The organism is Flavobacterium aquicola, assembly GCF_003385115.1.
GTDB lineage: Bacteria > Bacteroidota > Bacteroidia > Flavobacteriales > Flavobacteriaceae > Flavobacterium > Flavobacterium aquicola.
Map to the genome: position 1 here is coordinate 230,687 of NZ_QUNI01000007.1, position 40,430 is coordinate 271,116.

42 protein-coding genes and 2 tRNA genes (1 of these 44 cut by a window edge) are annotated in these 40,430 nt (G+C 33.2%); 23 read left to right on the forward strand and 21 right to left on the reverse strand.

From position 1 onward, the window contains the following. The 8 genes from C8P67_RS13795 to C8P67_RS13830 all read left to right on the forward strand — a co-directional run. On the forward strand, positions 1 to 735 hold the final stretch of the coding sequence (locus C8P67_RS13795; protein ID WP_115813743.1) for a glycosyltransferase family 2 protein. 828 nt of this gene lie to the left of the window's left edge; only the last 735 of its 1,563 coding nucleotides appear in the window; its start codon lies beyond the left edge, outside the window; its stop codon occupies positions 733 to 735. After that, positions 725 to 1,726, forward strand: coding sequence for a glycosyltransferase family 2 protein (locus tag C8P67_RS13800; protein ID WP_115813744.1), 1,002 nt, complete (start codon positions 725 to 727; stop codon positions 1,724 to 1,726). Before C8P67_RS13795 ends, C8P67_RS13800 begins: the two co-directional genes overlap by 11 nt. After that, positions 1,723 to 2,826, forward strand: a complete 1,104-nt coding sequence (locus C8P67_RS13805; protein ID WP_115813745.1) for a glycosyltransferase family 4 protein — start codon at positions 1,723 to 1,725, stop codon at positions 2,824 to 2,826. Before C8P67_RS13800 ends, C8P67_RS13805 begins: the two co-directional genes overlap by 4 nt. A gap of 115 nt (positions 2,827 to 2,941) precedes the next feature. Further along, positions 2,942 to 4,060, forward strand: a complete 1,119-nt coding sequence (locus C8P67_RS13810; RefSeq protein ID WP_115813746.1) for a glycosyltransferase — start codon at positions 2,942 to 2,944, stop codon at positions 4,058 to 4,060. Beyond that, positions 4,057 to 5,130 carry a glycosyltransferase gene (locus tag C8P67_RS13815; protein WP_115813747.1) on the forward strand — a complete coding sequence of 358 codons (1,074 nt, stop codon included), beginning with the start codon at positions 4,057 to 4,059 and terminating at the stop codon, positions 5,128 to 5,130. Before C8P67_RS13810 ends, C8P67_RS13815 begins: the two co-directional genes overlap by 4 nt. Position 5,131: 1 nt before the next feature. Continuing rightward, complete coding sequence (locus C8P67_RS13820) at positions 5,132 to 6,481, forward strand: O-antigen ligase family protein (RefSeq protein ID WP_115813748.1); 1,350 nt, start codon at positions 5,132 to 5,134, stop codon at positions 6,479 to 6,481. A gap of 71 nt (positions 6,482 to 6,552) precedes the next feature. Further along, complete coding sequence (locus tag C8P67_RS13825) at positions 6,553 to 7,560, forward strand: glycosyltransferase family 4 protein (protein WP_115813749.1); 1,008 nt, start codon at positions 6,553 to 6,555, stop codon at positions 7,558 to 7,560. 57 nt (positions 7,561 to 7,617) lie between these two features. Then, positions 7,618 to 9,012 (forward strand): exopolysaccharide biosynthesis polyprenyl glycosylphosphotransferase, encoded by a 1,395-nt coding sequence (locus C8P67_RS13830; RefSeq protein ID WP_115813750.1) that lies wholly within the window; start codon positions 7,618 to 7,620, stop codon positions 9,010 to 9,012. Here C8P67_RS13830 and C8P67_RS13835 read toward each other — a convergent pair whose 3' ends face one another. Both C8P67_RS13835 and C8P67_RS13840 read right to left on the reverse strand, forming a co-directional pair. Beyond that, positions 9,013 to 10,152 carry a lipoprotein N-acyltransferase Lnb domain-containing protein gene (locus C8P67_RS13835; RefSeq protein WP_115813751.1) on the reverse strand — a complete coding sequence of 380 codons (1,140 nt, stop codon included), beginning with the start codon at positions 10,150 to 10,152 and terminating at the stop codon, positions 9,013 to 9,015. It abuts the gene before it with no gap. A gap of 51 nt (positions 10,153 to 10,203) precedes the next feature. Next, positions 10,204 to 11,274: a putative type IX sorting system protein PorV2 gene (locus tag C8P67_RS13840; protein ID WP_449403986.1), complete on the reverse strand. Its 1,071-nt coding sequence runs from the start codon at positions 11,272 to 11,274 to the stop codon at positions 10,204 to 10,206. Between the two features lie 188 nt (positions 11,275 to 11,462). Here C8P67_RS13840 and C8P67_RS13845 point away from each other — a divergent pair, with 188 nt between their 5' ends. Continuing rightward, positions 11,463 to 12,185, forward strand: a complete 723-nt coding sequence (locus tag C8P67_RS13845) for a CDP-alcohol phosphatidyltransferase family protein (protein ID WP_115813753.1) — start codon at positions 11,463 to 11,465, stop codon at positions 12,183 to 12,185. Between the two features lie 12 nt (positions 12,186 to 12,197). Next, complete coding sequence (locus C8P67_RS13850; protein WP_115813754.1) at positions 12,198 to 13,046, forward strand: glycoside hydrolase family 25 protein; 849 nt, start codon at positions 12,198 to 12,200, stop codon at positions 13,044 to 13,046. 10 nt (positions 13,047 to 13,056) lie between these two features. On the opposite strand, the gene C8P67_RS13855 is transcribed toward C8P67_RS13850, so the two are convergent. The 5 genes from C8P67_RS13855 to C8P67_RS13875 form a co-directional block, all read right to left on the reverse strand. Next, positions 13,057 to 13,290, reverse strand: coding sequence for a DUF5808 domain-containing protein (locus C8P67_RS13855; RefSeq protein ID WP_115813755.1), 234 nt, complete (start codon positions 13,288 to 13,290; stop codon positions 13,057 to 13,059). A gap of 30 nt (positions 13,291 to 13,320) precedes the next feature. Then, positions 13,321 to 14,061 carry an LPS export ABC transporter ATP-binding protein gene (lptB, locus tag C8P67_RS13860; RefSeq protein WP_115813756.1) on the reverse strand — a complete coding sequence of 247 codons (741 nt, stop codon included), beginning with the start codon at positions 14,059 to 14,061 and terminating at the stop codon, positions 13,321 to 13,323. A gap of 86 nt (positions 14,062 to 14,147) precedes the next feature. Then, positions 14,148 to 14,495, reverse strand: a complete 348-nt coding sequence (locus C8P67_RS13865; RefSeq protein WP_115813757.1) for a carboxymuconolactone decarboxylase family protein — start codon at positions 14,493 to 14,495, stop codon at positions 14,148 to 14,150. Continuing rightward, positions 14,488 to 15,303 carry a twin-arginine translocase subunit TatC gene (gene tatC / locus C8P67_RS13870; RefSeq protein ID WP_115813758.1) on the reverse strand — a complete coding sequence of 272 codons (816 nt, stop codon included), beginning with the start codon at positions 15,301 to 15,303 and terminating at the stop codon, positions 14,488 to 14,490. Before tatC ends, C8P67_RS13865 begins: the two co-directional genes overlap by 8 nt. After that, positions 15,303 to 16,268, reverse strand: a complete 966-nt coding sequence (locus C8P67_RS13875; RefSeq protein ID WP_170141469.1) for a KpsF/GutQ family sugar-phosphate isomerase — start codon at positions 16,266 to 16,268, stop codon at positions 15,303 to 15,305. Before C8P67_RS13875 ends, tatC begins: the two co-directional genes overlap by 1 nt. A gap of 85 nt (positions 16,269 to 16,353) precedes the next feature. Here C8P67_RS13875 and recQ point away from each other — a divergent pair, with 85 nt between their 5' ends. Genes recQ through C8P67_RS13890 form a run of 3 tightly spaced genes read left to right on the forward strand, consistent with a single transcriptional unit; the run spans position 16,354 to position 19,740 of the window. After that, positions 16,354 to 18,549 (forward strand): DNA helicase RecQ, encoded by a 2,196-nt coding sequence (gene recQ, locus C8P67_RS13880; RefSeq protein ID WP_115813759.1) that lies wholly within the window; start codon positions 16,354 to 16,356, stop codon positions 18,547 to 18,549. A 7-nt stretch (positions 18,550 to 18,556) separates the two neighbouring features. Then, positions 18,557 to 19,312, forward strand: coding sequence for a hypothetical protein (locus tag C8P67_RS13885; protein WP_115813760.1), 756 nt, complete (start codon positions 18,557 to 18,559; stop codon positions 19,310 to 19,312). Positions 19,313 to 19,317: 5 nt separating this feature from the next. Further along, positions 19,318 to 19,740: a hypothetical protein gene (locus C8P67_RS13890; protein WP_115813761.1), complete on the forward strand. Its 423-nt coding sequence runs from the start codon at positions 19,318 to 19,320 to the stop codon at positions 19,738 to 19,740. Positions 19,741 to 19,816: 76 nt separating this feature from the next. On the opposite strand, the gene C8P67_RS13895 is transcribed toward C8P67_RS13890, so the two are convergent. Continuing rightward, complete coding sequence (locus C8P67_RS13895; RefSeq protein WP_115813762.1) at positions 19,817 to 20,056, reverse strand: hypothetical protein; 240 nt, start codon at positions 20,054 to 20,056, stop codon at positions 19,817 to 19,819. 312 nt (positions 20,057 to 20,368) lie between these two features. Between C8P67_RS13895 and C8P67_RS13900 the strand changes: the two genes are divergently transcribed. Beyond that, the gene (locus C8P67_RS13900) at positions 20,369 to 21,958 is read left to right on the forward strand and encodes an NAD(P)/FAD-dependent oxidoreductase (protein WP_115813763.1); all 1,590 of its coding nucleotides are present in this window, start codon (positions 20,369 to 20,371) and stop codon (positions 21,956 to 21,958) included. 74 nt (positions 21,959 to 22,032) lie between these two features. Here the strand turns inward: C8P67_RS13900 and C8P67_RS13905 are convergent, their stop codons facing one another. From C8P67_RS13905 to msrB, 6 genes are all read right to left on the reverse strand, one after another. Continuing rightward, on the reverse strand, positions 22,033 to 24,156 hold the full coding sequence (locus tag C8P67_RS13905) for a S9 family peptidase (protein ID WP_115813764.1): 2,124 nt from the start codon (positions 24,154 to 24,156) through the stop codon (positions 22,033 to 22,035). Between the two features lie 306 nt (positions 24,157 to 24,462). Next, positions 24,463 to 24,948 (reverse strand): nuclear transport factor 2 family protein, encoded by a 486-nt coding sequence (locus C8P67_RS13910; protein ID WP_115813765.1) that lies wholly within the window; start codon positions 24,946 to 24,948, stop codon positions 24,463 to 24,465. Positions 24,949 to 25,018: 70 nt separating this feature from the next. After that, positions 25,019 to 25,540: a MepB family protein gene (locus tag C8P67_RS13915; protein ID WP_115813803.1), complete on the reverse strand. Its 522-nt coding sequence runs from the start codon at positions 25,538 to 25,540 to the stop codon at positions 25,019 to 25,021. Between the two features lie 101 nt (positions 25,541 to 25,641). After that, a complete protein-coding gene (locus tag C8P67_RS13920; protein ID WP_115813766.1) occupies positions 25,642 to 27,057 on the reverse strand; it encodes an aminopeptidase P N-terminal domain-containing protein in 1,416 nt (471 codons plus the stop codon). Positions 27,058 to 27,180: 123 nt separating this feature from the next. Next, positions 27,181 to 27,726, reverse strand: coding sequence for a peptide-methionine (S)-S-oxide reductase MsrA (gene msrA / locus C8P67_RS13925; protein ID WP_245980457.1), 546 nt, complete (start codon positions 27,724 to 27,726; stop codon positions 27,181 to 27,183). Positions 27,727 to 27,825: 99 nt separating this feature from the next. Beyond that, complete coding sequence (gene msrB / locus C8P67_RS13930; protein WP_115813768.1) at positions 27,826 to 28,377, reverse strand: peptide-methionine (R)-S-oxide reductase MsrB; 552 nt, start codon at positions 28,375 to 28,377, stop codon at positions 27,826 to 27,828. Between the two features lie 315 nt (positions 28,378 to 28,692). On the opposite strand from msrB, the gene idi reads away from it, so the two are divergent. From idi to C8P67_RS13975, 9 genes are all read left to right on the forward strand, one after another. Further along, the gene (gene idi / locus C8P67_RS13935) at positions 28,693 to 29,232 is read left to right on the forward strand and encodes an isopentenyl-diphosphate Delta-isomerase (protein ID WP_115813769.1); all 540 of its coding nucleotides are present in this window, start codon (positions 28,693 to 28,695) and stop codon (positions 29,230 to 29,232) included. Positions 29,233 to 29,265: 33 nt separating this feature from the next. Next, the gene (locus C8P67_RS13940; RefSeq protein ID WP_115813770.1) at positions 29,266 to 29,676 is read left to right on the forward strand and encodes a 6-pyruvoyl trahydropterin synthase family protein; all 411 of its coding nucleotides are present in this window, start codon (positions 29,266 to 29,268) and stop codon (positions 29,674 to 29,676) included. Continuing rightward, positions 29,676 to 30,134: a peroxiredoxin gene (locus tag C8P67_RS13945; RefSeq protein WP_115813771.1), complete on the forward strand. Its 459-nt coding sequence runs from the start codon at positions 29,676 to 29,678 to the stop codon at positions 30,132 to 30,134. Before C8P67_RS13940 ends, C8P67_RS13945 begins: the two co-directional genes overlap by 1 nt. A gap of 59 nt (positions 30,135 to 30,193) precedes the next feature. After that, complete coding sequence (locus C8P67_RS13950) at positions 30,194 to 31,162, forward strand: type I phosphomannose isomerase catalytic subunit (RefSeq protein ID WP_115813772.1); 969 nt, start codon at positions 30,194 to 30,196, stop codon at positions 31,160 to 31,162. A 150-nt stretch (positions 31,163 to 31,312) separates the two neighbouring features. Continuing rightward, positions 31,313 to 31,579, forward strand: coding sequence for a hypothetical protein (locus tag C8P67_RS13955; RefSeq protein ID WP_115813773.1), 267 nt, complete (start codon positions 31,313 to 31,315; stop codon positions 31,577 to 31,579). 77 nt (positions 31,580 to 31,656) lie between these two features. After that, a tRNA-Thr gene (locus C8P67_RS13960) sits at positions 31,657 to 31,730 on the forward strand. 72 nt (positions 31,731 to 31,802) lie between these two features. After that, positions 31,803 to 31,876: transfer RNA gene (locus C8P67_RS13965), tRNA-Thr, on the forward strand. A gap of 107 nt (positions 31,877 to 31,983) precedes the next feature. Continuing rightward, positions 31,984 to 32,853, forward strand: coding sequence for a chromate resistance protein ChrB domain-containing protein (locus C8P67_RS13970; protein WP_115813774.1), 870 nt, complete (start codon positions 31,984 to 31,986; stop codon positions 32,851 to 32,853). Positions 32,854 to 32,910: 57 nt separating this feature from the next. Beyond that, positions 32,911 to 33,411: a hypothetical protein gene (locus C8P67_RS13975; protein WP_115813775.1), complete on the forward strand. Its 501-nt coding sequence runs from the start codon at positions 32,911 to 32,913 to the stop codon at positions 33,409 to 33,411. Positions 33,412 to 33,674: 263 nt separating this feature from the next. Here C8P67_RS13975 and C8P67_RS13985 read toward each other — a convergent pair whose 3' ends face one another. From C8P67_RS13985 to C8P67_RS14015, 7 genes are all read right to left on the reverse strand, one after another. Beyond that, on the reverse strand, positions 33,675 to 34,391 hold the full coding sequence (locus C8P67_RS13985) for a DUF4369 domain-containing protein (protein WP_115813777.1): 717 nt from the start codon (positions 34,389 to 34,391) through the stop codon (positions 33,675 to 33,677). Between the two features lie 191 nt (positions 34,392 to 34,582). Then, entirely contained in the window at positions 34,583 to 36,448 is a 1,866-nt protein-coding gene (locus C8P67_RS13990) for a M61 family metallopeptidase (RefSeq protein ID WP_115813778.1), read from the reverse strand. Between the two features lie 122 nt (positions 36,449 to 36,570). Beyond that, positions 36,571 to 36,849, reverse strand: a complete 279-nt coding sequence (locus tag C8P67_RS13995) for a DUF2805 domain-containing protein (RefSeq protein ID WP_115813779.1) — start codon at positions 36,847 to 36,849, stop codon at positions 36,571 to 36,573. Positions 36,850 to 37,017: 168 nt separating this feature from the next. Beyond that, on the reverse strand, positions 37,018 to 37,620 hold the full coding sequence (locus C8P67_RS14000) for an alpha-ketoglutarate-dependent dioxygenase AlkB family protein (RefSeq protein ID WP_115813780.1): 603 nt from the start codon (positions 37,618 to 37,620) through the stop codon (positions 37,018 to 37,020). A gap of 85 nt (positions 37,621 to 37,705) precedes the next feature. Further along, positions 37,706 to 38,413 (reverse strand): aquaporin Z, encoded by a 708-nt coding sequence (aqpZ, locus tag C8P67_RS14005; RefSeq protein ID WP_115813781.1) that lies wholly within the window; start codon positions 38,411 to 38,413, stop codon positions 37,706 to 37,708. Positions 38,414 to 38,574: 161 nt separating this feature from the next. Continuing rightward, a complete protein-coding gene (locus C8P67_RS14010; RefSeq protein WP_115813782.1) occupies positions 38,575 to 39,468 on the reverse strand; it encodes a DMT family transporter in 894 nt (297 codons plus the stop codon). A gap of 35 nt (positions 39,469 to 39,503) precedes the next feature. Then, positions 39,504 to 39,935, reverse strand: a complete 432-nt coding sequence (locus C8P67_RS14015) for a DUF2721 domain-containing protein (RefSeq protein ID WP_115813783.1) — start codon at positions 39,933 to 39,935, stop codon at positions 39,504 to 39,506. Positions 39,936 to 40,430 lie beyond the last annotated feature (495 nt).

A 40,430-nucleotide genomic window follows, 5' to 3' on the forward strand; every position in this document is an offset into this window, starting at 1 on the left:
ATTGTAGAGCAGAATCCGCAAGAGGATAGTATAAGTGAATTGGATTATTTGAAAAGTGAAAATTGGCCTTTTGAGATTCAGCATATTTTTACTCATCAGGCAGGTGCTTGCAATGCTCGTAATTTAGCTTTAAGTCAAACTCATAGTGAATGGGTTTTTTTAGCAGATGATGATAATCGTTTTGAACCGACATTATTGTCAGATGTTTTTGATAAAATTAAGCAGTTTGGAGCTTTAGTGGTAACTACATCGTATCCTCAAAAAAATGAAATTAAGAAACGCTCGAAAGTGATTCAATGGCCTACTTTTGGAGCTGGCAATAGTTTTGTTAGAAGGGATGTTCTAGATAAAGTAAGATTTAATATGTCTTTGGAATTTGGGTATGGAGAAGATGGAGATTTTGGAATGCAATTACGTAATCAGGGTTATGACATTTTGTATTTACCAGAACCGGAAATTTTACATTTAAAAGCACCCATTGGTGGATTTAGAACCAAACCTGTTTTAAAATGGCAAAACGATAGTATTCAGCCAAAACCTTCACCAACAGTAATGTTATATCAAATTAGTCATAATACAAAAGAACAAATTTTAGGTTACAAAACCATTTTGTTTTTTAAATACTATAAACATCAAAAAATTAAAAATCCAATAAAATATTATTTTAATTTTCAAAAACAATGGGAAAGAAGTGTATTTTGGGCTAACGAATTAAAAAGACAAAATGAAGTATAGCTTAATTATTTGCACCTATATGCGTCCCAAACCTTTGCTTCAATTGTTGCAATCAGTTAAGAAACAGACTGTATATCCTGACGAAATTTTGATTATTGATGGATCAACTAATCAGGAAACGGAAATAATTCTGAAGGAAAATCAATTCGATAATTTAAATTATTTTTTGGTAACGGATAATGACAGGGGATTAACCAAACAAAGAAATTTTGGTATTTCCAAGGTCAATTCCAGTTCAGAAATTGTTTGTTTTTTGGATGATGATACCGTTTTAGAGCCTAACTATTTTGAACAATTGCTTCAAACATATAAAGTTTATCCAGAAGCATTGGGAGTAGGCGGTTATATTAACAATGAAACCCAATGGGATTTTGTTGGAGATAATTATACTGCTCCAATTAATGAATTTTGTTTTGATGGCTGGAAAAGAAAAGACGGTTCCCGTTTTATTCTCCGAAAAAAATTAAACTTAGATAGTGATTGTCCTCCGGGTTATTCATCATTATATTCACATGGAAGAAGTGTTGGTTTTTTACCTCCAAGCGGGAAAATATATCCAGTAGAACAATTGATGGGAGGAGTTTCTTCTTTTAGAAAAAATGTGTTCGATACGATACAGTTTTCAACTTATTTTGAAGGTTATGGGTTGTATGAAGATGCCGATTTTACCTTGCGTTTAGCTAAAAAAGGAAAGTTATATCTAAATTCAGCTGCAAAATTGAATCACTATCATAACGATTCAGGAAGACCTAATCAATATCAATACGGTAGAATGGTGGTAAGAAATGGTTGGTATGTTTGGAGGGTTAAGAATCCAAAACCAATGACAATTGATTTTTTGAAATGGCATATGATTACTATACTTTTGACATTGATTCGTTATACTAATATAATTACGGCAGTTAAAAGAAAAGAAGCTTTTACCGAAGCAATAGGGAGAACTGTGGGTTGGTGGAGCTTAATTTTTAGTAAACCAAAATTAAGTAAATGAAAACAATCTTAATTGCTCATAATTACACGGAAGATTCTTTTGCGTATATGAGTTACAATTTGGCACATCATTTAGCTGAAAGAGGGAATAGAGTTGTTTTTATTTCCCATAAGCCATTTTTCAAGGAGATTGAAATTGTTAAGAATGAAATAGGAGAGATTGTTATAATCTCTTGGCCTTCAGATAAAAGACCCACTTCTTTTAAGGATGTTTTATGGTTCTCCAAAATTTATTCAAAATATAAGCCAGAATTTGTTATTGGACATTTTGTAGGTAGCAATATCACGATTTCAATTTCAAAATTAATGTCTTCTGGTAAAGTAAAAACTTTAGCCTATTATCATACTCTATCAAAGCAGATATTAGCAGACAGTAAAACAAGTTTTATTAAGCGAAAAATTCTATTTTTCAGAAAAAAAATATTTTATAAATTATTTTGTGACATAGTAGTATGCCCGTCTGAGTTAGCAAAAAAAGATTTAGAGTCTTTTTATGGTGTTGATAAAGGCGTAGTTGTTTTGAATCCCATGGCTGATAGATTTACGGCTGAAAATGATAAATCTAAGGAGAATATTATCATTTCTTATTTGGGCAGATTAGATGATTCCAAGGGGGTTATAGAGATGGTTAAAGCATTTATATTTTACAAACAGAAAAATGTAAATTCAAAAATTATTGTAAAGATAGCAGGAGGAGGATCCAAACAAAAGGAGATTACTGCATTAATTGATAATGAACCGGCAATGGAATTCATAGGTGGTTTAAAATATAATGAAATAGATAAATTTTTAAGAGATAGTTATTTTGCAATAATTCCTTCAAAATCTGATAATTTACCTACTGTTGGTTTAGAATCCTTGATGAATGGAACACCACTTTTAATATCAAAAGCAACAGGTTTATCGGATTATCTAGTTGATTCGAGAGAATGTTTTAAATTTGAACCTAATGTTAATTCAATAATGGCTTTATTTGAAAAAATCGAAAGTGAAAAATTTAATTATAAAGAAATGAGTATGAATGCTCGGTCTACTTATTTGAATTTATTCAGTTTTGAGAATTATTTCCTGTCGATTTCAAAATTGCTTTCAAAAAAATGAATTATAATGTCATTTTCAGTTTTAAAATAATGATTAATAAATCACGAGGTATATTGTAATAAATAATGTATTGAAAATAAAGGTTATCAAGAAAAGAAATTTAGTATAAGAATCAATGAAATTTGCAATTATCACTCATGTCAACCATACCAAAAAGGAAAACCAGTATTTTGGTTATGCCCCATATGTTCTGGAAATGAATATTTGGTCTAAATATGTTGATGAGTTAATCATCGTTGCACCAATTATTCAAGCTACAAATACGGCAATTGATACTTCATATAATCAAGGAAATATTAAGTTTTTCAAGATTGATAATATTAATTTATTGGATTTTAAATCCATTTTTAATGCGATTTTAAGAATACCAAAAATATGCTGGCAAATTTTCCAAGCTATGAAAGAAGCAGATCATATTCATCTACGTTGTCCTGGGAATATTGGACTTTTGGGTTGTTTTGTTCAAATTTTGTTTCCTAACAAAAAGAAAACTGCAAAATACGCTGGGAATTGGGATCCAAAATCAAAGCAACCTTGGAGTTATAAATTGCAGAAATGGATTTTATCAAATACATTTCTAACCAAAAACATGCAGGTTTTAGTTTATGGTGAATGGGGAAAAAGCACTAAAAATATTAAACCCTTTTTTACGGCAACTTATCCAGAATTAGATAAAAAACCAATAAAATCATTGGATTTAAAAGGGAAAATAAATTTTGTTTTCGTAGGCACATTGGTATCTGGAAAGAATCCTTTGTATGCAATACAATTAATTGAAGCATTGTATAAAAAAGAGTATGATGTATTTTTGGATTTGTATGGAGAAGGAATAGAACGTATTCTTTTAGAAAATTATATTGTAACTAATGGTTTAAAAAATATCATCCAATTGAAAGGAAATCAAAATCAGGAAATTATAAAAACTGCCTATCAAAATAGCCATTTTGTTATTTTGCCATCCAAAAGTGAAGGCTGGCCGAAAGCAATTGCCGAAGGAATGTTTTGGGGTTGTGTTCCTGTTGCAACTCCTGTTTCTTGTGTGCCATTTATGCTGGATTTTGGAAATAGAGGACTATTATTAAAAATGGATCTAGAAAAAGATATTCGAGAATTAGAATGTCTTTTGAATAATGAATCAGACTTTGTGGCAAAAAGGCAAAAGGCTACGGATTGGTCAACAAAATATACTCTTGATGTTTTTGAATCGGAAATAAAAAAAATGCTTACTCGATGAGAATTGTGCAACTAATAGATTCTTTAGAAGCCGGAGGTGCAGAACGTATGGCAGTCAATTATGCTAATGTTTTGGCTGATGAAATTGAATTTTCAGGATTGGTAGCTACCAGAAAAGAAGGAGCATTATTATCTCAAATCAATCCGAATGTTTCGTATTTGTTTTTGAATAAAAAAAAACAGCTTGATTTGATTGCAGTTTTTAGATTACGATCATTTGTTTTAAAAAACAGAGTGACACATATTCATGCACATAGTACCTCTTTTTTTCTGGCTTTTTTGTTAAAATTATTATGTCCCACACTACTGCTAATCAGGCATGACCATTATGGAAATAATGTGTTTTTAGAAAACAGACCTCATTTTGTATTGAAACTTACAAAATCTTTTTTTAAAGGAGTTATTGCTGTAAACCAGAAACTTAAAAATTGGTCTGAAGTGAAGCTGAAATCCAGAAATGTTATTTATCTTCCTAATTTTTCTGTGAAAGCAGCTCAGGAAAAAAGTCACACTTTTCTAAAAGGAACAGAAGGAAAACGGATAGTATCTTTGGCTAATTTAAGAGAACAAAAAAATCATTTTTTTCTATTGAAAGTGGCTCAAAAGCTAAAAGAATCTAATCCAGACTGGACTTTTCATTTGGTTGGAAAAGATTTTGACGATGAATATGCCGTTCAGATAAAACAATTAATCAAAGAATATGCTTTAGAAAATAATGTTTTTATGTATGGTTCCAAACAAGATATAGGAAACATACTTAATCAGGCATCAATTGCAATTTTAACCTCAAAATCAGAAGGATTACCAGTATCCCTTTTGGAATATGGTTTGTATAAAAAAGCAGTTGTTGTTACTCGTGTTGGTGAAATTTCAGCAATCGTTCAGAATGGTAAGAATGGATTTATTGTTGATGCAGACAGAGAAGATTTATTTTATCAATCTTTGGTTAATTTGATTGAAAATGAAATATTACGAACTGATTTTGGTACCGCACTTTATAATACCATCCAAACTGATTATACAGCTGAAAGTATTATTAAAAAATATTTAAATTGGATACAAACAAGTTAAAATGAAGAAAGAAGAATTGTCATATATTTATTTGATATTGTTTCATGCTTCTCTAGGAGTACTGGTATTTGCACTGCCTTTTGTTTCAAAAATATTTACCATTTCAATACTCGCTTTTGGTATTTATTATATTATTAAAAGTAAAAACAGAAACAATGAAGTTCTGGTAATGTCTGCCTATGTTGTTAGTGTTGAGGTTCTTCTAAGGATGACCGATGGGATGCTTTTAAATGAATTTGGTAAATACACAATCCTTATTTTTATTTTTTTGGGGATGATTTACTCTGGATTTACTAAAGCATTTTTGTATTGGTTGTTTTTGCTGTTATTGATTCCTGGAATTGTCTTGGCTACTCTTACATTGGATTTAAATACTGATGTAAGGAAAGCAATCGCATTTAATTTATCTGGACCGGTTTGTTTAGGTATCTGTGCCATATACTGTTATCAAAGAAAAATATCTTTTGATCGATTGCTGGGGGTGATTACAGCCTTTTCTCTACCTTTAATTGCGGTAGCTGTCTATTTGTTTTTATATACACCAAGCGTAAAAGCAGTTGTGACCGGAACACAGTCGAATTTTGAAACTTCTGGAGGTTTTGGTCCCAATCAAGTGTCAACTATACTTGGACTTGGAGTTTTTATATTTTTTGTTCAGCTGGTGCTAAATTCCAAAAGTAAGTTATTACAAATTCTTAATGCAGGATTTGTGATCGTTTTTGCTTTTAGAGGAATTGTAACATTTTCCAGAGGAGGAATATTTACAGCAATAGCTATGGTTTTTATTTTTCTGGGTGTAATGTATTATCAAGCAAATTATAAAACAAAATTTAAAATAGGAATGATTATTATGTTATCGTTTGTTGCAGGAATAGGAGTGTGGGGGTACAGTTCTCTACAGACCAATGGTTTAATTAATAAACGGTATGCCAATCAGGATGCAAGAGGACGTGAAAAGAAAAGTCAGTTATCAGGAAGGGAGGCACTTATGGATTCTGAAATGCAGATGTTTTGGGATAATCCTATTTTAGGCGTAGGCGTAGGCAGGAATAAAGAACTTCGGGAAAAAGAAACAGGGATTGTATCTGCTTCTCATAATGAATTTACCAGAATGCTTGCTGAACATGGTTCTCTTGGTCTTATTGATTTAATTATTTTATTATTTACTCCTGTGGTGTTATTTTTGATTAATAGACAAAATATTTTAGCTCTCTCCTTTTTAGTTTTTTGGCTGCTGACTATCAATCATGCTGCCATGAGATTAGCAGCTCCAGCTTTTGTTTATGCACTTTCATTGCTAAAAGTTTATACTGTTAATACCAGCATGATCCCAAAACAAAAAAATGAATGAACAAAGACGATACCTTTCTTCGCCAATTCTCAATTGCTAGAGTCCGCTAAAAAAGCAAATATTATCTTCGTATGAAAAACCTGCTGTACATAGGAAATAAATTATCTAAACATGGAGCAACTCCTACTACTATTGAAACTCTTGGTCCACTGCTGGAGCATGACGGTTTTAATATTCGGTACAGTTCTTCTCAAAAAAATCAGTTCCTAAGATTACTACACATGTTATGGAGCGTATTTAAATATAGAAAAGCTGATTTTGTCCTTATTGATACATACAGCACAGCCAATTTCTGGTATGCATTCGCAGCTTCTCAGTTATGCCGTTTTTTAAAAATAAAATATATACCTATTTTACACGGCGGTAATTTATCTTTAAGATTGAAGAGGAATCCGAAAATTAGTGAAAAGATTTTCAGATATTCTTTTCAAAATGTTTCTCCCTCACTTTTTTTAATTAATGAATTCAAAGCTGAAGGATATCACAATATAATCCATATTCCCAATACAATTGAATTGGAAAAGTACCCTTTTTTAGAACGGAAAAAAGCTGCTCCCAATTTACTGTGGGTCCGTTCTTTTGCAAAAATATACAATCCTGTAATGGCGGTTGAAGTTTTTGCCCGCTTAAAAAAGAAATACCCTGAAGCTGTACTCTGCATGATTGGACCCGAAAAGGACGGAAGCTTAGCAGAGTCTAAGCAAAAAGCTAAAGACTTGAACGTTAAGGTGTTTTTTTCAGGCAAATTACCTAAGGAGGATTGGATTGATCTATCAAAAAATTATTCTGTTTTTATAAATACAACCCATTTTGACAACATGCCAGTAAGTGTGATTGAAGCTATGTCATTAGGCCTGGCTGTTGTTTCTACTAATGTCGGCGGTATTGCATATTTATTAGAAAACGAAAAAGAGGCCTTACTGGTTCCTGATAATGATATTAACAAAATGGCTGAGGCAATAGTTAGATTGATAGAAGAGCCTAAACTTTTTAGTGAAATTACCACTAATTCAAGAAAAAAAGCAAAACAGTTTGAATGGCAGGATGTTAAGTTAAAATGGCTGACTATTTTAAAATAAAGAAGGTTTGTTTTTTATATAATAACTAACTTGCAACGAAAAATAACTCTGGAGACAATGAGTAATTCAAAAAAAATGCATTTCGAAATATCTGAGCGTAAATTGCTTTTACGAATTTTTGATGTAGTTTTTGTATTACTGGGAATGTATTGTTTAAGTTTTATTTTTAATTTCAATTATTTTCAATTTTCATTAACTAATTATTATTGGATTATTGTTTTAGCCATTTATATTAATGTATTTGGGGCTATTTTTGAAATGTACAATCTTCAAGTCGCAAGCAATAATCTTCAAGTACTGCGAAGCGTAATTTTGACAACTACTTCTACAGTATTAGCTTATTTGCTAACGCCTATTTTTTCGCCTGAATTGCCCAAAAACCGTTTGCAGTTATTATTGTTTTATGTTACTTTTTTTATCATCTTATATGCCTGGAGGATGATTTATCTTCATTTTTTAGCATCTCACAGGTTTGTTCAAAATGCAGTATTAGTTTGTGACAGAGATCAGGTAGAAGAACTTGTTTTAGGGCTGGAAAGTGTTGATCCTCATTATAAAATAATTGGATATATAAATGCAGATAGTGATTCAGCTTCCGACTTGGAATTTCAGCATGTAAAACATATTGAAATAAAAGAATTAACCTCATTTGTTGCTAAAAACAGTATTTCTGAAATAGTGGTTGCCTCACAAAAAACGGATGGAATTACGACAGACTTATATCACCAATTACTTAATTTGTTAGAATCGGGGAAGAGTATTAGAGAATATACCCATATATATGAAAGTAAAGCACAGCGTATTCCAGTTCAGTATATATCAAGAGATTTTTACCGTTTTTTTCCGTTCAGCCGCAGTAACCAGAACAAATTATATCTGCTGTCCATTCGATTGTGTGAAATTGTATTATCGTTAATTGGGTTAAGTATTGGTATCGTTTTAATTCCAATAATTCTAGTAGGAAATGCCTTTTGGAACAAAGGAAAATTGTTTTATACTCAAAAAAGAGTTGGCAAAGACGGAGTCATTTTTAGGATCATTAAATTTAGGACAATGATCAAAAACGCCGAAAAATCGGGAGCAGTGTTTGCCAAAATCAATGATTCTCGAGTAACTAAGTTTGGAAAGTTTTTAAGAAAAACGAGAATAGATGAATTTCCGCAGTTTATTAATATTCTAAAGGGTGAAATGGCCGTGATCGGACCTAGACCAGAGCGACCAGTATTTGTTAATGAAATTGCAAAAATAATGCCTTTTTACGAAACAAGGCATATCATAAAACCTGGGCTTACAGGCTGGGCACAAGTTAACTATTCTTACGGAGAAAAACTGGAAGACAGTTTGATAAAACTTCAATATGATTTGTATTATATCAAACACCGAAGCATTTATTTGGATTTAAGTATTGCTTTTAAAACAGTTTCCACAATGCTGTTTTATAGAGGACAGTAATTAAATAATTATTGGAATACGCTTTTTATTTTTAATAGCTATTCGGAATAGAACAAACAAATTGGTTATAATTATCGGTAAAACGATGATTAAATGAATTTTTGTAATAATGAAACAGAAATACATAATAATCATGACAATGTTTAATGATGCCAATTTGTATATCCATTTTGAATTTTTTGTTATCACAAAATATAGTAAAAGTAAGAGTGTCGGGTTAAACAAAAATATGTTATAATTATATCCCAATTCTTGATGGAATGAATAAAATCCTAAAAAAACAAACAGCAATCCCAATAAAGTTATTATAGATAAATATATATAATCAATACTTTTCTTGTTTATCAGAGTTACAAATGCTAAAATAAAGAGAAAAGTATAACTGTTATTCCACCATGAAACGGGTGCTTCTTCTTCAAAATTTAATATTGTTTTGTTTCCTTTAGATAAAGGCTGATTTTGATAACGAATGAGTTCCAGGCTTTTTTGAAGTTCAGCGGGTAGAAATATTTTTGTCCCCATTTGATCCACTTTTGTTCCAAATACAATACTGGTTCCTAATTTCTCATAAAAGTGATTGTTAAAATAAGGAAACAAAATAGATCTGTAAGTTTGATCAGTATCTGCTTTTTTGATGATTAATTTTGCTTTTAGTGTTTTATTAATCACATCAACCACTTTCGAAGTACAATTATTATCAATGAATTTGTATTGATATAAACGTTCATCAGATAACATGGATTGAGCTAGATTTTTAAATAATTCCTGTTTTAGCTCTAACGGAATGTTTAATTCCTGCTCGTAAACATCTCTTTTCTCATAATTGTACTGATTAATAAAATCGATGTAACGATTGTTAGTTATAAAATAATCCAAATCTCCTTTAGTAAATTTCATTGCAAAATTAGGCGTGCCAAAATCAAATGCACCATAATTGTAGACCACATCAAGATTATTTTCATCATCACGAACTCTTATGGCAGTGTGGCCAAATAAGGAATAAAGTTCGTTCCCAGTACCGCAGGTCATTACACTTACCGATGCGTTTTTTGATAATATTACGTCTTGACAAAATGAATTGTAAATTGAACTCAATAAAAGAAGGCTGACAAATATTTTTTTAAGAGATCTGGTTTTCATTTTGCTGATTTTTTTGATATAAATAAAATTGTATTTTTTAAAGAATTAAAGTTAGTTTCTAAAAAGTGATAAATCAATTTTTAATGAAAATACATTTGAATACAATGCAGTGCTTTGATTTCCTAATGCTGTTAAAGCATAATCAATAGCTATTCCTTTGTATTTGAACCCTAAACCAATGTTGGGCTGAAATCCAATTTTTTCTCCATTGTCTAATTGGGTTACGTGCTGAAAATTGCCAACACCTGCTCTTAGGAAAGCTAAATTGGTATACCCAAATTCTAAACCTATAGCTGGATCGATACTGATAAATTTACTGGAAATTAAGTCATTAGTTTGTGTAAACTGCATATTCATATTTGCGGTAGTCAAAAGACTGTAATCATCGTGAAAAATAAATTTCTTGCCCACTCCCAATTGTGCTTTGGGAAGAGTAATCTCAGAACTCTCGGGTACTTCTTGATTTTCCCCCGGAATTGCATCGGCTATTTTCTGATAAGCTTCTTCGTTGATGTTCCAAATATTGTAAGTAGTAGTAATGTCCCGAAGCATTAATCCAAACTGCCAGTCATTTTTTTCGAATTGTATGCCTAAGTCAAATCCAAATCCCCAAGATGTGGCAAAATCTCCAATTATTCGCCGGATGATTTTAGCATTTACTCCATATTGAAAGCCTGGTACTGGTAGTTTTACTGCATATGAAAAAGTAAATCCGTAGTCTGCAGTTGAGAAAAGCTTGATTCTATTGTAGTCAATATTACCTTCATTATCAATTAATTCAGTGGTGTTCATGATGTCGTCAACGCCAAAACGGATTAACGAAATTCCCCAGGCACTTCGGTCATCAATAGGACTGGCATAAGCGATAAAATCGTATTTAGCAATATTGGCAAAGTAATTAGAATGCATTAAGGAAATTTGATCGTCCTCTAAGTGAATTAGCCCCGCGGGATTCCAATATGAAGAATTAACATCAGAAGTTGTGGCAGTAACTGCATTTGACATTCCCAAAGCTGCAGCATCTACACCAATATTCATAAACTCATTTGAGTATTTTCGAACCGTTTGGCAATAGATACTATTTACTATTAAAAAGAATAAAAAAAGCTGTGTTTTTTTCAAGGGATGTTGTTTGTAAGCTAAAAGCGTTTTAATTATTTCCCAAAAATAAAGTTTTTTGATGATGTAACTGCTTCAATTCAATTAAATACTAATTTTTGTTGCTAAGAATTTAAAATCTCTAAGCAAAACGGGTAACACTTTCGCTTAATGTATTAAATTTGCCAAGCTTATAATTCAATTTAAACACTATGAACATCAAAAAACATATTCCAAATACAATTACGTTATTAAACCTTTTTTGTGGCTGTATCGCTGTCATATTTGTAAGTAAAGACCAATTTGAAATGGCTTTCTACTTTGTTGGTCTCGGAATATTTTTGGATTTTTTTGATGGTTTTTTTGCTCGTCTGTTCAAAGTTTCAGGACCTTTGGGACTACAGCTGGACTCACTTGCCGATATGGTAACAAGCGGCGTTGTTCCAGGATTTGTAATGTTCAAAATGATGCTTTCGAGTAATGTTAACATGAGTGAAGGATATCTTCAGTGTTTTCCGTATTTAGGATTTATCATAACTTTAGGATCTTGTATGCGTTTAGCGAAATTCAACATTGATACTCGCCAAACGGATTCGTTTATAGGATTGCCAACGCCTGCAAACGCTCTTTTTATATTAAGCCTTCCGCTAGTGCTGGAATATTATTCGGCAGGATCATTATTAGTGATTGAAGTCCTGACTGAAAAATGGGTTTTGCTAACAATAACTTTGTTTAGCGCTTACATCTTAAATGCTGAAATTCCTTTGTTTTCTTTAAAAATAAAAAAGTTTAATTTTAAGGATAATGCACTGCAGATTGTGTTTTTAGCCATAGCAGTTTTATTATTGGTTTCTTTGAATTATTTAGCAATTCCATTAATAATTATCTTCTATGTTTTACTTTCAGTAATTAATAATAAGTTTCTAAAAAAGTAGTTTCTGTTTTGGATGAAAAGTAAGAATACAAGAACTTCCTATACTCGTAAACCTAAAAAGAAAGGCACTGTTTTTACCGCTAAATTTTTTGGCAATCTGATACTTGTTTTTTTATTTTTTGTAACAGTATCAGTAATTTACCATTACCGTTCCAGTTTTGCTCATTATTTGGGGTTTAGAACGCATGATACCACCCGAGAGACCGATGTTTTTTCGGAAGCCCGGAATCTAAAGGTTTTAGAAAAAAACGATGGTAAAGTCGTTGGAATTGATGTTTCCGAATATCAGGGAAAAATCCGATGGTCTTATGTAGATACGATCGAAGAAAAATATCCTTTGCAATATGTTTTTGTTAGGGCAACCGTTGGAAAGGATAGACCTGATAGACAGTTTAAAAGAAATTGGCTTGGTGCCAAAGAAAATAAAATGATTCGCGGTGCCTATCATTATTATCGCCCGAACGAAAATTCACTGGAGCAGGCCGAACTTTTTATAAAAACAGTAAAATTAAAAAAAGGTGATCTTCCACCTGTTTTGGATATCGAAAAACTTCCTAAAGAACAGTCAATTGAACGCTTAAAAATAGGCTTGAAACGCTGGCTGAAAGCCGTAGAATTACATTATGGCGTGAGGCCGATAATTTACACCGGCGAAAAATACTATGATGATTTTCTGAAAGAAGAATTCAGTGATTATCTTTTTTGGATAGCCAATTACAATTTTTATCGAGAGGAAATTCAGGACGATTGGCTTTTTTGGCAATTTACAGAGAAAGCCACTGTGCCGGGAATCGATACTAAAGTTGATGTTAATATCTATAATGGAGACTTACAGCAGCTGCAGTATATTGCGGTAGAATAATTTTTTTTGCTTATTTATTTTTGAGAATGACAAATGTTACAATTGCAAAGAAAGCCAAAGCAATAACAGCAGTCAATACCGAATTTGGATTAGCAAAATTGATTGTAAATCCCATTTCTTCGATTTTCTTAGGAGGAAAAATACGCGGATCTTCTTTGTTATAATAGAAAATTCCCCAAATCCAATTGTTGGGGTCATTTTTCCATTTGTCTGAGGTCTCTTTAGAAGGTTCTTTTGATGACATTGTTTTTTTCTTTTTAACAGAAATAAAAACTTAAAACTCCAATTTTTTCTTTCTTAATTCGAAATTTTGTCCAAGATATACACGTCGTACCATTTCGTCTTCAACCAATTCTTCAGGAATACCAGCTTTTAGAATTCCGCCTTCAAACATAAGATAGGTTTTGTCTGTGATAGCAAGGGTTTCCTGCACGTTGTGGTCGGTGATTAGGATTCCAATGTTCTTGTTTTTTAATTGCGCTACGATTCTCTGAATATCTTCTACAGCAACTGGATCAACTCCAGCAAAAGGTTCATCTAGTAAAATAAATTTAGGATCTGTAGCAAGACAGCGGGCAATTTCGGTACGACGGCGCTCGCCACCCGAAAGTAAATCTCCGCGGTTGGTGCGAATGTGTTCCAAACTAAATTCAGCAATCAGACTTTCCATTTTAGCAATTTGTGCTTCTTTAGAAAGTTTGGTTAATTGCAATACACTCAAAATATTATCTTCAATACTTAATTTTCTAAAAACTGAAGCTTCCTGAGCTAAATATCCAATTCCCTGCTGTGCTCTTTTGTACATCGGATAATCGGTAATATTCAAATCGTCAAGATAAATATTTCCTGAATTTGGTTTTACCAATCCTACAATCATATAAAAAGAAGTCGTTTTTCCGGCACCATTTGGTCCCAAAAGACCAACGATTTCACCTTGATTTACTTCTACCGAAATACCTTTTACAACACTTCGGCCTTTGTAGGTTTTTATTAAATTTTCTGCTCTTAGCTTCATTTTTTTAGTTTGATCGTTTTAAATGTTTAATTGTTTAACCGTTTAATCGTTACAATTAACGATTGAACAAATCAACGAATTAACAATTATTTGGTTTCTTCCAAAGCTTCCCAGAATTCATAAGCTCTGCGAAGATGAGGAACTACAATTGTGCCGCCCACTAAGGTTGCTATTCCCATAGCTTCCATCATTTCTTCTTTGGTAACTCCTTCTTTATAACTGGTTTCTAAGTGGTATTTTACGCAGTCGTCACAACGCAGAACAGCCGAAGCTACAAGTCCCAAAAGTTCTTTGGTTTTAACATCCAAAGCTCCTGCTGCATACGCATTGGTATCCAGATTAAAAATACGTTTTACTATTTTATTATTGTCGGCCAATAATTTTTCGTTCATTTTGGAACGGTAATCATTGAATTCTTGTACGATATCAGACATTTGTTTTCTTTTTATTTAATACTACAATTTTTGAAATCAATATACTTACTTCATAAATAAGCAGCATTGGAATAGCAACAATAGTCTGGCTCACAACATCTGGAGGCGTAACAATTGCCGCGACAATCAAGATTATGACAACAGCATATTTCCAATATTTTCGTAAAAATTCTGGAGTTACTAAATCTAATTTTGTTAAGAAATAAATAATTATAGGGAGTTCAAAGAATAATCCGCTGGCCAAAATACTGGTTTTTACCATACCAATATAGGAGTCCAGAGTAAATTGATTTTTGACAACATCACTTATTGTGAACGTAGCTACAAAGTTTACGGACATTGGAATTACAACATAATAGCCAAATATAACACCTAAGAAGAAAAGTAATGAAGAACTAAATATAAATACTTTAGCTCCTTTCTTTTCTTTTTCATAAAGAGCTGGGCCGATGAATTTCCAAACTTCCCATAAAATATAGGGAAAACTTAAAATGAAACCTGCCAAAATACACATCCATACAAAAATATTAACCTGCCCTTCCATCTCAGTATTCTGAATAATAAAAGGCATTTCGGTTATGCAGATGCTTTCGGCGAATCCCAATTGATGTGATAATTCACAGAAATAGCGATAGGTAAAAAAAGTTGGTCTTGTTGGGCCAAATATAATTGTATCAAACAAATAATCACTTACAAAATAAGTTACACAAGCCATGATGACTACAGCTGTTGTGCTTCTAACTAATAGCCATCTTAATTCTTCCAGATGGTCTAAAAAGGACATTTCGCCTAAATTTTTCTTTGCCATTATACAATCCCCTCTTTTAAAATGTCATGTAAATGCAATACGCCTTTATATTCTCCATTGTCTACAACTATTAATTGCGTGATGGAAAAATCTTCCATAATATTGAAAGCATCTACCACCATAGCAGCAGATTGTATTGTTTTTGGACTTTTTGTCATAATATCTTTAGCAGTTAATTCGGCAAAAGTATCTCTGTCGTTGAGCATTCTTCGAATATCACCGTCAGTAATTATTCCGATTACTTTGTTGTTTTCTACAACTGCAGTTACACCTAAACGTTTCTCTGAAATTTCGAAAATTGCTTTTTTGACAGGAGTATCTGGGCCTACTTCGGGTTTTAAAGTATGTTCCAGCATGTCTTTCACGCGAAGCAGTAATTTTTTTCCTAAAGCACCGCCAGGATGATAAACTGCAAAATCTTCAGCTTTGAAATCTCTCATTTCCATAAGACAAACAACTATGGCATCTCCCATAACTAATTGCGCCGTTGTACTATTAGTGGGAGCTAAGTTTAATGGACAGGCTTCTGCATCAACGGTTGTGTTTAAAACGTAATGTGAGCCTTTTGCCAAAAAGGAAGTCATATTCCCCGTCATTCCAATTAATTTATTTCCAAAACGAGTCAGAAGCGGTACTAATGCTTTGATTTCTGGACTATTGCCACTTTTGGATATGCAGATAACAACATCGTCTTTTTGCAGCATTCCTAAATCTCCGTGTATCGCTTCAGAAGCGTGTAAAAATAAGGAAGGTGTGCCCGTGGAGTTAAAAGAAGCTACCATTTTTTGAGCAATAATTGCACTTTTGCCAATTCCGGTTACGATTAATCGGCCTTTAGAATTGAAAATACATTGTACGGCTTCAGCAAAAGTATCGTCAATGAAATCAATTAATTTAGCAATAGATTGGCTTTCTGATTCAATTGTTTTTTTAGCATTGGCCAATATGTTTTCTTTTGTAATCAAAACAGATAGTTTAAAATTTGTAAGTGTAAAAGAAAGTTGTATCTTTATGTGCCGCAAATTTAAATAAAATACCACATATTAAAGAATGAATTCAAACGAAATTGACATAGACAAAGAATTAAAGAAGTATTTTGGATTCAGTAAGTTCAAAGGTCTGCAGGAAAATGTTATTAAAACTTTGCTTAACAAGCAAAATACATTTGTGATTATGCCTACAGGTGGAGGGAAATCGCTCTGTTACCAATTACCAGCTTTAGTTCAGGAAGGAACTGCAATTGTTGTATCTCCTTTAATAGCATTAATGAAGAATCAGGTAGATGCTATTCGAAGCCTTTCTTCCGAGAATGGGATTGCTCATGTTCTAAATTCCTCACTTACCAAAACGGAAATTGCACAGGTTAAATCCGATATTTCAGCGGGGATAACCAAGCTTTTGTATGTAGCGCCTGAGTCCTTGACTAAAGAGGAATATGTTGCTTTTCTGCAGACAGTGCCAATTTCATTTGTTGCAATTGATGAAGCACACTGCATTTCAGAATGGGGACATGATTTTAGACCAGAATACCGAAATCTAAAAAATATTATTAAGCAATTAGGAGAAGTTCCTATAATTGGCCTTACGGCTACTGCAACTCCAAAAGTGCAGGAAGATATCCTGAAAAATTTGGAGATGTCGAATGCTACTACTTTTAAAGCTTCATTTAACAGAGCCAATTTGTTTTATGAAGTTCGTACCAAAACAAAAAATGTTGAATCAGATATCATTCGGTTTATAAAACAGCATAAAGGAAAATCTGGTATTATTTACTGTTTGAGCCGTAAAAAAGTAGAATCCATCGCCGAAGTATTACAAGTGAATGGAATTAGTGCCGTTCCATATCATGCAGGTCTGGATGCTAAAACACGGGCAAAACATCAGGACATGTTTTTGATGGAAGATGTAGAAGTTGTTGTTGCTACAATTGCTTTTGGTATGGGAATCGATAAGCCCGATGTTCGTTTTGTGATTCATCATGATATTCCAAAATCATTAGAAAGTTATTATCAGGAAACAGGACGCGCTGGAAGGGATGGAGGAGAAGGACACTGTCTTGCTTATTACTCCTATAAAGATGTAGAGAAATTAGAAAAATTTCTTTCAGGAAAACCAGTTGCTGAGCAGGAAATAGGTTTTGCTTTATTGCAGGAAGTGGTGGCTTATGCTGAAACTTCAATGTCGAGAAGAAAATTTTTGCTTCATTATTTTGGTGAAGAATTTGACAGCGAAACAGGCGAGGGTGCCGATATGGATGATAACGTGCGTAACCCGAAAACAAAAGTGGAAGCCAAAGATGAAGTGCTGAAGCTGTTGGAAGTTGTCAAAAAAACCAAGCATATTTATAAATCCAAAGAGATTGTTTTTACATTAATTGGCCGTGTAAATGCGGTTATCAATGCTCATAAAACAGATTCGCAGTCATTTTTTGGCTCAGGTTCAAATCATGACGAAAAATATTGGATGGCTTTATTACGTCAGGTTCTTGTCGCAGGATTGCTGACTAAGGATATTGAAACCTATGGTATTATAGAAATTACAAAAGAAGGATTGGCGTTTATGAAAAACCCAGAATCCTTTTTAATGTCTGAGGACCATGAATATAGTGAGTCCGAAGATGACGCCATAATAACTGCTTCAAAATCATCTGGGACAGCCGATGAATTGTTAATGTCAATGCTTCGCGAATTGAGGAAAAAAGTTGCTAAAAAACTAGGTGTTCCTCCATTTGTGGTTTTTCAAGATCCTTCTCTTGAAGATATGGCATTGAAATATCCAATTTCGCAGTCAGAATTAATTAATATTCATGGAGTTGGTGAAGGGAAAGCTAAGAAATATGGTAAAGAATTCATTGAATTAATAAATCGTTATGTCGAAGAGAATGACATTATACGTCCTGATGATTTGGTTGTGAAATCAACCGGAGTGAACTCTGTCAATAAACTGTATATCATTCAAAATATAGACAGAAAATTAGCTCTGACAGATATCGCTTCCGCAAAAGGGTTGAAGATGGACGATTTGATAAAAGAAATGGAACAAATTGTATATTCAGGAACCAAATTGAATATCAAATATTGGATTGATGAAATGCTGGACGACGATCAGCAGGAGGAAATCCATGAATATTTTATGGAATCAGAATCAGATAATATTGAAAAAGCTCTCAAAGAATTTGATGGCGATTATGATTTGGACGAATTACGCCTGATGCGAATAAAATTTATTAGCGAAGTGGCAAATTAAATTTTTTATGAGATTTTTTAAATTATTATTAGTTATCATTTTTTTAGGATCCACCAAGTTATTTGCGACCGGCCAGGTTCCTGATTATTTAATAATAGAAAAAGACACGCTCTTCATACAATCAAATCCGTTAGAAGAATATTTTAAGAATCATCCCATTCCAGACAATTTAATAACTAGCCTTTCCAGTGCAAATTGGAGAGGTTATGTTGCTTATTTTAAGTTTGTAGCTGGGAAATTGGTTGTCGAGAATATTTATAAAGAAGATTTTAAGGAGGATAGTAATGGTAAAACCCAATTTATCAAAACATCTATTTATAAAGATATTTTTGGAGCAAAGCTTAATTTTCCATGTGATTTTTATTCAGGTTTGCTAATATGTCCTTCAGGAGATGTAGTTAAATATGTACATATGGGATATAGTTCTCTTTACCAAAATTATAATCTAATAGAAATAAAGAACGGTAGTACTATCAAATCAAAGAAGTTTACAACTGAAGAGTTTCAGAAGTTTAAAATGGACTATTTTAATTATTATAAAAAGACAGAAGAATATAAAGCTAAAGTTAAGGAGTTTAAGGAAATGGAGCAAGAGACCGACTATCCGGGCAGTTCTTTAAGAGTAGTGCATCCTGGTATTGGGAAAGAGAATAAATCTTTAACGAAAAAAGAAACTGAATTTAAAGCTGACAAATTTATAGAATCGTTTATGTTTGTTTATTTAAGTGATTACATGAAAACAATAGAAGTCCCAAATAATTAAGTATTATGAAAAAAATATCCCCTTTGTTTAAAATAGCTGTTTTGGCAGTATTTTCCATTTTGATTTTTAGTTTTTCAATTGATAAAAAAGAGCAAGATAATAAGTTGGTCGGTATTTGGAAGGGATTTGAAAAAGACAAACAAATAGATGGAATTGAAAAACATTGGATACAGCAAAGATTTGCAGATGGTAATTATGTCATCATGTTTACTGCAAAAGAAAACTGCCAAATAGAGACTTTTACTGAAAAAGGAAAATGGTGGACCAAAGATGGTAAGTTTTACGAATCAGCGGAAGGTACTAAAGATATTGATGTTTATGAATATGAAGTCAAAAATGATGAAGTTGTAGATTTTAAAAGTATTAAGCTGCTTGGAAAAGATGATAATACTTATATATTTAGTGATTATAAGCTTGACTTAAAGTAAAACGATTTTAAAATTCAAAAAAATCCAAATTCAAACAGCTAGAAGTAGTTTTGAATTTGGATTTTTCATTAGAGTTTTACTCTTCATAAACTTCCCCACGATGCGGTTTCAAGGCATCTCTTACCTGAATCATATTTTCCTCAACAACGACCATGTAAGCGGTTGCATACATTTCATTAAAGATTTCAAATCCTGTTATGTTAATCGGCAATTTTTCAATCACAATGTATTCTTTCAAATGTATTTCGTGATGTTCGGCCGTTTTTGCCGAAGCAGGACCACGAAAATCCCATATTAGTTTTATTTTTCTAGACATTATTTTTTTAGTGCAAAGTTTGAAAGAAACAAAGGTACAAAGTCTATTTCTGAAAATGGGTCTTTAAAAAAAGTTAGCCACGAATTCACTAATTAATTTTTTATCAAAATTAAAATTGCACAAATTATGACTTTAAGGATAATTCGTGTCATTAAGACGTAATAATTTACTTCGTCAGTTTGCTTCTTTCGTGTGTAATAATTTGTGAATTCGTGGCTTAAATATTAAAAGTGTATGAGGAAGAACTAATTTCAGTTCAAAATAGTATTTTTGCATCTTCTTTTCATAGAAAGAAAAGCTAATAAATAAGATATGCCACAAGAACTCCTATTACAAGTTTCTCCGGAAATTGCTTCCAACGAATCGTTGCTGAAAGATTATTTGTCCAAACAAATTAAAGTCTCAGTCAAGGAGATACAACACGTGGTTATCTTGAAGCGGTCAATTGATGCACGCCAGAAAGCAATAAAAATCAATTTGAAAGTTTCTATTTATTTGAAAGGCGAACCTTTTCAGGAGTATCAAATAGAACTGCCAGATTATAAAAATGTTGCCAATGCGCAGGAAGTTATTGTAGTAGGAGCTGGTCCTGCAGGACTTTTTGCTGCTTTGCAATTAATAGAATTGGGTTTAAAACCTATCGTAATTGAAAGAGGAAAAGATGTTCGTGGACGCCGCCGTGATTTGAAAGCAATCAATAGAGATCATATTGTTGATGAGGATTCTAATTATTGTTTTGGCGAAGGAGGAGCAGGAACCTATTCGGATGGGAAATTATATACCCGTTCCAAAAAACGTGGTGATGTTACCCGAATATTAGAATTGCTTGTTGCTTTTGGTGCTACCGGAGATATATTGGTAGACGCGCATCCCCATATTGGTACAAACAAATTGCCTCAAATTATACAGGATATTCGGGAGAAAATCATCGAGTATGGTGGACAGGTTTTGTTCGAAACCCGTTTGACCGATATTTTGATTAAAAATAATGAAGTGCAGGGAATCGTAACTCAAAATGGGGATACGATTTTAGCAAATAAATTAATATTGGCTACAGGACATTCGGCGAGAGATATTTTTGAACTGCTGGATAAAAAGAAAGTACTTATTGAAGCGAAGCCTTTTGCCTTGGGCGTAAGAGCCGAACATCCGCAGTCATTGATTGACAGCATTCAATACAGTTGTGATTATCGCGGGGAGCATTTGCCACCAGCGCCTTATTCAATTGTAAAACAGGTCAATGGACGCGGAATGTATTCATTTTGTATGTGTCCAGGAGGTGTTATTGCACCTTGTGCAACAAGTCCGGGAGAAGTGGTAACCAATGGCTGGTCGCCGTCCAAACGAGATCAGGCAACAGCCAATTCTGGAATTGTAATCGAATTGAAATTGGAAGATTTCAAGCCTTTTGCGAAATTTGGAGCCTTGGCCGGAATGGAATTTCAAAAAAGCATTGAACAAAAAGCTTGGCATTTGGCAGGGCACTCGAGCGTAAGCGAACAGGCGAAGCACACTCAAAAAGTTCCTGCGCAGCGAATGGTCGATTTTACACAAAATAAAGTTTCTTCGAATATTCCTAAAACGTCTTATGTTCCAGGAACCACTTCGGTGGAAATGGGACAGGTTTTTCCAGGATTTTTATCGCAGATTCTGCGCGAAGGTTTCACTGAATTCGGAAAATCAATGAAAGGTTATTTGACCAATGAAGCAATATTGCATGCTCCCGAATCAAGAACTTCGTCACCAGTTCGTATTCCTAGAGATTCAATTTCATACGAGCACCTGCAAATAAAGGGATTGTATCCTTGCGGAGAAGGAGCTGGTTATGCAGGCGGAATTATTTCTGCCGCGATTGACGGAGAAAAATGTGCTTTGAAAATTGCTGAGGCTTTGAAAAGTTAGTTAGCTTTCTGAATATTTGAATAATAGAAAAGGCTGTTTCTAATTTTGGAACAGCCTTTTCTATTAAGTGTTTTCTATTTGGTAATTCCTTCGAGATTTAGCATAAAGGCATAATTTAACGCAATGTCTTTTAAAAAATCAAAGCGTCCGCTAGCTCCGCCATGACCAAAATCCATATTAGTATGAAGAAGCAACAAATTATTGTCGGTTTTCAGATCTCTTAATTTGGCTACCCATTTCGAAGGCTCAAAGTACTGTACTTGACTGTCATGCAGTCCAGTGGATACAAGAATGTTGGGATAGTTTTTCTTTTCTATATTTTCATAAGGACTATAACTTTTCATGTATAAATAGGCATCTTTATTTTTTGGATTCCCCCATTCATCAAATTCATTAGTCGTAAGCGGAATACTTTCGTCAAGCATCGTGTTAATTACGTCAACAAAAGGGACCTCGGCGATGATGCCGTGAAATAGATCAGGAGCCAAATTGGCCACCACTCCCATCAAAAGGCCACCCGCACTTCCTCCATGAGCGTACAAATGTTCTTTGCTGGTAAATTTTTCCTGAATTAGAAATTGCGCACAATCTACAAAATCTGCGAAAGTGTTTTTCTTTTTCATAAGTTTACCATCTTCATACCATTGACGGCCCATTTCCTGTCCGCCTCTTATGTGTGCAATGGCAAATGTAAAGCCTCTATTTAATAAACTCAGGCGGGAACTCGAAAATCTGGCATCCATGCTTACGCCATAACTTCCATAACCATAAAGCAGTAAAGGAGCTTTACCGTTTTTTTGAAATCCTTTTTTGTAAACTATTGAAATTGGTATTTTTGTGCCGTCTTTTGCGGTTGCAAATAAACGTTCGGTTATGTAGTCCGCTGAAGAATATCCTCCTATAATAGTTTGCTGTTTCATTAATTTTTTGTCTTTTGAATTCATATTGTAATCAAAAGTCGAATTGGGTGTAGTTAATGAAGTATATTCGTATCGGAAGGAATTACTGTTGTATTCAGGATTGGAGCCAAAATCAGCCCTGTATGCCGGTTCTTCAAAATTGATATAATGCTCAGAATTGTCTTTTGTGTTTCTTACCCGCATGACTGTTAAGCCATTTTTACGTTCATTAATGACAATAAAATCTTTAAATTCTTCCACTCCCTGCAATAAAACATCAGAGCGGTTAGGTATAATTTCTTTCCAATTTTCAGCTGCAGTTTTGTCTAAGGGGCATTCCATCAGTTTGAAATTTTTTGCACCGTCTTTATTGGTACGTATTAAAAATTTGTTGTCTAAAATGGATAAATCATAAATAACATTTTTTATGCGAGGCTGAAAAACAGTGAATGTATCGGTTGGATTCGCTGCTTTTATCAATCGAATTTCAGAAGATAAGGTAGCCATCGAATAGATTATAATGTATTTGCTATTCTTGCTTTTGGTAACAAATATGTAATTGCTAGGATCTTTTTCTTTATAAACGTCTACATCATTTTTACTTTCGGCGCCAAGAGTATGGCGAAAAATTTTCTCGGACAAAAGAGTTACTGGATTGTTTGAAGTATAAAAAAAAGTTTTATTATCGCTTGCCCATGCTGCATCACCATTTGTATTTGTAACGGAATCTTTGAGTATTTCGCCTGTTTCTAAATTTTTTATATGAATAGTGTATTGTCTTCGGCTTAATTGGTCAACTCCAAAAGCTAATAATTTATTGTCTTCACTTATTTCGAAACCTGCTGCATCATAGTAGGAATGACCTTTTGCCATTTCATCAACATCCAACAGGACTTCTTCGGCCGCATCAAGGTTTCCTTTTTTTCTGCAGTACTTGTAATATTCTTTTCCATTTTCTGTTCGGGTATAATAAAAATAGCCGTTTTTGAACGTAGGAACAGTCTCATCTTTTTCTTTTATTCGAAGTTTCATTTCTGTAAATAAATCAGCCTGCAGTTTTTCAGTGCTGCTCATCACCGTTTTCAGATAATTATTTTCTGCTTTTAGATAATCAACAGCTTTTGTGCTGTCTGGGCCTTTTCCAAAATAATCATACATCCAATAATAGGGGTCGTTAACGCTCTCTCCATGTATTGTCCGAATGTGTTCTTTCTTGTCAGCTATTGGAGCTGATGCCTTTTGAAATTGTGCAATGACCGGATATGAAAATAAAAACAAAATAAGAAATGACTTTTTCATTTTATGGATTTTGATTAATGTAATTTGTAAGAAATAAATTTAATTATAATTTCTTTTTGATTGATTATTTTTCGATAAAGTAATCAGTTAATCTGATAAAATACTGTATGATGAATTCTGAAAATAAGTAATCTCAAGTTAATATATGTTTAAAAGTATTTTAGAGATTCATATTAGAGAATGATTTTATAGCCGAAGTTGCATGAACAGCCCTTCAGGAAGCAGAAAGGAGTCTACTCATTATTGAAATGAATTAACTCCTTTTTTATTTGATTGTATCTCCAAAAGGGAATTATATTTTATAAATCAATGATCATAACTTACCATTCTTGAAATTTTCCATTGGATACCCACTTTTTTCCAAATGGCAAGAAATTTAAAAGTTCCTATTTCTTCTTTTCCGTTTTCCATGTGGCGAAATTGGTGCGTAGCAGTTTCAATAGCTCCAAAATCTTTTATGGGATGAACTTCGAGACTGCCTTTAACCAAATTACGGGTGAGTTTGTTTTCGTTTTTAAACATTTTTTCAAAATTTGTAAAAACAGTTTCATAGGAAATCAAGCCTCCATTGTCTTGGTACCATTCTAAATCTTCGGTAAACAAAGGTTTGAATTTTGCCATGTCTTTGGCGTTGAATGCATCAAAAAGCTGTGTGTCCATCGAAGCAATTTCGTTGTACAGTTCCTGTGAAGTAGGTGCTACTTTTTTTTCTTGAGCCAAAGCTAGATTTAGGCTTGAAATTAACAGAAAAGACGAGAAAAAGATTTGGTATTTGTGTTTGCTTTTGTCCATGTTTTTTTCGTTAGATTAATATGACTCATAAAGATAGGAAAAGATTTTTTGTTTTATGAAAAGCTGTTTTTCAGTCTTTTGTAAAGAATAATGATTTTACGCGGTTAACATCAATCTTTTGGGAGTCTTGAAATTCTAAGAAATAATCCAATTGCCATTTTTGTGTTTTTTGTGCCTGTTTACTGGTTGTGATATCCCAAGGCGGATAAACACGGATAGCGCGTTTTCCTTCTTTTTTATCTGAAACAATTTCCTTGGTTACAAGAATTTGTTTTGGAAAAATAAAAAGCCCGAAATCATTGTCTTTACGAACGCTGATAACGAACAGATCAATAGGATCAACACTGTCAAAAGGCCGAATTGGACCTTGATTTATTCTTTTCCAGAGCGTAACAAATTGCCCAGTTTTAGTAGGTGTGATTTTAGCAGTTCGGAATAGAATATTTAAATTATTTAGAACAAAACGGCAGGCTCCATATTCAGTGCTTTCTGATTCAACAGTAACTTCTCTGATTTCAAAATTATCAATTTCAGAAAATAGTTTTTTGCAGTGCAGGAACTCTTTTGGTAATTCTTCAATTTGAATGCTCATTTGATTGTAGTTTAGAAAAATTAGTTTTTTGATTTTTTTTATCAGCCACAAAAAATCCTCCAAATAGCTTTGAAGGATTCTATTTCATGTTTGTTGTAAAATTATAATTTTGGAAATTTCATGTCGTTGAAACTGCTTTTTTGTTCTGCTAATTTTTCGATTTCCTGCCATTTTCTTGGTGAGTCAATGGAAAGGTTTTCAAAAGAATCTTTTTTAATCAGAATATCATCTTCGATACGGACACCAATATTCCACCATTTTTTATCACATTTACTGTTTGCGGGGATATAAATTCCAGGTTCAACAGTAATAATCATATTCTCCTTTAAACCACTTTGCGGTCCTCTGTAATTACCTTTGTCATGAACATCTAGCCCAAGAAAATGAGAACATCCGTGCGGATAATATAGATTTACATCTTTTAAATCTTGAATAATTCCCAGTTTTAATAAACCATTTGCCAGAACTTCTTTTGCCTTGTTATTCAAATCCACAAGCGGTGTTCCCTCTTTACAAATTGTAAAAACAGCTTCCTGAGCATCATAAACCAATTGATAAATGGCTTTTTGTTCCTCAGTAAATTTTCCGTTTGCCGGAATTGTTCTAGTTACATCGGCTGAGTAACCGTGATATTCTGATCCCACATCCATTAATAGCAATTGATTCTCCATTTTGGTACTGTTATTTTCTCCGTAATGCAAAATACAGCTATTTGCACCAGCTCCCACAATTGGCGGATAGCCTTCATCTTCTGCGCCATAACTTCTGTGAATATAGGCATGAATTCCGTCAGCTTCATTCTCGCTCATGTCTGGCCCGACAGCTTTCATTACTTCGTTGTGGGCAATACAGGAAAGTTTAACAGTTTTGCGCATTAAAACCAATTCTTCAGGCGTTTTGATTTCTCTAAGTGAATTGGTAATGTTTCTAAAATTTTCTAAAGATTCTTCGCTGTTAGAAGTAATACCAGCTTTGTTTTTAAAAGTCTGGAGTAGTCCAAAAAGATCAAATCCGCTGTTGTTATTTCCAATATCCGTTGGGATTTTGTCATAAATTATTTTGCTGAATTTTTTAAAATCAATGGTAAAATCTTTAAAATCATTTCCGTTAAAAACGGTCGAAATTCCCAACTGAGTTTTAGCTCCATCAATTCCTAAACGTCTTCCTGTCCACATTTCTCGGGAAGCATTTTTTTCTCTGACAAAAAAGATTTCATTATAAGTTTCGCCTGTACCTTGTGTTTCTTTAAAAATTAATAAAACTGCATCTGGTTCTTTATACCCTGTTAGATAATACAAATCAGGATTTTGATGAAAATTGTAATTGACGTCTTTGGAAAAAACTCTTTCAGGATAGGAGAATATCACGGCTACAGAATTCGCAGGCATTAATGCTCTAAACGCTTCACGTCTTCCTTTGTGAAACTCTTTTGAAAGATAATCGGTTGGCAGATTTTGCTGCGAATGACTTTGAAAAACAGTGATTAAGAATAAAAAAAACGGCAGAAATTGCTTCATTTTTGATGATTTTGGTTGATGATTTAATTTTAGACGATGCAAATTACAAAAAAAGAAATACCATTTTAAATAAAAAAAACCGCTCAATTTTAAAGAGCGGTTTCTGATATAATGATTAACTGTTTATTTTTTTAATTTGTCTTTAAAGACTTTTTCAAATTTTTCAATTTTTGGCTGAATAACCATTTGGCAATAAGGCTGATTTTTGTTATTGGCATAATAGTTTTGATGATAATCTTCGGCTTTGTAAAATTTAGTAAAAGGCTCTATCGTAGTAACAATTGGATTTTGGTAAACTTTTGCTTTATTTAACTCAGAAATAATTGATTGTGCTTCTTTTTTTTGTTCATCATCATTATAAAAAATAACAGATCTGTACTGTGTTCCTTTATCGGCTCCCTGTCTGTTAAGGGTTGTAGGGTCATGAACAGTAAAAAACACTTTGAAAATCTCATCAAGACTGGTCACATTTTTGTCAAAAGTAATCTGAACAACTTCGGCATGACCTGTAGTTCCTGAACATACTTCTTCATAGCTTGGGTTTGTGATTTTTCCTCCAGAGAATCCGGAAACGACTGTTTTTACACCTTTCAGGTTTTCATAAACAGCTTCTACACACCAGTAACAGCCTCCGCCAAGAGTTATAGTTTCAAAATTTGATTGTGTCATTTTTTTAGTTTTAGTATTGTTTTGGGAAAATAATATTCCAGTAAATAATAAACAGAGTAAAATTAATGTTTTCGTTTTCATCATAATTGGTTTTAATTTTTATTTAGCATCTGGCACAAAATCAAGTGCAATGGAATTCATGCAGTATCTTTTGCCGGTTGGAGCTGGTCCGTCATCAAATAAATGGCCAAGATGTCCGCCGCATCTGCCACAAAGGGCTTCTATTCGTTCCATTCCAATAGAATTATCGTCTTTAAATACGATACTTTTTTTGTTTTCCTGTTCAAAAAAACTTGGCCATCCGCAGCTGCTCGAAAATTTTGCTCCTGATCGGAAAAGTGTATTACCGCAGGCTGCACAATAATAAGTTCCTTTTACATCAGTGTTCCAATATTTGCCTGTAAAAGGTCTTTCAGTATCTGCTTTTCGGGAAACTAAATAAACGTCTTCCGGCAGGATTTTTTTCCATTCGGCGTCGGTCAAATTTAGTTTTGTAGTATCTGTATGCGAATAATAAGGATTTTTAGCTTTGCTTGAATTGGTTGCAGCGGATGTCATTTCCGAATTTTTCACTTCTTTATTCTGTCCGCAAGCTTGAAAAATAAACAGGGGAAGAAACAGTAAAATGCAAAAAAAAGATTTTGTTTTCATAACGGCGTTTTTTTATATATCAAATGTAATAGAAGAAAAGCTATAGAAATGTCGGTTATCTTGCAATTTGATTCTATTTATATAATTTTTAACTATTTGGATATACGTTAAAAATGGTTTTTTGGTTTTAAAAGAGTAATTGCTGAATATAGAGCAGACAAAATGGGTATATGAAATAAGCAGAAAATTAACACTTGGATTTTTGTTTTGAAGAAGCTAATCACCATGAAAATGATAATTTAGATAAAATGCAAAAGAATCTTTAGGCCTTTACAAAGGTATCTTTTTTGTACTTTTGTTCCATCAATACAGAATATGGAAGAAGAAAAAGTAATATTAGTAAATGAATTGGATGAGCAAATTGGCTTAATGCCAAAACTGGAAGCGCATGAAAAAGCTATTCTGCACCGTGCTTTTTCAGTTTTTATTTTAAATAATAAAAATGAAATTATGCTGCAGCAAAGAGCGCATCAAAAGTATCATTCTCCTTTGTTGTGGACCAATACCTGCTGCAGTCATCAGCGCGAAGGTGAAACCAATATTCAGGCAGGTAATCGCAGATTATATGAAGAAATGGGTTTTGATGCCGAGTTGAAAGAGCTTTTTCATTTTATCTATAAAGCACCTTTTGATAATGGTTTGACAGAACATGAACTCGATCATGTAATGATTGGTTATTATGATGGAGAACCTATGATAAATACCGAAGAAGTAGAAGATTGGAAGTGGATGAAAATTGAGGATATACAAAGCGATATGCTTTTAAATCCAGAAGTTTATACGGTTTGGTTTAAAATCATTTTTGAAGAATTCTATCATTTTTTAGAAGAACATGCTTTAGAAAACAGGAACTAATCTATTTTGCAAAAATTAAATTCTTAAACCTACATGAGAGTAACCATATCCAGAAAAGCCCATTTTAATGCAGCTCATCGTCTGTATCGAAAAGATTGGACTTTTGAACAAAACGATGCTGTTTTTGGCAAATGCAATAATCCTAATTTTCACGGACACAATTACGAATTAATAGTTAGTGTTACCGGAGAAATTGATCAAGAAACGGGTTATGTAATGGATGTGAAATTTTTGACAGATATTATTAAAGAAGAAGTCGAGAATCAGATGGATCATAAAAATTTGAATCTGGACGTGCCCGAATTTCAGGACTTGAATCCTACAGCTGAAAATATAGTTGTAGTGATTTGGAATAAAATACGTAAAAAAGTAAAGCCGGAACTTGATTTGGAAGTGATTCTTTATGAAACGCCCCGCAATTTTGTAACTTATAAAGGAGAATAATGGGACTGAAAGCAGGGGATAAAATTCCAAATTTTACAGCAAAAGACACGAATGGGAATGACTTTGCCAGTCTTGATTTAATTGGTAAAAAGCCTTTGGTTATTTATTTTTATCCAAAAGACAATACGCCGGGCTGTACAACCCAAGCCTGCAGTTTTAGAGATCAATACGAGGATTTTAAAGATCTGGGTGCTGAAGTAATAGGAGTCAGCGGTGACAGTGTTGAGTCCCATCAAAAGTTTAGCAGTCAATTTAAACTGCCTTTTATTCTTTTATCAGATGAAGACAAGAAAATTAGAACACTTTTTGGAGTGCCTACTAATTTGTTTGGTTTAATACCGGGCAGAGTTACTTATGTAGCTGATAAATCAGGCACAATAATTATGGTTTTTGACAGTATGAAAGCAAAAAATCATATTTCGAAAGCACTTAATGCAATTAAAGAAATACAATCATAAAAGGACAAAATAATATTATCTTTTGACAGTAAAAGTATAGAAATTTGTAAATAAAAATTATGAGCTCAAAATTATATCCATTACAGTTTGATGCAATTCTAAAGGAAAGAATCTGGGGAGGAGAAAAATTAAAAACCATTCTGAATAAACCAATTACTTCCAGTATTATAGGTGAAAGCTGGGAGCTTTCTACCGTGGAAGGAGATGTTAGTGTTGTTGCAAATGGAGATTATAAAGGAAAATCATTGACCGAATTAATCAATGAATATCCAAATGAAATTCTGGGAACGGCAGTTCATGAAAGATTTGGGAAACAATTTCCATTGCTTTTCAAGTATTTGGATGCCCGCGAAGATCTATCGATTCAGGTACATCCAAATGATGAACTTGCTAAAAAACGCCATAATTCTTTCGGGAAAACTGAGATGTGGTATGTTACACAGGCCGATAAAGATGCAAGAATTATTGTTGGTTTTAAAGAAGATTCCAGTCGTGAAGAATATGTGGAGCATCTTAATGATAAAACTTTAATTGATATATTAGATACTGTAAAAGCAAAACCGGGCGACGTTTTTTTCTTAGAAACAGGAACGGTTCACGCGATTGGTGCAGGATTAGTTATTGCCGAAATACAGCAGACTTCTGATATTACATACCGTTTGTATGATTTTGACCGAAAAGATGCTCAAGGAAACACTAGGGAACTTCATGTTGATTTAGCATTAGATGCGATTAATTATAAAAAGGTTGATACTTATAAAGAGTATACAAAAGAAGTTAATCAGTCAAATACAGTAGTTGACTGTCCTTATTTTACCACTAATTTTATTCCGTTGGAAAACATAAAAGAAGCTGCGAATTCAGGATCATCTTTTGTAGTTTATATGTGTATTGATGGTTCTTTTGACTTAGAGTATGATGGCGTAAGTTATCACTATATAAAAGGCGATACAGTACTTATTCCTGCAGCAATCAAGTCTTATAATTTAAAGGGAAAAGCTTCTATTTTAGAAATTTACATTTCATAGATGTAGAATTTATTTTTTATAGGTCATCTATGGTATCGCTTTTTATTCATAAGTGCTTGTTTTACAACAAACTGTTTTTATGGCGATTTCATAGTGAGTAATAAAAAGATTATGTGTACTTTTGCAATCGCAAATTAAATAAAAAATAAAATGGCAAACGTTAAGAATTTAAAGAAAGACATCAACTACGTTTTAGGTGATATTATTGAGGCAGTTTACTTGTTCGAAATTTCTACAACAGGAAAACCAACAGATGAAACGAATGCATTGATTGACGAAGCTATTGTTGCTTTTGACAGTTTAATCACTAAAGTGAATGCTAAAAATGTTGAAAACAAAAAAGCACACTTCAAACAAATAAATGTGGAATTGGAACAAACTGCTAATCAATTGATTACTAAAATCAACGAATTGTAGTAAAAAAAAGGGCAAAAAAGTTTGATTTTTTTTTGGAAAAACGAAATTCAAGCTTATCTTTGCACCCGTAATGAGTCGCCAGCGTAGCTCAGTTGGCTAGAGCAGCTGATTTGTAATCAGCAGGTCGTGGGTTCGAGTCCCTCCGCCGGCTCAAAAAAAACCATCTATTCATTTAGATGGTTTTTTATTTAAGCTGACGCATTACACAAAACATATTGAGTCTGCCAGCGTAGCTCAGTTGGCTAGAGCAGCTGATTTGTAATCAGCAGGTCGTGGGTTCGAGTCCCTCCGCCGGCTCTTTATGAAAACCATCTAACTTTTGTTAGGTGGTTTTTTTGTTTTATGTTTGTTTGTAATTCTTCAAAATTTAAAAGTATGGTCACGGATAAATAAATTGTGCATATATGAAATGGATTACCAGAGAACGTCCTAAAATTGACAGAATAGCTTCCCCTTGGTTAATAAAAAAATTTATTGACAAAGAAGCTGAATTTTTGTACGTTCCATTCGATGAGGTTTTAGTTAAAGCAAAGGAACTGAATGCTATTCCATTTGATATTCCTAATGTAGAATTTACACATTATGAAGAGCAAAGTACCTTTGACTACATTGTGAAAAAATATGAAATTAAAGATCCTGCAATTCTAATTATAGCAGATATTGTTCGTGGCGCAGATACGGACCGCCATGATATCGCAAAAGAATCGGCAGGACTTTGGGCTATTTCAGCGGGACTTTCTTATAATATTACGGACGACTATAAATTATTAGAAAGTGGTATGGTTATTTATGATGCTCTATATAGTTGGGCTGCACATTTATACAAACAAAACCATTTGCAGAACAGCCCCTTTGAGAATTTACTGCACGAAGTGTATCATAAATTTTTGAAGAAAGAAAAATCAAATAAGAGAAAAACGCCAGTCTGGGTCAAAGATTTAAAAGAAATAATTCAGGATCAAATAGACACGCAATTTTCTTTTGATCTAAAGAAAATCTCAAATGACTTGGAACTTAATCCCTCTTATTTGTCCAGGGAGTTTTCCAAATATTTTGAAGACCTTAACTTTGGGGATTATGTTCGAAAGCTGCGAATTGAAAAAGCAATAGGCCTTATTCAAAATTCAACTTATACACTTACCGAAATCGCTTATATGACGGGCTTTTCAGATCAAAGCCATTTTACGCGGATCTTTAAACAGAATACTGGAAAAAATCCTTCTTCGTATCGGAAAAATTCACAAAAAGGTAATCTAGATACAAAAAGTAAATAACATACTATTTCTACCTTTTTACTATAATTAGTTTTGCTGTCATAAATAAATAATGTTATGATACAAATTAGACATGCTGTTCTTTTAGTTTTAATGATGATGAATACCTCTGTTTTTTCTCAAACTACTTATCCGAAAATAACGGGATATTTTGGAATACTGCATCCTTTCGTGACTTTCAGCGGGAATGAAACTAGTGTTAATTTTAGGGATTATTACGCTGTAGGTTTTCCGACGGGAATCAATATTTGGAAAAGCTCTAAAATTGGATTTTCTTTTGAAGTGGTTCCTCATATAAAAACTGATGATGGCATTAGCAAAATGAATAATTTTTTATTTCATCCTGGTGTTTTGGTAGCACTTGGAAACGGTTATACTTTTGCAGGCAGAGCCGCTTTTGAAACTAGCGGCAGGTATGGTTTTACTCCCGTGCTAAATAAAACAGTAATAAAAAATGACAACTGCAGTTACTTTGTAGCTATTCCACTCCCTGTTCGTTTTGGAAATGAACACCCCGCCAGTTTTACTGCAACATTTCAATTTGGTATTGCTTTTTAAAATTTCTTGGCAGATTCATTTTTCTTGTTATTGGATAAACTTGATTTCTATTGGCTCGCGAGAGGGATGGGAGGAAGCTACCGAAGTAGCCTGGACAGCCCGACCGCATTATGGCAAGGAGCGTATAAACAGTACGTGAAATAGCTCCTTGCCATAATGCGGTCTCGCCCAAATAAGTTTTTAAGAACTGAAGTAGTAATTGTCTTTTGGACATAAAAAAACCGTCTAGATACAGACGGTTTTGATTATGAAAATAGATTGAACTATTTTGCTTCACTTTTTTTAATGTCATTCACATATTTAGTCAATTTTTTGCCATAAAGAGACTTGGCTACTTTTGGAGTCATTGATTTTTGAATGGTATCCAGATACTTAATATTAATATCATAGATTTCAGCCAAAGCGATATATGGGGATACTTCGTGATCTTTATTGTTTACTGCAAAATTGGTTGCATAAAGGTATTTGCGCTTGATGTTATTATCTTGTGCAATAGCAATACTGTCAAGTACTGCAGTGTTATTGCTTTTTAAAGCTTTAAATTTTCGTTCAATCAATGTTAGATTGGCATCATTAAAACGAGAATTTATTTTTTTGTATTCCTCATACAATTCTTGATTTTTTGAACCTGTGATTTTTGCGCTGGCGATGAATGAATCTAAGTTGGTTTCAATATTAATTGTACCTGGCTCTGCAAAAAACATGATATTGTTATCAAGAGAGTTGGTTACGCCTCTGTCAAGATATAAGTATAGCATTTCGGGTGATTTTAAATCAAGATTGCTTTCAAATGTTGATTGTCCATCAATTTTGATAGTGTCGATTGCTATAAGAGAAGTATCATTATATTTTTGAATGTATAAAGTACCATCTTTTAGTCCTTTGATGTTTCCTGTGATATGCAGATTTGTTTTGGATTCATTTTTGTTACATGAGGCCAAAAGCAGTAGAGAAACAAAAGCAATAATAGAATTTTTCATGTGTAAATAAATTTGTTTTTTGGGAATATAAAAGTGCAGCTCTTCATAATGAATTATGGCAGTTTTATATCTGTTTATTTTTGGCGCAAAATAAAGAAAATTGTTGGAATGAATGGTTTTAACGAGAGTGAATTTCAAAAAAAAATCCCAATCTAGTTTTTAGATTGGGATTTTATATTGTGCTAAAGGGATTAGCTTTTCAGCCAAGCTTGCCTTAATGCAGCTTTTGATGCATCTGTAGCTTCAAGTCCTTCTGAGTCTATGTACGGGAATTTTACGTTTCCTTTCAAAACTTGTTCTTTTCCATCGCGTTTGATTTTGATAGAAATTGGATCGTTTTCTTTCCATTTCTGACTTTCTGAAATCAAATCATAAATATTGTCAAGATTGTACGGTTTTTCATTAACAGTAAGGATTATATCTCCAGCTTTTAAGCCTAATGAGGTATAGAAAATATGTAATTCTTTATTAGGAACGATAAAAATTTCTTTATTTTCCTGACTAACAACACCGATGAAAGGAACTTGGCCCTGTAGAAATATTCCATCAGGTACTTTTGTAGTTGTTTTAGTAATTCCCACTTTTGCCAGATAATCATAGTAAGGAATTGGAGTAGGGCCAGCAACATATTTGTTTAAAAATTCTCCCACTTCAGGATAAGTTAATGATGTTATTTTAGCAAATAAATCGGCATCATTAAATGGTTTCGAAACTCCATATTCGTTAGATAATTGATGCATTAAATCTAGGATTCCTCTTTTTCCATTACTGCTTTCTCTAATTTGTATATCCAGACACATACCAATCAAAGCTCCTTTTTGGTAAACATTTAGATACTGCGCTTTATATGGCTCTGTCAAAACATTTGCGCTCATTGTTGTGAAAGGCATAGTGTCATTCATTGCATTGGCACCTTCTATTTTTTCGGCAATTCGGGAATAGAATTCGTTTTCATCAATTAAGCCTTGATTGATTTGGAATAAATTAGCAAAATATTCTGTTACTCCTTCATACATCCATAAATGTTCAGACATTTTTGGAGCGTTATAGTCAAAATATTGAATTTCTTTTGAGTGAATAGTCAGCGGGGTTACAATATGAAAGAATTCATGTGAAACTACATCTTTCATTTGTTTTACCAATTCATCTTTAGGTATCACTTCTGGCATAACAACAGTAGTTGCGGTTGGATGTTCTAGTGCTCCAAAACCTTTGGCATCGGTTGGTGACATTGTAGAAAGATATAATATAACAGTGTATTTTTTAGTAGAATTAACTTTGCCTAAAAATGTTTTTTGAGCAGTCATCATCGTTTTCATTTCAGGAGTAATGCTTTCTGCAGTAAATTTTCCTGACGGTGAATAAACCGCGATCTGAATATCCATTCCGTCAACCGTGAAAGTTGTGTAGTCTGGCTTAGAATACATAATTGGATTCTCTAATAATTCGGCATAAAGTGGCATTTCAAATACATCTACAGTTGATGATCCATCTTTATCAATCATTGATGTTGCTCCCCATAATGTCGCAGGGTGCGTAATGGTAACTTTATAAGGCATTTCTTTTTTGTCTTGAAAATAGCCTACGAATCCGTGAAGATTTAACATGAAATTTTTATCAGCATCAATGTTTGTGCCTGCTGGCGAAAACACATCATCTTGACCAAAACCTCTTCCTTTTTCAGTATCGAAAGTATCGTTTACAAGGTAAGTTATTTTTACTAATGACTTTGCATTTTTGATTAACCAGGTGTTGTCATCGTTTTTTGAAACAGTCAATAAAGCACCTTTCTTGTCATACGCTTTAAAATCGGCAGTATATTTTCCATAATCATCTACAGAATAGGTACCTGGAACTGTTTTTGGAAGACTGTAAGTGATCTCATCAGTTTTAATTTTTGGAGCTTTTACAGTTACTAAGACTTGATCGTCTTTTACATCGGTAAGATTGATGCTGACTTCAATTCCTTCTTTTTTTGAATCTGCTGGTTTTGTAGTGTTAGCTTTAGTCGTCCAAATTAAGGAAGAAAAAGCAAGAGCAAAGATTATTTTTTTCATTATTAAGTATGTTTGTTTGTCGATTAGTGTTTCAAAATTTAAAAAAGTTACAAAAATGTGCTAATAAATGGATTTAAGTTATAAAATAAAAAACTCCTGATTTACAGGAGTTCAAATTTTGGTTAATCTAATTTGTTTTTTATATAATATTTTCCGTCTAAGTCTTCATCAAAATCATCTATTTTTAGAGGTTTTGGTTTGGGTTTACTTGCAATTGCTTTCTTTTTCCACATCTCATATTTTTCAGTTGGCATCTTCTTTTTCATAATTTCAAGAACCTCCTTTTCAGCTAATCCAAATTCTTTATGAATAATTTCAAATGGATTTTTCTCTTCTTGGGCCAATGCAATCAGTCTTTCTGTTTGTTCCCAGTTTAATTCTTTACGGTTACTCTTTTTCATCACGTGAAAATTAATTCAATTTGGTTTAATGATTAATAAATTTGATTTTAAATCTAATACCAATATTAATAAAAATTATAATTACTTTTTATTTTAAATAAAAAAAAAATCAATTTTTTTGTGCTTTTAAATTAGTGATATTTTAAAGTAATTATATTGAATATTCTTTTATTTAATCACTCTAAAAGTAAGATTTATTCGGGGACCGATAGATTTTGCAGTTTTAGGTATTTGGTGTTTCCAAAAATGTTGTGTCGTACCTTTCATTAGCAGTAAACTGCCATTTTCCAGAATAATATTCTTTTTTTGCGTGACATCATTATTGTGTTTTAATTGAAAGTTTCGTGAAGCGCCCAAACTTAATGATGCAATTATTGGATTAATGCCTAATTCTTTTTCATTATCAGCATGCCAGCCGTTGCCATCATTGCCATCTCTGTAATAATTTAATAATACGGTGGTGAAATTAGTTTTCGATGCGCTTTCAATAAGAGATTTTATTTTTTGTAAAGACATTGTCCATTGATGAGGCTGCATTACTATATTCGAATAAGAGTAGGGTTTTCCTTCATTTCCATATAAAGCGGTCAGTCGAGGCTGCAGATGTTTTTTTCCGTAAACTGTAATTTCGTCCTGCTGCCACAAAACATTTTTCTGCAATTCATAAAAAAGCAAATCAGCTTCTTCTTGAGAAATAAAAGATGGAAAATAGATGATTTCCGCATCTGGCAGATTGAAAAATACTGGCTCGGATTGAAATAATGAATTCATTATACAAAAGTAAAGAGAAAAACGAAATCTAGTATTTCGTTTTTCTCTTTTGGATTTTTTTATAAAATTATAAACGCAATTACGATTATGCTTCAGAATGATCTTGCAGTAAAGTTTTATAAATAAAACCTGCCGCAATTGCACCCAAAATTGGTGCGGCCCAAAACAGCCAAAGCTGTGACAATGGCTCGCCGCCCACAAATACCGCTTGGGATAATGATCGTGCTGGGTTTACAGAAGTGTTGGTGATAGGAATGCTGATTAAATGAATTAAGGTCAGGCCAAGTCCAATAGCAACACCAGCAAATTTTCCATTTGCAAATTTATCTGTAGCGCCAAGGATAATTAAAAGAAAAAATAAGGTTAATACAAATTCAGCAATAAATGCGGCCTGCATAGAATACCCATCAGGCGAAAATGCGCCATATCCATTAGAGGCAAAAGCTCCGGCCTTTGTACTGTCAATCATAAAACCTGCTTTTCCTGAAGCAATTGTAAAGAGTGTTCCAGCAGCAGTTACAGCTCCTATACATTGGGCTATAATATAAGGAAGTAAATCTTTGGCCGAAAATCGCCCTCCTGCCCATAATCCAAAAGATACTGCAGGATTGAAGTGCCCGCCTGAAATATGCCCAACTGCATAAGCCATGGTTAAAACAGTAAGGCCAAAAGCCAATGAAACCCCCACAAATCCAATTCCTAAATCTGGTATGCCTGCAGCAAAAAGGGCACTGCCACAACCTCCAAAAACGAGCCAATACGTTCCGAAAAATTCTGCGAAAAGTTTTTTCATCATAAAAATAATTAAGTTAATAGACTATTAGTTAAAATTAATCAAATGGTTTCTCCATACAGTGCCGTTTAATTTAGTAAGAATTGTATGGATTACGAATTTATAAAAAAAGTAACAAATAATGCTATAGTCGTATTCTTTTATGTTGATTATCAGTGGTATTAATGTTTTTTGAAAGTAACATTCATTATTACGATGGCCAATATAATAAGGAGTATCCCAATCCATTGAATTAAAACTATTTCTTCATGAAGCAGAAAATAAGCCATTAAAACAGAAACTGGTAGTTCTAATGCCGAAACTATACTCCCGAGACCAATACCTGTTAGTGGAAAACCAGCATTCATTAACATTGGCGGAATAATAGTTCCAAACAGAGATAGTATAATTCCCCATTTTAGCAATATTTCAAAATGAAATTGCGTGTTTAGTGTTGCAATAGCAAATAGGATTACAATTACAGAACCTCCCAAAAGCATGTACAAACTGCGTTGCGCCGACGAAATGCCTAGCGCTACCCGATTAGCGGTAAACATTGTAGTTGTAAATGAACATGCTGCCAGCATTCCAAAAAGTAGCCCTAACCAATCCAGTTCAATTTCGCTTTGAAAGATGTTTGTTGCCAAAAGAGTTCCTATAAGTACCACAATCGCCGCTGCAATTTTTTGTACCGAAGGTAATTTCTTTTCCAAAATCATTTCCAGTATTAAACCAATCCATACCGTTTGCATCAATAATATGATAGCAATAGAAACTGGAATATATTTTATCGACAGATAATAAAACACGCTGGTCAAACCAGTAGAAGTTCCGGCAAGCATCAATTGAAATATGTTTTTTGGAGTAGCCTTGATAATTTCATTCTCTTTTTTAGCTTTTTGAAATCCATTAATAATAAGGATTCCAATAATGCCTAATATAAATTGGGAGATAGTAACTTCAGCGGTAGAATATCCTTCTGTATAAGCCATTTTTACAAATGTAGCCAGTATTCCATAGCTGGTCGCGCCAATACCTACTAGAAAAACTCCTTTAAGGGTGCTGTTTTTAAACATTGCGGTTATATAATGGTTTGTAAAATATGAAAAAACTATTTTGCATCAATAGTAGAAATCTGCTCTTTATCAATGCCTATATGTGTGAGATCGCTCAAATGCAATCGCAAGGCATCGACCGAAATATTGATTTCCCAAAAGCAGAGTGCCAAAGAGATTAGTAAGGCCAGCAGACTAAAGCCGAATAAATAAATTCCAGTCAGTTGATAATCTAAAAATAAAACTAGCATCGTAAATACTGATAAAAATAAACTCAATACACCAGCCATCTGCATAAAGCGAATAATAGTCAGCCTAAGGTTGAGGTTTTTAATTTCCAGCAGAATCACCCGATTCTCTTTTTCCTTATAAGCTTTCTTCAAACCACGAATAATAGTAGCAAGTGTCAAAAACCGATTAGTATAAGCCAACAATATTAAGGAAGTAGCCGAAAACAATAAAGCCGGGGTTTCAATATGAAGTGTCATTTATGAATTTATTTAGACTGTAAAGGTCGTACTTTTCAACAGTATTTAAAACGGCTGTAGTTTAAAAATTAATTAGAGTATATAAATTAGAAGCTAAATCCTGCTATCCGTTACAATCTCCCCGGCCGAACCCCGGCCAGGGAGGATTTCCACTGCACACGAGCGAAGCGAACTGGCGAAGTAATCAGGGCTAGAGCATTTGCGATTCGTAGCAAAGATTTGTCCTTTATATAATCAAATACAAGTCTAAACCATAGCTCCCCTCTCCTTTGGAGAGGGGTTGGGGTGAGGTTTTGATATAATAGAGTACTCTCTATCGAACTTCAGTATTATTCCATCAGTCTTAGAATTTAAATTCTCCATCCAAAGGCAGTATTCTATGATTAATTTATATAAAAGATATAATTAATTTATATAAAATGTATAATTTATTTATATAAAAAATACAATTAATTTATATAAAACGTATAAATAATTTATATAAAAAGTATAAAT

What these genes read in the sequence shown, in the direction of transcription:
- C8P67_RS13800 (WP_115813744.1), top strand. Translation starts at nt 725, where the DNA reads ATGAAGTATAGCTTAATTATTTGCACCTATATGCGTCCCAAACCTTTG.
- C8P67_RS13805 (WP_115813745.1), top strand. Translation starts at nt 1,723, where the DNA reads ATGAAAACAATCTTAATTGCTCATAATTACACGGAAGATTCTTTTGCG.
- C8P67_RS13810 (WP_115813746.1), top strand. Translation starts at nt 2,942, where the DNA reads ATGAAATTTGCAATTATCACTCATGTCAACCATACCAAAAAGGAAAAC.
- C8P67_RS13815 (WP_115813747.1), top strand. Translation starts at nt 4,057, where the DNA reads ATGAGAATTGTGCAACTAATAGATTCTTTAGAAGCCGGAGGTGCAGAA.
- C8P67_RS13820 (WP_115813748.1), top strand. Translation starts at nt 5,132, where the DNA reads ATGAAGAAAGAAGAATTGTCATATATTTATTTGATATTGTTTCATGCT.
- C8P67_RS13825 (WP_115813749.1), top strand. Translation starts at nt 6,553, where the DNA reads ATGAAAAACCTGCTGTACATAGGAAATAAATTATCTAAACATGGAGCA.
- C8P67_RS13830 (WP_115813750.1), top strand. Translation starts at nt 7,618, where the DNA reads ATGAGTAATTCAAAAAAAATGCATTTCGAAATATCTGAGCGTAAATTG.
- C8P67_RS13835 (WP_115813751.1), bottom strand. Translation starts at nt 10,152, where the DNA reads ATGAAAACCAGATCTCTTAAAAAAATATTTGTCAGCCTTCTTTTATTG.
- C8P67_RS13845 (WP_115813753.1), top strand. Translation starts at nt 11,463, where the DNA reads ATGAACATCAAAAAACATATTCCAAATACAATTACGTTATTAAACCTT.
- C8P67_RS13850 (WP_115813754.1), top strand. Translation starts at nt 12,198, where the DNA reads ATGAAAAGTAAGAATACAAGAACTTCCTATACTCGTAAACCTAAAAAG.
- C8P67_RS13855 (WP_115813755.1), bottom strand. Translation starts at nt 13,290, where the DNA reads ATGTCATCAAAAGAACCTTCTAAAGAGACCTCAGACAAATGGAAAAAT.
- lptB (WP_115813756.1), bottom strand. Translation starts at nt 14,061, where the DNA reads ATGAAGCTAAGAGCAGAAAATTTAATAAAAACCTACAAAGGCCGAAGT.
- C8P67_RS13865 (WP_115813757.1), bottom strand. Translation starts at nt 14,495, where the DNA reads ATGTCTGATATCGTACAAGAATTCAATGATTACCGTTCCAAAATGAAC.
- tatC (WP_115813758.1), bottom strand. Translation starts at nt 15,303, where the DNA reads ATGGCAAAGAAAAATTTAGGCGAAATGTCCTTTTTAGACCATCTGGAA.
- recQ (WP_115813759.1), top strand. Translation starts at nt 16,354, where the DNA reads ATGAATTCAAACGAAATTGACATAGACAAAGAATTAAAGAAGTATTTT.
- C8P67_RS13885 (WP_115813760.1), top strand. Translation starts at nt 18,557, where the DNA reads ATGAGATTTTTTAAATTATTATTAGTTATCATTTTTTTAGGATCCACC.
- C8P67_RS13890 (WP_115813761.1), top strand. Translation starts at nt 19,318, where the DNA reads ATGAAAAAAATATCCCCTTTGTTTAAAATAGCTGTTTTGGCAGTATTT.
- C8P67_RS13895 (WP_115813762.1), bottom strand. Translation starts at nt 20,056, where the DNA reads ATGTCTAGAAAAATAAAACTAATATGGGATTTTCGTGGTCCTGCTTCG.
- C8P67_RS13900 (WP_115813763.1), top strand. Translation starts at nt 20,369, where the DNA reads ATGCCACAAGAACTCCTATTACAAGTTTCTCCGGAAATTGCTTCCAAC.
- C8P67_RS13905 (WP_115813764.1), bottom strand. Translation starts at nt 24,156, where the DNA reads ATGAAAAAGTCATTTCTTATTTTGTTTTTATTTTCATATCCGGTCATT.
- C8P67_RS13910 (WP_115813765.1), bottom strand. Translation starts at nt 24,948, where the DNA reads ATGGACAAAAGCAAACACAAATACCAAATCTTTTTCTCGTCTTTTCTG.
- C8P67_RS13915 (WP_115813803.1), bottom strand. Translation starts at nt 25,540, where the DNA reads ATGAGCATTCAAATTGAAGAATTACCAAAAGAGTTCCTGCACTGCAAA.
- C8P67_RS13920 (WP_115813766.1), bottom strand. Translation starts at nt 27,057, where the DNA reads ATGAAGCAATTTCTGCCGTTTTTTTTATTCTTAATCACTGTTTTTCAA.
- msrA (WP_245980457.1), bottom strand. Translation starts at nt 27,726, where the DNA reads ATGACACAATCAAATTTTGAAACTATAACTCTTGGCGGAGGCTGTTAC.
- msrB (WP_115813768.1), bottom strand. Translation starts at nt 28,377, where the DNA reads ATGAAAACAAAATCTTTTTTTTGCATTTTACTGTTTCTTCCCCTGTTT.
- idi (WP_115813769.1), top strand. Translation starts at nt 28,693, where the DNA reads ATGGAAGAAGAAAAAGTAATATTAGTAAATGAATTGGATGAGCAAATT.
- C8P67_RS13940 (WP_115813770.1), top strand. Translation starts at nt 29,266, where the DNA reads ATGAGAGTAACCATATCCAGAAAAGCCCATTTTAATGCAGCTCATCGT.
- C8P67_RS13945 (WP_115813771.1), top strand. Translation starts at nt 29,676, where the DNA reads ATGGGACTGAAAGCAGGGGATAAAATTCCAAATTTTACAGCAAAAGAC.
- C8P67_RS13950 (WP_115813772.1), top strand. Translation starts at nt 30,194, where the DNA reads ATGAGCTCAAAATTATATCCATTACAGTTTGATGCAATTCTAAAGGAA.
- C8P67_RS13955 (WP_115813773.1), top strand. Translation starts at nt 31,313, where the DNA reads ATGGCAAACGTTAAGAATTTAAAGAAAGACATCAACTACGTTTTAGGT.
- C8P67_RS13970 (WP_115813774.1), top strand. Translation starts at nt 31,984, where the DNA reads ATGAAATGGATTACCAGAGAACGTCCTAAAATTGACAGAATAGCTTCC.
- C8P67_RS13975 (WP_115813775.1), top strand. Translation starts at nt 32,911, where the DNA reads ATGATACAAATTAGACATGCTGTTCTTTTAGTTTTAATGATGATGAAT.
- C8P67_RS13985 (WP_115813777.1), bottom strand. Translation starts at nt 34,391, where the DNA reads ATGAAAAATTCTATTATTGCTTTTGTTTCTCTACTGCTTTTGGCCTCA.
- C8P67_RS13990 (WP_115813778.1), bottom strand. Translation starts at nt 36,448, where the DNA reads ATGAAAAAAATAATCTTTGCTCTTGCTTTTTCTTCCTTAATTTGGACG.
- C8P67_RS13995 (WP_115813779.1), bottom strand. Translation starts at nt 36,849, where the DNA reads ATGAAAAAGAGTAACCGTAAAGAATTAAACTGGGAACAAACAGAAAGA.
- C8P67_RS14000 (WP_115813780.1), bottom strand. Translation starts at nt 37,620, where the DNA reads ATGAATTCATTATTTCAATCCGAGCCAGTATTTTTCAATCTGCCAGAT.
- aqpZ (WP_115813781.1), bottom strand. Translation starts at nt 38,413, where the DNA reads ATGAAAAAACTTTTCGCAGAATTTTTCGGAACGTATTGGCTCGTTTTT.
- C8P67_RS14010 (WP_115813782.1), bottom strand. Translation starts at nt 39,468, where the DNA reads ATGTTTAAAAACAGCACCCTTAAAGGAGTTTTTCTAGTAGGTATTGGC.
- C8P67_RS14015 (WP_115813783.1), bottom strand. Translation starts at nt 39,935, where the DNA reads ATGACACTTCATATTGAAACCCCGGCTTTATTGTTTTCGGCTACTTCC.